The organism is Pediococcus ethanolidurans (genome assembly GCF_964062635.1).
Taxonomy (GTDB): domain Bacteria; phylum Bacillota; class Bacilli; order Lactobacillales; family Lactobacillaceae; genus Pediococcus; species Pediococcus ethanolidurans.
Window position 1 is genome coordinate 2,018,504 of sequence record NZ_OZ061250.1, and the last position, 57,671, is coordinate 2,076,174.

At 37.9% G+C, this 57,671-nt stretch carries 59 protein-coding genes and 2 pseudogenes (2 of these 61 running past the window's edge); 4 read left to right on the forward strand and 57 right to left on the reverse strand.

Going from position 1 to position 57,671, the window contains the following annotated elements; all coding sequences use genetic code 11:
* From AB3219_RS10010 to AB3219_RS10105, 20 genes and pseudogenes are all read right to left on the reverse strand, one after another.
* Positions 1-479, reverse strand: partial view of an LCP family protein gene (locus tag AB3219_RS10010; protein ID WP_367369424.1) — the beginning only. The gene continues 550 nt to the left of window position 1, outside the view; 479 of the gene's 1,029 nt are visible here — the first part of the coding sequence; the start codon lies at positions 477-479; its stop codon lies off the left edge, out of view.
* Positions 480-603: 124 nt separating this feature from the next.
* Positions 604-1,449, reverse strand: a complete 846-nt coding sequence (rfbD, locus tag AB3219_RS10015; protein WP_367369425.1) for a dTDP-4-dehydrorhamnose reductase — start codon at positions 1,447-1,449, stop codon at positions 604-606.
* A 47-nt stretch (positions 1,450-1,496) separates the two neighbouring features.
* Entirely contained in the window at positions 1,497-2,525 is a 1,029-nt protein-coding gene (rfbB, locus tag AB3219_RS10020; RefSeq protein WP_216753345.1) for a dTDP-glucose 4,6-dehydratase, read from the reverse strand.
* 14 nt (positions 2,526-2,539) lie between these two features.
* Positions 2,540-3,121 (reverse strand): dTDP-4-dehydrorhamnose 3,5-epimerase, encoded by a 582-nt coding sequence (gene rfbC / locus AB3219_RS10025; RefSeq protein ID WP_367369426.1) that lies wholly within the window; start codon positions 3,119-3,121, stop codon positions 2,540-2,542.
* Complete coding sequence (gene rfbA, locus AB3219_RS10030; protein WP_317762910.1) at positions 3,121-3,993, reverse strand: glucose-1-phosphate thymidylyltransferase RfbA; 873 nt, start codon at positions 3,991-3,993, stop codon at positions 3,121-3,123. Before rfbA ends, rfbC begins: the two co-directional genes overlap by 1 nt.
* Positions 3,994-4,053: 60 nt before the next feature.
* Positions 4,054-5,502 (reverse strand): oligosaccharide flippase family protein, encoded by a 1,449-nt coding sequence (locus AB3219_RS10035; RefSeq protein ID WP_367369427.1) that lies wholly within the window; start codon positions 5,500-5,502, stop codon positions 4,054-4,056.
* Positions 5,503-5,543: 41 nt separating this feature from the next.
* Positions 5,544-6,668: a CDP-glycerol glycerophosphotransferase family protein gene (locus AB3219_RS10040; protein ID WP_367369428.1), complete on the reverse strand. Its 1,125-nt coding sequence runs from the start codon at positions 6,666-6,668 to the stop codon at positions 5,544-5,546.
* Entirely contained in the window at positions 6,665-7,354 is a 690-nt protein-coding gene (locus AB3219_RS10045) for a glycosyltransferase (protein WP_367369429.1), read from the reverse strand. Before AB3219_RS10045 ends, AB3219_RS10040 begins: the two co-directional genes overlap by 4 nt.
* 24 nt (positions 7,355-7,378) lie before the next feature.
* A complete protein-coding gene (locus AB3219_RS10050; protein ID WP_367369430.1) occupies positions 7,379-8,188 on the reverse strand; it encodes a glycosyltransferase in 810 nt (269 codons plus the stop codon).
* 58 nt (positions 8,189-8,246) lie between these two features.
* Entirely contained in the window at positions 8,247-9,458 is a 1,212-nt protein-coding gene (locus AB3219_RS10055) for a hypothetical protein (protein ID WP_367369431.1), read from the reverse strand.
* Between the two features lie 137 nt (positions 9,459-9,595).
* A complete protein-coding gene (locus AB3219_RS10060; RefSeq protein WP_367369432.1) occupies positions 9,596-10,408 on the reverse strand; it encodes a glycosyltransferase in 813 nt (270 codons plus the stop codon).
* Entirely contained in the window at positions 10,395-11,066 is a 672-nt protein-coding gene (locus AB3219_RS10065; protein ID WP_367369433.1) for a sugar transferase, read from the reverse strand. Before AB3219_RS10065 ends, AB3219_RS10060 begins: the two co-directional genes overlap by 14 nt.
* A 36-nt stretch (positions 11,067-11,102) precedes the next feature.
* Positions 11,103-11,885, reverse strand: coding sequence for a tyrosine-protein phosphatase (locus AB3219_RS10070; RefSeq protein WP_367369464.1), 783 nt, complete (start codon positions 11,883-11,885; stop codon positions 11,103-11,105).
* Entirely contained in the window at positions 11,872-12,627 is a 756-nt protein-coding gene (locus tag AB3219_RS10075) for a CpsD/CapB family tyrosine-protein kinase (protein WP_367369434.1), read from the reverse strand. Before AB3219_RS10075 ends, AB3219_RS10070 begins: the two co-directional genes overlap by 14 nt.
* An 8-nt stretch (positions 12,628-12,635) precedes the next feature.
* Positions 12,636-13,394, reverse strand: coding sequence for a YveK family protein (locus AB3219_RS10080; RefSeq protein WP_367369435.1), 759 nt, complete (start codon positions 13,392-13,394; stop codon positions 12,636-12,638).
* A gap of 17 nt (positions 13,395-13,411) precedes the next feature.
* Entirely contained in the window at positions 13,412-14,563 is a 1,152-nt protein-coding gene (locus tag AB3219_RS10085) for a serine hydrolase domain-containing protein (RefSeq protein WP_367369436.1), read from the reverse strand.
* Positions 14,564-14,790: 227 nt separating this feature from the next.
* Positions 14,791-15,818 (reverse strand): annotated as a pseudogene (locus AB3219_RS10090) (IS30 family transposase).
* 112 nt (positions 15,819-15,930) lie between these two features.
* Positions 15,931-16,755, reverse strand: coding sequence for a bifunctional hydroxymethylpyrimidine kinase/phosphomethylpyrimidine kinase (thiD, locus tag AB3219_RS10095; protein ID WP_260365710.1), 825 nt, complete (start codon positions 16,753-16,755; stop codon positions 15,931-15,933).
* A gap of 15 nt (positions 16,756-16,770) precedes the next feature.
* Positions 16,771-18,117 (reverse strand): DEAD/DEAH box helicase, encoded by a 1,347-nt coding sequence (locus AB3219_RS10100; protein ID WP_260365709.1) that lies wholly within the window; start codon positions 18,115-18,117, stop codon positions 16,771-16,773.
* Between the two features lie 17 nt (positions 18,118-18,134).
* Positions 18,135-19,136 carry a Gfo/Idh/MocA family protein gene (locus tag AB3219_RS10105; protein ID WP_260365708.1) on the reverse strand — a complete coding sequence of 334 codons (1,002 nt, stop codon included), beginning with the start codon at positions 19,134-19,136 and terminating at the stop codon, positions 18,135-18,137.
* A 178-nt stretch (positions 19,137-19,314) separates the two neighbouring features.
* Between AB3219_RS10105 and AB3219_RS10110 the strand changes: the two genes are divergently transcribed.
* The gene (locus AB3219_RS10110) at positions 19,315-19,689 is read left to right on the forward strand and encodes a DUF4828 domain-containing protein (protein WP_260365707.1); all 375 of its coding nucleotides are present in this window, start codon (positions 19,315-19,317) and stop codon (positions 19,687-19,689) included.
* A gap of 682 nt (positions 19,690-20,371) precedes the next feature.
* Here the strand turns inward: AB3219_RS10110 and AB3219_RS10115 are convergent.
* Positions 20,372-21,154 (reverse strand): GH25 family lysozyme, encoded by a 783-nt coding sequence (locus AB3219_RS10115; RefSeq protein ID WP_216753327.1) that lies wholly within the window; start codon positions 21,152-21,154, stop codon positions 20,372-20,374.
* 132 nt (positions 21,155-21,286) lie between these two features.
* On the opposite strand from AB3219_RS10115, the gene AB3219_RS10120 reads away from it, so the two are divergent.
* Complete coding sequence (locus tag AB3219_RS10120) at positions 21,287-22,612, forward strand: APC family permease (RefSeq protein WP_260365702.1); 1,326 nt, start codon at positions 21,287-21,289, stop codon at positions 22,610-22,612.
* Positions 22,613-22,698: 86 nt separating this feature from the next.
* Here the strand turns inward: AB3219_RS10120 and AB3219_RS10125 are convergent, their stop codons facing one another.
* The 20 genes and pseudogenes from AB3219_RS10125 to AB3219_RS10220 all read right to left on the reverse strand — a co-directional run bounded on the left by AB3219_RS10125 (position 22,699) and on the right by AB3219_RS10220 (position 45,461).
* Entirely contained in the window at positions 22,699-23,655 is a 957-nt protein-coding gene (locus AB3219_RS10125; protein WP_260365703.1) for a bifunctional oligoribonuclease/PAP phosphatase NrnA, read from the reverse strand.
* Positions 23,656-23,923: 268 nt separating this feature from the next.
* Positions 23,924-24,373, reverse strand: coding sequence for a helix-turn-helix domain-containing protein (locus tag AB3219_RS10130; protein ID WP_057807216.1), 450 nt, complete (start codon positions 24,371-24,373; stop codon positions 23,924-23,926).
* Between the two features lie 977 nt (positions 24,374-25,350).
* Complete coding sequence (locus tag AB3219_RS10135) at positions 25,351-25,587, reverse strand: hypothetical protein (protein ID WP_048687282.1); 237 nt, start codon at positions 25,585-25,587, stop codon at positions 25,351-25,353.
* A 24-nt stretch (positions 25,588-25,611) separates the two neighbouring features.
* A pseudogene (locus AB3219_RS10140) lies at positions 25,612-27,638 on the reverse strand (type I restriction endonuclease subunit R); the annotation flags it as partial.
* 21 nt (positions 27,639-27,659) lie between these two features.
* Positions 27,660-28,499, reverse strand: a complete 840-nt coding sequence (locus AB3219_RS10145) for an IS3 family transposase (RefSeq protein ID WP_367369344.1) — start codon at positions 28,497-28,499, stop codon at positions 27,660-27,662.
* 4 nt (positions 28,500-28,503) lie between these two features.
* A complete protein-coding gene (locus AB3219_RS10150; RefSeq protein WP_367369437.1) occupies positions 28,504-29,259 on the reverse strand; it encodes a transposase in 756 nt (251 codons plus the stop codon).
* Between the two features lie 303 nt (positions 29,260-29,562).
* Complete coding sequence (locus AB3219_RS10155) at positions 29,563-30,108, reverse strand: cysteine hydrolase family protein (protein ID WP_057807712.1); 546 nt, start codon at positions 30,106-30,108, stop codon at positions 29,563-29,565.
* A 10-nt stretch (positions 30,109-30,118) separates the two neighbouring features.
* Positions 30,119-31,549, reverse strand: a complete 1,431-nt coding sequence (locus AB3219_RS10160; protein ID WP_260365531.1) for a nicotinate phosphoribosyltransferase — start codon at positions 31,547-31,549, stop codon at positions 30,119-30,121.
* A 105-nt stretch (positions 31,550-31,654) separates the two neighbouring features.
* The gene (locus tag AB3219_RS10165) at positions 31,655-32,371 is read right to left on the reverse strand and encodes an NrtR DNA-binding winged helix domain-containing protein (protein WP_260365532.1); all 717 of its coding nucleotides are present in this window, start codon (positions 32,369-32,371) and stop codon (positions 31,655-31,657) included.
* A 376-nt stretch (positions 32,372-32,747) separates the two neighbouring features.
* Entirely contained in the window at positions 32,748-34,124 is a 1,377-nt protein-coding gene (gene rlmD, locus AB3219_RS10170; RefSeq protein WP_260365533.1) for a 23S rRNA (uracil(1939)-C(5))-methyltransferase RlmD, read from the reverse strand.
* A gap of 101 nt (positions 34,125-34,225) precedes the next feature.
* On the reverse strand, positions 34,226-35,239 hold the full coding sequence (locus tag AB3219_RS10175; protein WP_216762845.1) for a diacylglycerol kinase: 1,014 nt from the start codon (positions 35,237-35,239) through the stop codon (positions 34,226-34,228).
* Between the two features lie 24 nt (positions 35,240-35,263).
* Positions 35,264-36,691, reverse strand: coding sequence for an Asp-tRNA(Asn)/Glu-tRNA(Gln) amidotransferase subunit GatB (gene gatB, locus AB3219_RS10180; RefSeq protein WP_057807211.1), 1,428 nt, complete (start codon positions 36,689-36,691; stop codon positions 35,264-35,266).
* A complete protein-coding gene (gene gatA, locus AB3219_RS10185; protein WP_057807209.1) occupies positions 36,691-38,154 on the reverse strand; it encodes an Asp-tRNA(Asn)/Glu-tRNA(Gln) amidotransferase subunit GatA in 1,464 nt (487 codons plus the stop codon). Before gatA ends, gatB begins: the two co-directional genes overlap by 1 nt.
* Entirely contained in the window at positions 38,155-38,472 is a 318-nt protein-coding gene (gene gatC / locus AB3219_RS10190) for an Asp-tRNA(Asn)/Glu-tRNA(Gln) amidotransferase subunit GatC (protein ID WP_057807207.1), read from the reverse strand. It abuts the gene before it with no gap.
* A 75-nt stretch (positions 38,473-38,547) separates the two neighbouring features.
* Positions 38,548-39,657, reverse strand: a complete 1,110-nt coding sequence (locus AB3219_RS10195) for a CamS family sex pheromone protein (protein ID WP_367369465.1) — start codon at positions 39,655-39,657, stop codon at positions 38,548-38,550.
* Between the two features lie 160 nt (positions 39,658-39,817).
* The gene (pcrA, locus tag AB3219_RS10200; protein ID WP_216762847.1) at positions 39,818-42,085 is read right to left on the reverse strand and encodes a DNA helicase PcrA; all 2,268 of its coding nucleotides are present in this window, start codon (positions 42,083-42,085) and stop codon (positions 39,818-39,820) included.
* Between the two features lie 199 nt (positions 42,086-42,284).
* On the reverse strand, positions 42,285-43,454 hold the full coding sequence (locus AB3219_RS10205; RefSeq protein ID WP_216753320.1) for an ATP-grasp domain-containing protein: 1,170 nt from the start codon (positions 43,452-43,454) through the stop codon (positions 42,285-42,287).
* Positions 43,455-43,586: 132 nt separating this feature from the next.
* Positions 43,587-44,159: a xanthine phosphoribosyltransferase gene (locus AB3219_RS10210; RefSeq protein WP_216753319.1), complete on the reverse strand. Its 573-nt coding sequence runs from the start codon at positions 44,157-44,159 to the stop codon at positions 43,587-43,589.
* A gap of 19 nt (positions 44,160-44,178) precedes the next feature.
* Complete coding sequence (locus tag AB3219_RS10215) at positions 44,179-44,820, reverse strand: glycoside hydrolase family 73 protein (protein ID WP_367369466.1); 642 nt, start codon at positions 44,818-44,820, stop codon at positions 44,179-44,181.
* A 35-nt stretch (positions 44,821-44,855) separates the two neighbouring features.
* Positions 44,856-45,461 carry an ECF transporter S component gene (locus AB3219_RS10220; protein WP_216753317.1) on the reverse strand — a complete coding sequence of 202 codons (606 nt, stop codon included), beginning with the start codon at positions 45,459-45,461 and terminating at the stop codon, positions 44,856-44,858.
* 116 nt (positions 45,462-45,577) lie between these two features.
* Here AB3219_RS10220 and AB3219_RS10225 point away from each other — a divergent pair, with 116 nt between their 5' ends.
* Positions 45,578-46,531, forward strand: a complete 954-nt coding sequence (locus AB3219_RS10225; protein WP_260365534.1) for an NAD(P)-dependent oxidoreductase — start codon at positions 45,578-45,580, stop codon at positions 46,529-46,531.
* A 239-nt stretch (positions 46,532-46,770) separates the two neighbouring features.
* On the opposite strand, the gene AB3219_RS10230 is transcribed toward AB3219_RS10225, so the two are convergent.
* Both AB3219_RS10230 and AB3219_RS10235 read right to left on the reverse strand, forming a co-directional pair.
* Positions 46,771-48,192 (reverse strand): amino acid permease, encoded by a 1,422-nt coding sequence (locus AB3219_RS10230; RefSeq protein ID WP_260365535.1) that lies wholly within the window; start codon positions 48,190-48,192, stop codon positions 46,771-46,773.
* Between the two features lie 137 nt (positions 48,193-48,329).
* Positions 48,330-48,869, reverse strand: a complete 540-nt coding sequence (locus AB3219_RS10235; protein WP_216753314.1) for a PadR family transcriptional regulator — start codon at positions 48,867-48,869, stop codon at positions 48,330-48,332.
* 115 nt (positions 48,870-48,984) lie between these two features.
* Between AB3219_RS10235 and AB3219_RS10240 the strand changes: the two genes are divergently transcribed.
* The gene (locus tag AB3219_RS10240; protein WP_216753313.1) at positions 48,985-49,521 is read left to right on the forward strand and encodes a phenolic acid decarboxylase; all 537 of its coding nucleotides are present in this window, start codon (positions 48,985-48,987) and stop codon (positions 49,519-49,521) included.
* Between the two features lie 136 nt (positions 49,522-49,657).
* On the opposite strand, the gene rpsI is transcribed toward AB3219_RS10240, so the two are convergent.
* From rpsI to secY, 14 genes are all read right to left on the reverse strand, one after another.
* The gene (rpsI, locus tag AB3219_RS10245) at positions 49,658-50,050 is read right to left on the reverse strand and encodes a 30S ribosomal protein S9 (protein ID WP_057782518.1); all 393 of its coding nucleotides are present in this window, start codon (positions 50,048-50,050) and stop codon (positions 49,658-49,660) included.
* 14 nt (positions 50,051-50,064) lie between these two features.
* Positions 50,065-50,508 carry a 50S ribosomal protein L13 gene (gene rplM, locus AB3219_RS10250; RefSeq protein ID WP_057807186.1) on the reverse strand — a complete coding sequence of 148 codons (444 nt, stop codon included), beginning with the start codon at positions 50,506-50,508 and terminating at the stop codon, positions 50,065-50,067.
* Positions 50,509-50,627: 119 nt separating this feature from the next.
* On the reverse strand, positions 50,628-51,395 hold the full coding sequence (gene truA, locus AB3219_RS10255; RefSeq protein ID WP_216753312.1) for a tRNA pseudouridine(38-40) synthase TruA: 768 nt from the start codon (positions 51,393-51,395) through the stop codon (positions 50,628-50,630).
* Between the two features lie 10 nt (positions 51,396-51,405).
* Positions 51,406-52,203 carry an energy-coupling factor transporter transmembrane protein EcfT gene (locus tag AB3219_RS10260; RefSeq protein WP_216753311.1) on the reverse strand — a complete coding sequence of 266 codons (798 nt, stop codon included), beginning with the start codon at positions 52,201-52,203 and terminating at the stop codon, positions 51,406-51,408.
* Positions 52,196-53,068, reverse strand: coding sequence for an energy-coupling factor ABC transporter ATP-binding protein (locus AB3219_RS10265; RefSeq protein WP_216753310.1), 873 nt, complete (start codon positions 53,066-53,068; stop codon positions 52,196-52,198). Before AB3219_RS10265 ends, AB3219_RS10260 begins: the two co-directional genes overlap by 8 nt.
* Complete coding sequence (locus AB3219_RS10270) at positions 53,044-53,880, reverse strand: energy-coupling factor ABC transporter ATP-binding protein (RefSeq protein ID WP_216762875.1); 837 nt, start codon at positions 53,878-53,880, stop codon at positions 53,044-53,046. Before AB3219_RS10270 ends, AB3219_RS10265 begins: the two co-directional genes overlap by 25 nt.
* A gap of 244 nt (positions 53,881-54,124) precedes the next feature.
* Positions 54,125-54,508, reverse strand: a complete 384-nt coding sequence (gene rplQ / locus AB3219_RS10275; protein ID WP_057807179.1) for a 50S ribosomal protein L17 — start codon at positions 54,506-54,508, stop codon at positions 54,125-54,127.
* Between the two features lie 21 nt (positions 54,509-54,529).
* Positions 54,530-55,474: a DNA-directed RNA polymerase subunit alpha gene (locus AB3219_RS10280; protein WP_057807177.1), complete on the reverse strand. Its 945-nt coding sequence runs from the start codon at positions 55,472-55,474 to the stop codon at positions 54,530-54,532.
* An 82-nt stretch (positions 55,475-55,556) separates the two neighbouring features.
* Positions 55,557-55,946 carry a 30S ribosomal protein S11 gene (rpsK, locus tag AB3219_RS10285; protein WP_057782502.1) on the reverse strand — a complete coding sequence of 130 codons (390 nt, stop codon included), beginning with the start codon at positions 55,944-55,946 and terminating at the stop codon, positions 55,557-55,559.
* 21 nt (positions 55,947-55,967) lie between these two features.
* A complete protein-coding gene (rpsM, locus tag AB3219_RS10290) occupies positions 55,968-56,333 on the reverse strand; it encodes a 30S ribosomal protein S13 (protein WP_057751206.1) in 366 nt (121 codons plus the stop codon).
* A gap of 21 nt (positions 56,334-56,354) precedes the next feature.
* Entirely contained in the window at positions 56,355-56,474 is a 120-nt protein-coding gene (gene rpmJ / locus AB3219_RS10295) for a 50S ribosomal protein L36 (RefSeq protein ID WP_011668476.1), read from the reverse strand.
* Between the two features lie 26 nt (positions 56,475-56,500).
* Positions 56,501-56,719: a translation initiation factor IF-1 gene (gene infA, locus AB3219_RS10300; protein ID WP_057771895.1), complete on the reverse strand. Its 219-nt coding sequence runs from the start codon at positions 56,717-56,719 to the stop codon at positions 56,501-56,503.
* Positions 56,720-56,880: 161 nt separating this feature from the next.
* Entirely contained in the window at positions 56,881-57,540 is a 660-nt protein-coding gene (locus AB3219_RS10305; RefSeq protein WP_057807175.1) for an adenylate kinase, read from the reverse strand.
* A 16-nt stretch (positions 57,541-57,556) separates the two neighbouring features.
* Positions 57,557-57,671, reverse strand: partial view of a preprotein translocase subunit SecY gene (secY, locus tag AB3219_RS10310; protein ID WP_263807449.1) — the 3' portion only. Its footprint extends 1,211 nt past the window's final position; the window shows 115 of its 1,326 coding nt (coding positions 1,212-1,326); its start codon lies off the right edge, out of view — the gene reads right to left on this strand; it ends in the stop codon at positions 57,557-57,559.

Here is a 57,671-nt window from a genome sequence, read left to right on the forward strand (position 1 = left end):
CCACCCATGTTCATCACAGCATAGAAATCAACTGGGACATTCAACATTTCCTGAACAGTTTTAATCGCTGTTCCAGCACTCCCAAACGCGTAAGCTGCATTGATCTTCGAAGGTGATTCACTCTCATATCCTGGAATAGTAACACCTGTATCACGTGGAATACTGGTAATTGTGGTTTTATTTGTCTTTGGATTCAAGGTGATAAGCATCATCGTATCCGTTCGGCCCTTGTAAGAACGTCCTAATGCACCAGTGTCAGTTCCCATTAGTAAAATTGAAATTGGACTTTTACTTTGAATTTCTGAACTGGCATTTCGATATTTCTTAATACCTCCGCTTTGGTACGAATTATCTACTGCATGTTTCAGATTGTAATACTTACGAGCCGCATAAGCACCCACTGAAACCAAAAGAAGTAAAATAATTGTCAAAATTATGTTTCTTACCGTATGTCTTTTTCGTATATGTTCATGTCTCATGAGACGCCTCCTGAAATTAACTAATATCATTGTATGCTTTTAGCAAAAAAATTCACTAAAAATTCAAAAACTTAACTTTTTTTATATGTATAAATAGCGAGGAATCTCACTATTGTGTTGAAAATTAATCAATGATTGCCATCATTTGTTTTAAAGCTTCTTGCCATGTTGGAATCTTAAACCCAGTTGCTTTAGTTTTTTCTAAGGACATAACAGAATGTTCTGGACGATGTGCTTTTTGCGGATATTCTGCTGAACTAACGGGCTTGACCTCTGTCTTTGTATCTTTCAAAATTTCAGTGGCAAACTGGAACCAATTGGCTTGGCTATCATTGCTCAAATTATATGTGCCATAGGCAACTTTATGTTCAACCGCATAAACCATGAACTCAGCCAAAGTTCTTGTCCAAGTTGGTCGTCCTACTTGATCATCCACTACAGTAATCACATCATGCGTTTTAGCAAGGTTTAACATGGTATACACAAAGTTCTTACCATACTTACCAAAAACCCATGACGTACGAATAATATAGTACTTGCTCATGGTATCGCGAACAGCCTTTTCACCCAGGCTCTTAGTTCGACCATACTCATTTTGTGGATTTTGAGGATCCATTTCCTTATACATACCTGTATTTTTGCCATCAAAAACATAATCAGTACTGATATAAACTAGTGTTGCACCCACTGACTCTGCAGCGTTTGCCAGGTTTTGGGTACCAAGTACATTAACCTTCTCATCAATTGATTTACCTGGTTCTTCTTCGGCTGCATCAACTGCCGTATAAGCTGCACAGTGGAAAACCAACTCTGGCTTATTTGTTTCAAAATAATCATTTACCATCTGTTTATTGGTAATATCTAATTCTTTTGTATCCGTTGCGGCATAAGTAATGCCTTTTTCATCCAACAAATTACGTAGCTCTGTTCCTAATTGTCCATTGGCACCGGTAATCAAAATATTATTCATTATAATTTCTCCTCTATCAAAAAAACGGGTGATTAACCCGCTAACTGTTATTGACCGTTTTTTGCATACTTACTTTCAACAGCCTTTTTCTCATCTTTCCACCAATCTTCATGTTCGGTGTACCAATCAATGGTTGCCTGCAATCCCTTTGTGAAATCTGTAAATTCAGGTTTCCAACCAAGTTCAGTACGCAACTTAGTGGAGTCAATCGCATAACGCATATCATGTCCTGGACGATCCTTTACATGATCATAAGCATCAGCTGGTTGTCCCATCTGCTTCAAGATCATCTCAAGAACAGTCTTATTATCCTTTTCACCATCTGCGCCAATCAAATAGGTTTCACCGAGTTTGCCTTCGTTAAGAATTAACCAAACCGCACGGGAATGATCATTCGTATGAATCCAGTCACGCACATTTTTACCTGACCCATATAACTTAGGGCGAATACCACTTAGAATGTTAGTGATTTGACGAGGAATAAACTTTTCAATATGTTGATATGGCCCGTAATTATTTGAGCAATTCGAGATTGTGGCCTTTAATCCAAACGATCTCACCCAAGCACGAACCAATAAATCTGAGCTCGCCTTTGATGAAGAATATGGACTACTTGGCTTGTATGGTGAATCAGGTGTGAACTTTTCACCAACACCTTCACCATGTCCCGGTAAATCCTCTCGCAAAGGTAAGTCACCAAACACTTCATCAGTTGAAATATGATGATAACGAACGCCGTATTTACGACAAGCTTCAATCAGCGTGTATGTGCCAATAATATTAGTCTGAATAAAGGGACTGGGGTCAATTAAAGAGTTGTCATTATGACTTTCAGCCGCATAATGGACAACTGCATCGGTATTTTTCACCAGCTTATCCACTAATTCAGCATCCGCAACGTCACCCACAACTAATTTTACGCGATCTGCAGGAAGACCTGCTAAATTTGCCCGATTACCAGCATAAGTGAGCTTATCCAGTACTGTAATTTTAACATCAGGATGATTGTTAACCACATAGTGAACAAAGTTAGAACCAATAAATCCTGCGCCACCAGTTACAATAATATTCTTCATATTAGATTTCCTTCCTAAATCTCACCATAAACAAACGGATTATTCTTTTCAAACTCAGTAAATGTTGGTTGTTTAGCGTCCTTTTCAGAAGTAATCGCCTGGTCAAAATCAATTGGCCATTTGATTCCTAATTCAGGTGTCTTGAATGAAAAGCCACCGTCTGCTTCGGCATTGTAGTAGTTATCACACTTATACAAGAAGTTAACATCATTGGTTAAGGTCACGAAACCATGGGCAAAGCCTTTAGGGACAAGCAATTGTCTGTGATTACTTGCAGAAATGATGTAGCCTTCCCATTGTTTATATGTAGGAGAACCCTTTCGAACATCAACAATTAAATCCAAAACAGCACCAGTAACGACTCGAATTAATTTTGTTTGGGCAGCCTTACCGCGTTGAAAATGCAGACCTCGCAAAACGCCAGCTTGACTTGAAAGTGACTGGTTATCTTGAATAAAATCAAAGTTGATTCCAGCATCTTTAAAATCACGATCAGAATAGGTTTCTGTAAAGAATCCCCGTTGATCACCAAAAACAGCTGGTTCAATAATTTTGACATCCTGTAATTTTGTTGTTGTAATCTTTAACTTTCCCATTAGTTATCCTCCTGAATTAATCGTAACAAGTATTGTCCGTAATCATTTTTCTTCAACGGCTGTGCCAATTTGTAGACCTGGTCCTTATCAATATATCCCATGCGATAAGCAACTTCCTCTAGGCAAGCTACTTTCAAGTTTTGTCGTTTTTCTACAGTTTCGATAAAACCAGACGCTTCGTGCAATGATTCATGTGTTCCAGTATCTAACCAAGCATAGCCACGCCCTAATAATTCAACATCAAGTTGTCCACGTTTAAGATATTCTTTGTTAATATCTGTAATTTCTAATTCCCCTCGAGGAGATGGTTTTAAGTTTCTAGCAATCTCAACAACTTGATTATCATAGAAATACATTCCCGTCACTGCATAATTGCTGGCAGGATGCTTTGGCTTTTCTTCAATGGACTTAACGTGATGATTTTTATCAAATTCAACCACACCAAAACGCTCAGGATCATTTACCTGATACCCAAAAACAGTCGCACCTTTCCTCTTTTTAGCTGAACGTTGTACAAGTTCAGACAAGCCACTGCCATAATAAATGTTATCTCCTAAAATTAAGCAAACCGAATCGTCACCGATGAAATCAGCACCTAATACGAAGGCTTCAGCTAAGCCATTTGGCTTTTCTTGTACCTTATAAGAAATACTAATTCCAAATTGTGAACCATCACCCAACAGTTCTTTAAATCTAGGTGTATCACGAGGTGTTGAAATTAATAAAATGTCATGAATACCCGCTAACATCATTGTTGATAGTGGATAATAAATCATTGGTTTATCATAAATTGGAACTAATTGCTTTGAAATTGCTTCTGTAATTGGATACAAACGTGTACCCGAACCACCTGCTAGAATTATACCTTTCATATAACTTTTTCTCTCCTTTTCTTATAACCGTTCATTTTTTTCAAATTAAAATATCGGAAACTATTTTTTTGTCATGTAATGCTTCATTTTAATAAAAATAAAACTAAGTGCCTCATTTACTGCAGGTGGTTGAAAAATCACCAGTAAGAGTAGAAAAACAAAAGTTCCAATAAATGAATTTAAAATCATCGAAACAAAGTTACTACTGACAACTATATGTATCCTAACGCAAAACAATAAACTAACACAAAACGTTAAAAAATATTTCCAATATTGTCTAAATAACACTTTAAAATTGAAATTTTTCTTTACCAACCAGACTCTAAGTATACATACAATTAGCTCCGTCAAAATTATTGTAGTTGTTCCTCCATCAGCTTTCCACAAGTGAACAAAAATAATGTTCGAAATTATACTAAAAATTGCCCCCAAAAAATATGGAATAGCAAAAATTCTGTACAGTCCGTTAGCAAGAGCGTATTGATTCGAAAAAACGCTTCCGAAAGAAATGAAAATAATTATTAAACTAACCCAAAACATGTTATTTATCATAGGACTAAATTTATTTCCAAAAAACCACGGAACTAATTCGTTCACATTTATCATAATTAAAAATGTAATAAACAACGAAATAATCAAGGTATAATCCAATGATTTTTTCAATAAATCACTTGATCTTTTATTGTCTTTGTCATTCTGCATCAGTTTTACCAGCTTTGGCATCAACACAGTACTAGTAGATGTAATGAGAGCTAGTAACATTCTTGCAATTTTTTGCGATTGATCATAATAGGAAAGTTGAACAGCTCCGGCTATGTAACCTACAATCACACTATCGAAGTTTGTATAGAACTGAACTGCAATTTGTGGTAGCCCTAAAATTAGTGAACTTTTAATATATTTACTAGAAAATAAATTTTTCAAAATTTTTGTTGTCCAAATTTTTTTTCTTAGAGACATCCAAAATACAAGATTCGAAAGCATTAATGCAGAACTATTTATCAAAATATAAAGTAGTAAATCATTGGAAGAATGCACACAGCTAAAAATTAATATCAAGGATAGGAATTTAATTACAGTATTTCTCGTCACAACACGACTAATTTCACCAATACCGACAAAAAACCACGATATATCAAGCATAAAACCAAGAAGATAAGGAATATTTGCCAAATAATAAATATTATTCGACATTCTATACGTTATTCCAATATAGGACAAGGTAACCAATATACCAACAATAAATTGTAATCCCCATAATCTAGAAAAAGTGATTGTTAATTCATCTTTACTTGCACTAATTTTTGCAATTTCTCTTACACCTAACTGATTCATTCCTAGTATGATAACGTAACCTAAAAGAATTCCTACTGATGTAATATATGAATTTTCACCTAATGCACGTGCACCTAAAACTCGAGCCACATAAGGAACTGTAATAATTGGTAAGGCAATTATCAGAAGTTGATACAGACCATTATAGATTAAATTTTTGACAGTTTTATTCATCCGTAAATTCTCCATATCTTTAAATGCATCAAAGCAATCAATTACGATAACCTTTCTACAAGTTCAAATATATTTGCATTTTGTTCTTCTTCATAAATTTTTTTATACATATTAGTTTCATTCGAAATTCTGCTCTTCTTCTTTTTAATAGAATTGAGCAAATCAGCTAAATCACCTGTATTATAAACTATCGGACCTGCAGCTTCGTTTTCAAATTTTGTGTTATAAATTCCACGATCTTTTTTTTCATAATTCTTATTATCAAAAATGAAATGAATAATTGGTCTTTTTAAGACTAGGAAATCAACATACACACTTGAATAATCTGTTACTAAAATATCAGCTGCCAATAAAGCATCTTGTACATCTATTTGACTATTCATTTCAATAACAAATTTTTTCTCTTTATTTACGTTTTTGTGTGTCTTAGAAGCAAAATGTTGTCTTTCAACAAATACAAAATTGGATTTCTTGTCAAGTTTTTCAAAAAAACTACTTTGTTGATTATAGAACGAAAAAGAATCAGACAACTTATTCCTAAAAGTCGGCAAATACAAAATCATCGTCTGGTATTCTGAAACTCCAATTCTTTTTCTAATTTCAATTCTAAGATTTATATTATCAATATTTTCACTCAAATAATTAACACGTGGTTGTTGTGCTAATACAACATTTTTTTCATTTGCTCCATAGTATTTAAAAGCAGAGATTATTCTTTTTTTCATAAGTGGAGAATTTGCCAGAAAAAAAGAGTAGCTTTCAAAAATCTTATTCCCTTCTTTTTTATTTTTTTTGTCATCCGCACCTATTCTTTTTATTGGAAAGCCATGCCATAACTGAACAGTTATATTTCCTCTCAATAAACTTACACTTCCCAAATCTTGATAACCATGAGAGACAAAGGCATACCCCGCTTTTAATTCAAGCCAAAATGCTTTAAATGAATTTCTTCTAACAAAGTTTACATGATTAAACTCAACTTCTTTTCTAATTTTTTCATTTCCGATCCAATAACATTTTTTTTCAGAACAATTCAATTGCATTAACAGAAATTTTGGATTATCACTAAAACGTTCTCCAAACCAGGATCCAAATAAAATAATGGTTTTATCTCTTTTTGAAAATCCACTAATCCAATATAAAAATGTTCTAATCAAGTTTTTCATTTTATTTTCTCCCAAAATAACGCTAAAACTAAACCAATTCTATTTGAAATCATTTTTCCTGGTTTGTGAGCTCCACCAGTAACATTTCCTGTTCTTCTAACATAATGAATAAGCTTATCAGGTATTGCCTTATATTTAATAGAATTTCTTTCACACTCAATTCCAATCCATACATCATGCATCGGAATAGTCTTCGGGAAAGGTAAAACAAGTGGTAATATGTCTTTTTTAAAAGCCATCATTGCTCCACAAAAGGGATTTTTTACAATTATGGAGAACATTCCTTTGTGAAATTTGTTTTGATTAAAATCGTTCCAAGAACGATTCAATATTTTTCCATATTGATTTTCAACTATTGCATCATGAATTATTAATTTTACTTGATCTTGTTTGAAAATATTTGTAACTCTAGACACTTTATTATCAGCCCAAATATCATCTTGATCAGATAAAAATATGATGTCACCATGACTTCGTTTTAATGAATCTTCAAAACATTTAATTGGTCCAGAATTCACCTCATTTTTTTTAATTTTTATTCTCTTATCATCAAGTTGTTTTATTTTTTTAATTGTTTCATCTGAAGAATTATCGTCAGTAATAACAACTTCATCGTCACTTTGAAGTTGTTTTAAAATAGATTTTAATTGTTTTTGAATCACGTCTGATCCGTTATATGTTGCCATGCATACAGATATCATTATAATTTCCTACCTTGTTTCAAAAATATATTTTAATGTTATATCGATCTTGTCTAATCCTCCATTCATTAATAATAATTTTATAACTCTCAACACTAATTTAAATTTATAACTAGTTATTCTCCATTTCCCATAATAACTCTGAACAAATCTATTTTCAGACTTCAAAAAATCATTATATCTTTTGAAATTCATAGTCTTATAGTTACTACTAGATAAAGAATGATTAATTGATATCGTGCTTACTACAAACTTCATTCCATAATCTTTAACCTTTTTAAAGAAAAAATAATCCAAAAAATCTAATTGAAAATTTCGATCAAATTCTAAGCTTAATTGTTTCCAAAAATCTACCCTAACTGTATTACCCGAATTAATTGCCGTGTCGATTTGATTTTTTTTCACTCTAAAAAGAGAATACGTACTACTAAAAGGTGAAATTTTAATTTGCTTAACAAAAACTTTTGGAACAATTGAAACTACGTTTTGTAATACGGTATTTTCTAATTTTTTTGTATCTTCAAAAAAATTATCCGGGATTTCACTATCCTGATCAAAAAAAGTTACCCAAGTCGCTCCAACCTCATATGCCCGCTTAATGGAAAAATTATATGCATCAATAAGTCCATTATTTTGATTATCATGTATATATTGATAATTTGCTTTTAAACTAATATCTAATTCTTTATTTGGTGAATTATCATACAGTATTAATAAATCCTCATTTCTAAGTTGTTTATTAATAGTTTTAAATGTTTTACTTTGACTTATTGGCATTTTATAAATTACTATTAATACAACATTTTTAAAGTTCATCATTTATTAGTCACCTATTTTATAATAAAATTAATTTTCCACATTCTTTTATTTATTAAAATCAATTCGTAAATTTTATTTTTTTAAAAAATTGTACAATAAATGGAAACCATAACTGCAATGAAAGACCAGTAAAAACAAAAAAGTTTGAAAAAACAGCTAAGATATACACTGTACACAAAACTGACATACCAAATCTTATATAATCAGTCGCCCAACGCTTAAGTAAAAAACAATATATCAGTGGAAATAAAGATATAACTACTACAAAAAGATATAGTCCAATCCAATTTGACATTAAAAAAGCGGTAGCAAGTACAGTCCCCACAGTAAACTCATTTGTAACCTTTTCAATAGCATAAATTGCATTATCATTAGGATATAACCTTTTACCGATGAAATCGGGTACAAAATTCATCATAATAAATTCATTCATACTAATCTTATTTTTAGAATAATTATTTAAACTTACATTCAAATTTAAATTTGCAATTGGAGATGTTGCGTACGAATAGGTCCAAAAATATGGCGATGGTATTCCTGAATTTTTAAATTCATTTGTTGCCTTCCCGATTGATAAAATCAAAGACGAATTAGAAAGGCCACCTTCATAATTATAGTTTTTATTCATTCTATAATTACCGGAAATTCCAAAGATGTATAAGCTACCAATAAGTAGCATTGCTAATACAACAAATCTCCCAAAATGCCGTTTTTTTATTTTTTCTTGTTTAAAAAGATAATCAAATAGAATACTCAACGCCAATACAACGATTGATCCCCGAGATAACGATATTATTAGTGGAATTAGTGCTAGACAAATATACATAAAAATTTTTTTGCTATTTTTATTAAAATTAAACAATTCATCACAAAGTACAAGAATATAAAATGAATCAACTGTAACCAAAATAACGTGAATACTTGGAATTCCATAATCTTTATAATTAACTTGACCGAAAATTGGAAATCCTTTTGAATAAATACCTTCACAAATACTTAATAGTAAAATACCGACGGTAAACAAATTCAAAAAAACCGAATTTAAATTCATTTCTTTAAAAGTATTAATTCTAAAGTATTTTTTAAAACTTATACCCATAATAAAGTTGATTAAAATTAAACCGAATAATAAAAATTTCAATTTCAATGACAGATTAGTATTAAGACTTGAAAACGGAATAGAATACAAAACTAAAGCAACAGAAAAACTAATTGCTAACAAAAAATTGGGATTTACCCATGTATGTAACGTCTTACCCTTAGTATTCAAATTCTCATCTCCCATTATCAAATTCACCATCTAACATTATATCTACTAGGACTTCTTGTTAAACAAATAATTTGCCTGCATAATCAAATACTCAATATCAATAGTAAAAACTTTTAGGTAAAAAAGAAAACTTCAAACTAATAAAATTTCCATCCCCACTTATTAAAATATTTCAATGTACTCGAAATCATTTGAAACATTCCTTTTAGACTTTTCTTGTTCTGTCTTTGCCATTCATGATAGACAAAAGCCTCAGGATAAAACACTGTGTTGCCAATCTGGGACACAGATTTAGAAATGTCTGAATCCTCCATGTACAAAAAGTATCTTTCATCAAATCCATGAATTTTTTTTAAAGTTGCACTATTAAATACTAAAAATGATCCCGGAAGGTTATTTGCTTTGTGTATTTTTGAATATCCATCGGGTAAAAACACAAACCATTCTTTTCTTTTTTTAAATAAGGGACCACCTATAAATCTAATTGCCATATCAAAAATTGTAGGTTCTCTTTTTACCAATTTTTGCGTATTTCCATTTGGAAACTTTATTAAAGGTGCAAGAAGCAATATCTCATTATTAGTCATAAATGAAACCATCTTTTTAACTTGATTTCCGTCTGGTATTTTAACATCTGGATTGACAATAACATGATATTCTGATTTGATTCTCTTAATTGCCAGATTATGTCCGGCTCCAAAACCTTTATTTTCAACCGGAAAAATCGCAAAAATGTTTTTGTTTTTTGATACTAATTTTTGTAAATAAAGATTAATATTTTCGTTATTAACCGAATTATTGATTAAATAAATTGAATACTCCCATTCTTTAGGGGTAGTTTCAATAATGTTATTGACTAATCTTTCTATTAACGTTAACGAATTATTGTATAACACTACCGAATATGAGATTTTCATCTTTTCTCCTAAATTTTTATTAATAAGCATCATTGGGTAAAATCATTATTTTGACTGTCTTCAATAAAATTCCAAAGTCATAGAATATACTGCAATTACATATATATTTTAAATCCAGTTCTACCATTTGTTCAAAATTAAGTGCATTTCTACCATTAACTTGCCATAAACCAGTACATCCCGGTTGAACAAACAAACGCTGTTTATCATAGTCTGTATATTCTTTAACTTCTCTTGTCAATGGTGGACGTGGACCAACTAAACTCATATCACCAATTAAAACGTTATACAGTTGCGGTAATTCATCTAAGCTATACTTACGAATGAATTTGCCCACCTTGGTAATACGTGGATCCTCCTTCATTTTAAACATGGCTCCATCAACCTCATTTTTGTCTAAAAGATCCTTTATTTTCTTATCCGCATCTACGACCATTGAACGGAATTTATACATTTTAAATGGTCGCCCGCCAACACCTAGACGAATTTGTGAATAAAAAACAGGTCCATGCCAATTTTCGGATTTTATACAAAGTGCTAGGATTAAAAACAACGGACTTAATATAATTAAGCCTAACAGACTAGCAACAAAGTCAAAAACCCGTTTCACTCGATGGTACACATGACGGTTATCTATGTCATTCTTGTCTAACCAAATTTCATTTTCTTCATCGGTATTATTCATTTCCATACATGTTTACTCCTCGTTCAGCCTTCTACACATCATTCAAAACAAACCCCAAAACTTTCTCTTTTTGGTACTTCGAATATGATGAATATCTCCCAAGATCACATCATCCCCATTAATAATTCTTTTTGCATTTTCTTGATAAATCTCAACAAACCGTTTACCCTTGTTTTTTTCGAGCTTTTCAAACGCTTGCGTCATCTTAAAGTTTCGCCCCTTAAGATTATGTGCATCTGAGGCAAACACAAATCCAAGTCCAGCATCAATAATTTGTTCGGTAAGCTTCTGAACGTGTTCGCCAAACACCCCAACGTAGCTGCTGGCCGTTAACTGGGTTAAACAGCCTTGAGAAACAAACTCATATAGTTTGTCCGGATCCTGCATAAATCCCTGATTACGTTCTGGATGAACCAAAATTGGTGTAATTCCACGCGTTTGTAAGGCAAACAACATCTTTTCCGTATATTCAGGCACTTCATTATGCGGCAACTCTAAAATCAAATAACGATTGCTCTCATCTGCAAACAAAATATCATCACGATCAGTGGCCTGTATCAATTCACCAGTAATGTGCACTTCTTGTCCAGGAAAAACTGTCAATCTAATCTGATTACGATCCAGTGCTTCCTGAAAAGCCGTTGTTTTTTCAATAACGTCTGCTTTATGGTTTAAGTAATCGCCATCCATATGATGCGGTGTCAATAACATGTGCGTGATGCCCTGTTCAACCGCTACTTCCGCCAACTTTAACGAGGTCTCTATGTCTGGATAACCGTCATCGACACCAGGCAAAATATGACAATGCAAATCAATCATCTTTATCATCTACTCCATAATAACCGCCGTAATCGCCGCCATAGTAACCACCGTAGTAGCCTGGAGCTTTGTCGGCCTTGAAACGATTCATAACCGTTCCTAACAGCTTGGCATGAACCGTTTTTAACTGTTCAACTGCGTGCGTAACACTACCCTTTTCAGCAATCCCTTGAGGAACTACCAGAACCACGCCATCTACCCTACTAGCCAATAATTGCGCGTCAGTTACCGTGTTAATCGGTGGGGCATCAACAATAATCATGTCATATTCTGAAGCTAAGCGTTCTAACAACGTACTAATATGGTGTGAATTTAAAAGTTCTGCAGGATTAGGTGGCACTGGTCCACTGCTAATCACACTTAAATTAGGAATATCAGTCTTTTGAATAATTTTTTCATATACTGCATTATTCGTTAAATAACTTGATAAACCAACCGCATTTAATAAATTAAAGGTTCGATGCGCCATTGGTCGTCGTAAATCTGCATCAACCAGAACAACTTTTTGTTTTTGTTTAGCCCATACAACTGCCAAATTTGAACTAATCGTAGATTTTCCTTCTGAGGGCCCTGAAGAGGTGATCACAATCGACTGTAACTTTTTTTCGGCTGAAGAAAATTGAATGTTTGTTCTAATTGTTCGAAATTGTTCCGACACGGTGGAACTTGGATCGGTAACGGTAACTAACCCCACGCCACGTTTTAAACTTTCGTTATCTAATTTACGTTTCTTTCTAAATAATGGCATTTTTTCACCTAAACCCTTCGTCGCATTTTATTCGTTCTTTCACTAGTAGTAGCATTTGATTGTTCACGAACTTGACGATCAACATCCTTTTGACTGATTTCATTGACAATTCCTAAGCTTGTTAAACCTAAGTTATCCGTTAAGAAAGCCTCGTCCTTAACCGTCTTATCATTGAATTCACTGATGAAGGCTAAACCCACACCTAGGATCAACCCAAGAACAATTCCAGCAAGTAAATTAAGTTTAATTCTTGGTGAAACAGGACTGGAATTCGAAATAGCTTTAGAGACAATGGTGACATTATTAATACTCATCATTTTCACAATTTTCTTTTTGAAAACACTGGCTGTTTTATTAGCTACTGAAGCTGCTGTATTTGGATTAGTTGCTTTCACATTAACCGTGAAAACTTGTGAATTTGTTTCAGTTGCTACACTTACTGTACTGTCAGCTGATCCAGGTAAATTCTTAGTTTCTTTTTGAACCGTATCTTGAATCACTGGACTCGTAATAATATCTTTATATGTACTAATCATGGCAATATCAGCCTGAGTAGTCTGCAGCTGTGCTCCGGCCATACTAGCATCCAGTTTTCGATTAACTAAGATCTGAGTTTCCGCACTATATTTGGGCGTCATCACAAAGAAAGTCACCACTGCTGCTAATGCTGTAATGATAATCGTGGTTCCTAATATTAATTTAATATGTTTACGTAGCGTTAATAAAATTTCACTAAAAGTCACTACATTACTACCTGTTTGATCCATAACTTCCTCCAACTTGTCTATTCAAATGCCTTATTATAAATAATTGGTGCCGTTTGGGTATTCTTAATTCCTGTTGGTACATAATTGGTTAACAAGAAAACACCGTTCTGCTTTTTGGTATCAACTTGAATGCTGTCTTGATAGCCGCCTAACTGTCCATGCACGGTAAACCCGGTATCACTCGGATAAACGCCACCGGAGAATTTTGAGTTAGCAGTTTGGGTTAACTCTTTTACATTAGTTTTACTAATCAACTTACCACTTAATATGTAGAAGTAACTGGTGGTCAAGTCCTTAACACTCATATACATTTGATACGAGCCAAGCTTCGTACTCTGTAGTTTAGTCATCCCCGTTGTAGCCGTTTTACCACCTGAATAGCTATCTTCATAGGGGGTAGCTAATTTACGGCGTTGATCATCATTTAGGGCAAAACCACTATGTTTCAGACTTAACTTATCCAACAAATGAGCTTTAACGAATTCTCGATATGGCTGACCACTAGCTTTTTGAATGATCCCAGCTAACAGTACATAATTGACAGATTTATAATCATAACTTCCGGTTACCCCACTGCTGACAACATGTTGCTCATTCCATGAAAGTAAGGTTGGAAAACTTTCAGTTGCTTTAGCATTAGTAATTGTACTTAATCCAGAAGTCATATTCAGTAATTGGTCTACCGTAATATGTTTAGCGTGGCTTATTTCCGGATAATACTTACTTAACTTGTCGCTTAAGCTAAGTTTACCGTGCTCTTTCAAATACATCACTGATGCAGCTGTAATCAAGTCTTGTGCAGATCCAATTTGATACATCGTATTCTCAGTGTTCTTAGCACCATTTGGATACTTACTTTGCCCTCGCGATGTCACATAACTTAATTTACCGTTTCGAATAACTGCCACCGAGCCAACCAAATTATTAGCTTTTAAAGCTGAATCAACCTTCTTAGCATTCATATCGGTTTTGGCAGCTACCGGAACTGTATAAACAGCCTCAGTCAATTTATCACTTTGCAGATCATTATCTGAAGAGTTTTCAAAAAAGCTTTCATAATAACGATGTGCCATGCTATTTGTCTTGTACTTGGCCAATACAAAACATCCAACACTGAAAATTAATAGCACTGCAATAACTGAAAAAAACCAGAGTAAAAATTTTTTCATATAGATTGTCTCCGCTTTTAAATTTTACCACATTCAAGTTATACATTATCATTTTATTAGCATGCATGCAATGCCTATTTTATTCGTTTTCTAGTAATAAAGAAAAAGAAATCGTTATTTATATTTACCCGCAAACGATTTCTTGAAAAATGTATTATTTTACTTTTTATACAATTCTCGAATTGTCAAATCAAGTGCAACACTTACTAAATAAAATAGGAATTGGTCTAGGAAGCTGATCTAAAAGCTTTACTGAATGCTTTAGCACTCAGGTAGTGCAGGATCTTACGGGGCTTGTCGTTGATGGCATTTTGGATTTGAGCAATTTGGGTTTCAGTAAACTGCTTCAATGATTTTCCTTTAGGAATATACTCCCGAATCAACCCGTTGACATTCTCATTACTACCACGTTCCCAAGGCGAGAACGGATGTGCAAAGTAAATTTTAGGACCCTTAACTTGTGCAAGCTTTGAAAATTCACTGCCATTATCAAAAGTGATAGATTTAAACCAATCTGGATGTTGATTGATGACTTTTTGAAGAGCCTCTAAGCAAGTTTGTGCGTGATAATCTGGGATCTTTATGATTATTTCAAAGCGGCTCACCCGTTCCGTTAAAGTAAGCAGGGCAGGCTCAGAAGCCACGCGTTTTCCCTTAACTAGATCACCTTCCCAGTCGCCAAACGCTGTGCGCTTGGTGACACTTTCAGGACGTTCTTCGATCGAAGTACCTAATATCTTCTTATTATAGCGATCATGATTGTGCTTGCCCTTAACTCGTCGTCTAAGTTTTTTGGGCAAATCACTATTTCGAAGGTTCAACAGGCCTTGATCAATATAACGATAAACCGTGGGAACCGAAGGACATTTGAATTGCGGATAGTCGGCTTGAAATTGGTGGACGAATCCATCGACACCAGCTGATCTAAAGTGCTTTTTTAGCGTCTTGGTTAAGAGATTAAAAAAGTATTTACACGGCTTTAATAAGCCTTTTGAATGACAGTGTGAACGATGCTTTTCATAGACAGCTTGACCAGCATCAGCATAGTAGTTAGTGAAGAATAAGTAGTTAGTATCACGTTGTTTAACCGTGCCGCGATGTAACTCACGGCTAATCGTACTAGGGCTTCTGTGAAGAGCTCTCTAGCAATTTCACGAACAGTAACATTTTGGCGACTTAAAGTTTGAATCATGCCTCTTTCTTCAGGTTGTAGTTGTTGATAACCGGACATAGTGCTATTCTTTGTTTGGGTCATGGAGACTCCTTTCTTGAGTTTAGTCACTTTAAGTTTAGGTCTCCATGGCCTATTTTGTCTATTTTTGGTCTAGTTGATCAGGTGTTGCACTTGAATTGTAAATCGGGCCTTTTTATACAATTTTACCAACTTCTTGCATTCGGTACGCTGGATGGAAGACTGGGCCAAGGAACTTGTTCAAATCAAAGCCGTTTTGAATAGCGGCTGTATCGAACTTCTTTGCCAAATGAACCGCATCCGCGACACTCAAGCCATTGGCGAGGCCACCAACAACAGCGGCTGCAAATGTGCAACCAGCACCAGCATTGCGATCAGTGGCCTGTTTTTTAGAAGATAAGGTTTCAAATGTCTTACCATCGTAAAAGACATCCACAGCCTCAGCACTATCTAAGCCTTTGCCACCCTTAACCACGACATTTTTCGCACCAAGCTCATGAATTTTTTTAGCAGCTTGTTTCATTTCATCTAAATCATGCAACGTACCCATTCCAGATAAGACCCCGGCTTCAAACAAATTAGGGGTAGCTACATCTGCAAGTGGCATCAATAAATCACGAATTGCATTAGCTGCGTCCGGATTCAAGACATCGGTTTCGCCTTTACAAATCATCACGGGATCAATCACCACGTTTTTTAAGTGATGATCCTTAATTGCATGGTAGGCAATTTCAACCGTTTCTTGATCGCCAAGCATCCCTGTCTTCATGGCATCTGGATTGCCACCACTAAAGGCAGTTGCCAGCTGATCCTTTAAAAGCTGTGGATCAACTTGATTGACGTGATGACTCCAGTCCTTAGGATCCATCGTCACAATACAAGTCAAAGCCACCATTCCATAGGTACCAAACTCTTCAAACGTCTTTAAATCTGCTTGCATCCCACCAGCGGCACTTGTATCACTGCCGGCAATTGTTAAAGTTTTTAATGGTGTTGTCATTTCTCTTACTTCCTATCATTCATAACGTTCAATATTTTTGTGTCGCATTCCCTTTTTCTTGGAATGCTTTTTACGATTAATTTTTTTCTTGGGCTTACCACCAACAAACGCTGCCTTTACTGGTTTGGACTTTCCTGTTGGTTTCGTGGTTGGTTTTTCCGTCGTAGTCGCTGCTACCTTATTAGCACTAGTTTCGACTTTTTTTGTTTCAGCAACCTCTTCAGTATTGACGGTAACTTCTGGTGCTTCATCGTCAGTTAATACTTCTCTTTGATCCGTTAACTTTCCGTGCAATAAAAACAATGGTTTGAAGGTGACTTCAGGGATTAGTTTACGTAAATCACGTAAATCGTGATCATCCCCCATATTCACAACCATTCCGGTGTTGCCCATTCGACCAGTTCGCCCGGTACGATGGGTATAGGCCGTCGCATCTTGTGGTAAATCAAAGTTAACTACTGCTGGTAAGTCGGCAATGTCCAATCCTCTTGCAGCCATTTCCGTGGTTAACAATAGCTTAGCGTCACCCTTACGGAAAAGGCGCATTGCGGTGGCACGTTCCGTTTGTACCTGATGTCCCGCCAACTTCATGCTGGAAACATGTTGATGTTTTAATTCGGCAGCGACATGTTCCAACGTGGACACATGGTTAAAGAAAACCAAAGCTTGAAAATGTTTTAATTTAGCCAATCGGCGTAAATAAGTCACTTTTTTACTAGCAGCCACGCGGACCAGTCCATGAATCACTTCACCTTGAGTATCATCCGTTTTGCGGACATCGAATTGCTCAACATCAACCCCAAAGGTTTCCGAAAGTTTTTCCGCGGTGTTCGCTTGCGTTGCTGAGAAGAAAGCCAGTTGGACATCAACTGGTGCACTCATCACAATTTCACGCACTTCATCCAACGTTTCGCCATTTAGTAATTCATCGGCTTCATCCACCACAATGGTTTGCACATCTTTGAGTTTCAGACGACTTTCATGGATCAATGACAGCATGCGCCCTGGCGTACCCACGACAACCTCAGGATGTTTCTTTAAACGTTCAATCTGCCGTTGCATATTTGCACCACCGGTTAGTGAAGTAGCTTTGATATGATTAACGGCCCCCCACTGACGAAAAACATCCGTTGTTTGGACAGCTAGTTCCTGTGAAGGGGACAATACCAAAATTTGGGTGTTACCACCAGGAACCGTTTTTTCAAGTAGCGGTATGGCAAACGCGAGTGTTTTACCAGATCCGGTTGGTGCCAGCCCAATTAATGAGCGCTCTTCTTTTAATGGTTCATAAACAGCGGTTTGAATCGCCGTTTGGGCTTTGAAACCTTGTTGTTGAAAAAATTGTTCAAATTGCTTATCCATTTTTTATCCTTATCTGTTTACTTTTTATCATCCGGGAAAACGATTTTACCGGATTGACGTAAATTATACAATAGTTTGGTCACATTTTGACTTAAATCAAGCCATTTCCAATAATCTTGATCATTCTTTTCATTTTGCGGATCATTAATCACTCTGGCAAAGTCCGCAGCTTCACTAATCATCGGATTATCTGCCGGTTTTTCACTAATCAATGTTTCGTGACCATCAGCATCATGATAACTAACCGTTTCTAAATCAGCAGGATTACTCATCACAATTGTATCCTTCAGTCCATAAATTTCGGAAGGCAGATATGAATTACTGGTTTTACCAATGTTTAACGTGATGTCAAATTCTGGGTAACGCAGGATCGCCACGCCCTTGCCATCAACACGGGTCGGCGCAAGAGTTGGGTAATAAGCCACATCATCAGGCATGCCAAACCAGCCCACCGCATCATAGGCAACATACACCCCAAGATCTTGTAAGGCGCCTCCCGCAAATTTAAGAGTAAACACGTTCGGTTCTTGACCGGCTAACACAGCATCATAACGACTAGAATATTTCATGTAAGTTAACGTCGCACCTTGAATGCGGCCCAATTCACTAATTTGATTTTTTATGATTTTAAAATTTGGTTGATGAATCTGTCGAGCCGCCTCAAACAAACGTGATTGTGGATGTTGTTCCAGTGTTTCGCGCAAAATTTCCATTTGTTTGATATTAGCCACGATTGGTTTTTCAATAATCACGGCTTTGTCATTTTTAATTCCCAGCATTGCTTGTTCAAAATGTAAACTGTTTGGCGACGCAATGTACACCGCATCAAGCGCATCGTTGGCAAAGAACTCATCTAAATTGTCAGAAAAAATAGTGGCACCATTAGGTTTCCCAAAATCTTTTGCTTTTTCAACTGTTCGTGAATACACAGCAGTTAATTTATATTCTCCGGTCGCGTGTGCCGCATCAATAAATTGCTGTGTGATCCAGTTAGTTCCAATAATTCCCAGTTTAATCATAGTCTACCCTCCAATTTTTATTTCTTCGTTTCCTATTTTATCAGTGTTTTCAGGGTAAGTATATTTAAAAGGGAAGCACTTCCTAAAAATCGTTAAAATTTAATTAAATTGACATGTTTTTACCCTTTATAAATGCTATTCTTAGGGTAGAAAAATTTACTGAAAGGATTTGAGGATAGTGAAACTTAAAAGCATTGGTTTGTTCGCAGTTTCGTTTCTAACGGGAATTATGACATCAAGAAAGCTCCGAGAAAATGATATGCCTGAGCAACCTGAGAATCCCTTATTTTTTGTGGGCACATGGAATTATCGGACAAATGATTCGAATCGTATTCACACAGTTGAAATTCGCCCCAACTTTGATTTATTGCTCGATGACCACTTAATTAAAGCAAAAGTTGAGAATTGGGATAAGTACACCATCAGCTTTCTGGACAGTTACGGCTACCATATCCGAATCAAAGCAAACGATGATCGGCCAGTTTCCATTTACGACGAAACAGAAAATGCCACTTACCCTATTTTGAGGGGCAGTTACAAGGTCACAAAGTAAGCCTATGAATTTATCGACCTTAACTAAAGGTTGAAAGTATCAAAATTACTTCAATAGCTACTGTTAAACGACTTAACCTAAAAGGTAGGCTAACTGCCGTCCTGCGGCTCACTTGGTCTGGAACGGGGTGGGCACGATTTGAAGCCAAGAGGTACACTTGTCTTCAAACTCGGCCTTATCCTAAGCAATGAATTGCTAAGGATAATTTCACCCCTGAGACCAATCGCCTCCGGACTAAGAACGTTTGACACTTCAATAATGCTCACAACACTGATATCATAACTTTTATATCGATGTGTAGATCGCAAGAGTTAGATTTGGTCTGGAAGCAAATGGGCTCAGTAGTGACATTTATCTTAGCGGGTTTCGCTTAGATAAAGGCCGAGCTTAGAGACGTGTATTTCGGCTCTAAGTCGTGCCCACTACTACGTTTAGAAGAATGATTTTCGTTCCGAAAATCTTGATACTCCGTACGATGTCGATTCTTGTGGCAAAAATCAGCCGCAAGAACTCGCACTACGTTCCAGCCCAAATTTGCTGGAAGACGGCATTTTAATCTACTTTTGTTACTATGAACGCTTTTGTATCAGACAATGAGATGTGTTTTTGTACTTTCAAACTTTAGGACCTTCATAAAAAACGATTGTAACAGTTAGTAGTTACAATCGTTTTTTTAGTCTTATTAATTAATTTCTTGCCAAGTTTGCTTTTTCCCTGTAAATACTGAAGTTGCAAAACTTGTTTTTTGACCAGACACTTTCAAGTCAGCCGCGTTACTGTACTGAACAAATTCAGTTTGCTTATTGAGTTTTAATTTACTTAGTTTAGTTAAACTATCCACGACTAGCCATTGACGACTATCTGAAAGGTACGGTGTGATCATTTTTTTGGAAATCGTACTAGAAGTCCATACGATACATGGCGACGCATAGTAATTGGCAAGCTCTCGGGTTAGCGCACGTAGTTTCTTCCCTTGCTTAGCGCTATTAGGCGGATTATCCGCGTAATTGCCGTAGTACGACACTTGAATGGCAATGGGTAAGTTGCCTACTTTATGGCCAACCTTTTTAATAAAATACTTAGCCTGTGCATCTGCTGATTTATCAAAACTAAACACCAAATAAACGCCAACTTTTAAATCAGCTCCCTGAATTCGATCATAGTTTGCCGTAAAATTATCATCAAAATACGTTGTTCCACTCGTACTTTTCAGATAGGCAAACTTCATTCCCGCTTTTTGAACTCCTTGAAAGTCTACAAAACCATCTTGTTGTGACACACTTATTCCACGAATAGGATATTGTTGTAACGCCTTTGTTTGGTGAAATTTCCAGAAATGCCAGCCCGTTACACCACTGACAATTAAAAAAATAAGGAACAAAATCCACAACCAACGACGTCTTCGACCAGTTCTTTTATGTTTATAGGTGGTACTATAAATCGGTTTGATGTCTTGCTTAGCCAAATCAATTCATCCCCTACTGCTGTTTTTTCCCATTGTACACCATTTCCGATTTTGATGAGTTTTCCTTTTGTCCACCTGATAATTTCTGCTATAATAGGAGAATTGCTGAATACAAAAAGTGAGGAAAGTTTGATGCAACAAAAAAACGATGGTCTTAAAAAAGAAGTGGGTACTTTTGCGGCCCTTGCCACAGTGATGGGCACGGTCATCGGTGGTGGTGTTTTTTTCAAAGTTGCCAGCGTGGTAAGTGCCACCCAATCTGCCGGTCTAACTTTACTTGTTTGGCTGCTGGGCGGTTTCCTAACTATTTGTGCGGGTCTGACCAGTGCGGAACTGGCGGCTGCCATTCCAGTAACAGGTGGTGCCATTAAATACATCGAATATACCTATGGCAAACTACCCGCGTATCTCTTTGGCTGGGCACAAACACTGATTTATTTTCCTGCTAATATCGCAGCTTTGTCCATTGTTTTTGGGTCGCAAGTGGTTTCCTTAATGCACTTAAGTAACGCTGCTGCTCTGCCGGTGGCGATTCTCGCCGGATTATCAATCACTTTAATTAATTTCTTAGGCGCAAAAGCCGCTGGCCGCTTACAATCCTGGGCACTTATTTTTAAACTAATTCCCATTGTGATTATCGTTTTAGTTGGTCTGTTTGCACCCACTAGTGCAACATTAAACTTGCTGCCTAACCATTCAGCTCATACGAGTCTGTTTTCGGCATTTGCGAGCGGCTTGTTAGCTACCATGTTTGCCTATGACGGGTGGCTGGGAGTTGGCGCAATCGCCGGTGAAATGAAACATCCAGAAAAGGATCTACCACGCGCTATTGGGTGGGGACTGGCCTTTATCACCATTACCTATACCTTAATTAACTTAGTTTTCTTAAAAACTTTACCTATTTCACAACTTGCCGGCAACCTAAATGCGGCTTCTGAATCTGCCATTAAGCTTTTAGGGGTGATGGGTGGCAAATTAGTTACCATCGGTATCTTGATTTCTGTCTACGGTGCCATCAATGGGTACTCAATGACCGGTATGCGGGTGCCTTTAGCAATGGCCGAAGAGAATTCACTGCCATTTAGTGGGTTCATTCGCAAAGTCAGTAACCACACTGCTGCCCCATATGGCGCGGGAATCTTACAATTTGCCATTGCCCTTTTGATGATGGTTCTTGGTAACTTCGACTTATTAACTGATATGATCGTATTCGTTATGTGGATTTTTAGTCTCCTTATTTTTATCGCCGTTTTTATTCTCCGGAAGCGTGAACCAAACTTGATGCGTCCGTACAAAGTTCCTGGTTACCCAGTGATTCCAATTATTGCAATTATCGGTGGTATTTTCATTTTGATAACTACTATCGTTACGCAATTTACATTGGCCATGATTGGTTTAGCAGCCACTTTGCTTGGTATTCCTGTTTATTTCCTAACAAAAAAATATTATCGTAACTGATTTAGATCCAAAAGCAGATCAACCTGAAATTGACATTTCTACTGTCATTCAGGTTGATCTGTTTTTTATTAAAATAATTTTAACCACTAATTCGAAAGTAACGCATTAAGTTCCTCAATAATCTGCTCAATTTCAGCTTTGTTTTTGGCGTCAGCCCCACTTGACAGTGGATGATCTCCGCCGTGATGTTTCTTGGCAATATCATAAACAACCATCTTTTTAGAACGAAGATTAGCATGATAGGTATGATTCTCATTTTCTCTAAAAATTGCCCAAATTTTGACAGTTGCAATTTTTCCCACCACTGGAATAATTGTATCCACTTCTCCAGACGAAAGTGTCATTTTTTGAAGTATCTGCTGATTTAAAATAATGTATGCCAAACCCGAATCGAGGATGGTCACATTTTGTAAAACATAAGCCATTAACTTTGCAACCTTGGGTGACATATCTTCTTCAAAACGATTAACAGTTGGTGCATCAAAACCATATTCAAGTAATTTGGACGCCACAAAAAAGGTATACGAACTGGTATCATCATACAAGAATCGTCCCGTATCACCGACAATCCCTGCATACAAACAACGAGCACTATTTTTATCAAGTTTTAGGTGATTTTTAGAATGTGCAACAAGGTAATAGATCATTTCCGAAGCACTTGAGAATGATTCATCAGTCCAGTTAAGATCAGCAAAGGGATCCATGTTTACATGATGATCAATCTTAATCGTTTGGGCACCTAAGAAATAATGTGATCCAGAAATACGCTCACAGCTAGGCGTGTCTACCACAATAACTAACGCATTTGAATAAGTTAGTTCCTCAACGGATTGCATTTTCCCAATCCAATCAAAGATGGGTTCTTCTTCACCCACTGTATAGATAGTTTTATGTGGGTAAGAAATACGCAAGAGTTTTGCCAACCCGACTTGGCTCCCAATGGCATCTGGGTCAGCATCCCGGTGTCGCTGAACAATAACCGTTTGATACTTTTCAATTTCACTTAAAATCTGTTGTATGATTGCTTCATTACCCTTGTTCACTGCAAACACCTTCTCTTATTACACTCTAAAAAATCGCATAACTAAATATGGTATTTATCATACCGCCTGTTTGGTTGATTGGCAAAAGTATACCGACAAAAAACAATTCAAAAGTTCTGAAAAACACACATAGACTTTCAAGTTGTTTTTTATTAGCTTAGAGTAATACTGACACAAAATTTCACTTTATCTATTTTTTATTTTTTCAGAAATTTTATAACCAACTAGTTTAGACTTAACCGTTATTCCACTTTTACCAGGAAAACTATTATATGACGAGTTCATCACTATTTCTTTCAAAGTAATTCTTTAGCTTTTGAACAATAATTTTTGGCAGTCTATCGATATCATCAACAATCCATACTTTCAAAACAGTATCATTATTCATTAGAGCCCTCAACACTTTATTGTTAGCTTCAGATGGAAATGCTCCTGTTTCATATAATGCAACTGTATTTGGACTCCAGCCAAGCAATTTTGCGAATTCGCGTTGTGTTAAACCAATTTTTAACCGATATTTTTTTATTTCACCAGGAGAGACCAGCCTCAAGTCAGCACGATACCTTTGATTGGCAATCTCCACTGCCTGATCGTCTAACTGGGAATCGTCAACCAATGCATCAGTCTCGCAAGCAAAACGAGCAGGTGCCGTAACTTCATATTCATGACCATGAATCAAAAATGTATTCGTATGATCTTTAATATACGTTTTTGCCATATTATTTTACCTCCAAGCATTAATTCGACAGATGAAAACTAATGAATTTAACCTTACAATCACAAACTTATTATGAATACTTTATTTAGCCAGAGCGACATTTTTATTCACTTACAAACTCCCTCGTCACTTATAGTTTAACTTCAATCATTTGTGATCGCTACTAATTAGTAGCAAACTTTCGATAAAAAAATTGGCTAAATTAATTCTCCATACTGTTAATACACCATATTCTGAATATTAGTTTTATTTGTGTAACTAAAGGTTGAAAACATCAAAATCACTTCAAGAACCGATGCTAAACGACTTAGCCTATAAAAAATAGTTTAACTGCAATCCTGCGACTCACTTGGTCCGGAACGGGGTGACACAAGACTAATTGCCTCCGAATTAAGCGCGTTTGAAACTTCAATAATGCTAATATCATAATTACTATATCTGTACGTTGGTTGCAAAGATTAGACTCAGTCTGGAAGCAAATGGGCTCAGTAGTGACATTTATCTTAGCGGGTTTCGCTTAGATAAAGGCCGAGCTTAGAGACGTGCATTTCGGCTCTAAGTCGTGCCCACTACGTTCCAGCCCAAATTTGCTGGAAGACGGCATTTTAATCTAATTTCGTTAACATGAGCACTTTTGTATCAGGTAACAAGATGTGTTTTTGTAACTTCAACCTTTATTTATACAAAAAAAGACTAAGCAGATTACATCTACCTAGCCCAAAATACTTAATTTAGTTTTGTTCCAACACCGTGACACTTTCAACGTGCCACGAGCTTAGTTGGTCAATTACACATTCTTGCTAAACCGCCTTGTTAGGCGACCTTTGTTATTTGCAATAAACTAGCAAAATTGTTAACTCAGGGCTATAAATGCCGGATTTTGGTAAAATTCTGAGATGAATTATAGAGCCTAGATTTTGTGGGCTTGTGGGAACACATAGCTACTAAAAGCCGCTCAAAACATATGTGGGAATTTACTATTTTTCCTTATACCAAATGTAAGGTCTACCCTCAATATGTTTAAAGTTGTCTTCTCTCAAATAAATGAATTGATCTTCCACAATTTCATATACTTTATTATTATCCTTATCTCTAAGGTAATTACCATCACGAATCAATCTTACATTAGGATAACAATCATTATCATAATAATACCTACCATCCTCACTCCAAAGTGTTGTACCATCATCCACCTTGTGGAATTTGTCCTCCATGTATTTCCCCCTCCCTATTTATATTTAATCATTCGTCGCCATCAATTCTGCTTGTTCTACCACGGTATTGACTGCTTCCGGAGCAATATCAGGTGGATAACCATACTTTCTAAGCAGGTGTTTTACAGCTACACGCATTTTAGCTTGAATATTACGTCTCTTTTCCCAATCAACGCCAGCTTCTTCTTTAACTAGCTTGACTAGCTCCTGAGCAATCAAATGAAGTTTCTTTTCTCCAAGAACTTCGACAGCTTTCTTATGATCAGCTAGTGCATCATAAAAGGCGATTTCTTCTTGACTAAGTCCTAAGTCTTTACCCTTTTCTTGCTCTGCATTAATCTTTTTAGCCATATCAATCAACTTACGAATAACAATTTCACTGGTAATCCCACGTTGATTATATTCGTCAATTTATTTCTGGAGCATATCTTCAAATTTTTCGGACGTAACTTTATTACTTTTCATCATTGCTTTAATCTTACCCTTAAGCAATTTTTCCAACAGGGTAATTGCAACATCCTGCTCCGGCATACTATTAACTTTCTGCAAGAATTCATCTGAAATTAAATCAATACTTTGTCTTTTTATGCCTAGTTCATTGTAGATGTCAACATTGGGTTCAGAAATGATGGACTGATCCAATAACTGTTGCATTTGATATTTAGCATCAGTATGTTTTCCTGAACCGACAGGCGTAGTTGGTTGCTTTAGTTTTTGAATAAACACCTTAACCGTCTTAAAGAAAGCAATCTCTTTACCATAGGCTTGCGCTTCCGGTTGAGTTGAAGTCAAAGCATAAGCTTTCTGTAATTCAGTCACAACATCCAAAAACTTTTGTTGTGTTTCCTCGTCCTCACCTAGAATCTCGTTAGCAACTCGCCGAGTAATCTTTAAGCGAACAGCTCCATCTTCTGAATCAAACCCTGAGTAATCAACTCCATATAGGAAATCATTAGTGATAATGTCATATTTCTCTTTCAAAAGGGCTAGTGCTTTCTCATATTGATGCCCACTTGCCCTTGATCTTCTGTGGAATAAACTTTTAGCGCTTCTTTCAGATTTTCAGCAATACCAATGTAGTCCACAATTAGGGCACTATCTTTATCCTTAAAAACCCGGTTGACACGAGCAATAGCTTGAATTAAATTATGTCCCTTCATCGGCTTATCAATGTACATAGTATTCATCGAAGGTACATCAAAGCCTGTCAACCACATATCAACCACGATAACAATCTGTAATTCATCATTGTTATCTTTCATCCGTTTTTGAAGGATTCGACGATCAGCTTTACTAGTCTGAAACTTTGCCATTTCTGGACCATCGGCCGCAGAAGACGTCATTGCCACCTTGATTTTTCCTTTATTAAGGTCATCGCTATCCCACTCTGGGCGTAACTTGATGATTTCATCATAGAGACGAACCGCGTTACGACGCGACATCTCAACAATCATCGCCTTACAAAAAGCCTCTTTTTGTCGTGCTTCGAAATGATTAACAAAATGCTTAGCAATACTTTCTAGTCGCGGCTGAGCACCAGCTAATGCCTCCAAACGGGAGAATTCTCGGTTACGTCGAGCATTTTCTTCTAAGTTAGGATCATCATCTAAGTTGGCCTCTTTTAGCAGTTGTTGATACTTAGCCTGTGCATCGGACTTCAATTTTAGAGGAAATACATTACTCTCATAATAAATTTTAACTGTAGCATGGTCATTAACAGCCTGAGTAATATCATAAACGTCGATATAATTACCGAAGACTGCGACAGTTGATTTATCAGCAGTAGAAATTGGGGTTCCAGTAAAACCGATGAATGATGCATTAGGTAAAGCGTCACGTAAGTATTTAGCGAAGCCATATCGTAACCCATTATTAGTGAATTTAGCCTTTAACCCATATTGAGAGCGATGGGCCTCATCAGCAATAACAATTACATCGCTGCGGTTCGTTAAAACCGGCATCTCTGTTTCCCCACTGTCAAAATCTGGCGAAAATTTTTGAATGGTTGAAAAAACGACTCCCCCCGATTGGGCGCGGCTCCTTGTCAAGTAGACAGTCAAATAATTAAAATCTTATGCATTTTTTTGAACGGCATGATTCCGGTATTCTTCCGGAGTCATGCCGTTTAGTGTTAGTTGGCGTCGTTCCGTATTATGCCATGCAATGTACGTCTTGATGATGCCGACAAGTTCGATTTCTGAAAGAGGTGCTTTGAAAGCCAATTCTTCTGTTTTCAACTGGCTCCAAAAACACTCCATTGCACTGTTATCACCTGGTGTTCCTGGGCGAGACATGCTGTGCACGATGCCTTCTCCGGATAACAGGGTGTTATAACTACCAGAAGTGTAAGCCGAGCCTTGATCGGAATGAAGAAATTGAGGCTTCACACCGTGGTTTGCTTTCAAGGCTTGCGTGATCGTTTCTGATACTAACTGCGTTGTCTCTGTGCTCGCTACACACCAGGCAATAATGCTGTGATCATAAAGATCTTTGATAGCGCTCAAACGTAATCGTTGTTTCTTACCTGGTCCGAATCTTAGCTCGCTACAATCAGTTACCCAAGTCATGTTTGGTTGCTCAGGAGCGAAATCGTGGCTGCCGTCTTCATGAAGTAATTTATTGGCGAGAATATACTCCTTCTTTTCTGCTTTACGATCGCGTTTGGCCACACGAATCGATGATTGAATACCGTTACGACGCATAATGCGCCGCACACGTCCTTGACTGATATGATAAGGTGTTTCTTTATTAAGATACATAGTCATCGTACGAACACCATAAATATAATTTTTTGACTCTTCACGTGCGATGATATAGGCCAAAATTGCTTTATTTTCGAGTTCTTGCGCTGTAACCTTGCGGTGAGTCCACTTGTAGTATGCAGCACGAGATACACCAACATATTGGCACATGAAACTAACCCCATACACTTGATTTGTGTCTGGGTTTATTTTTTGGTAAGTGCTTGAACCGTGAGGTACTTTTCTTCTGTAGGGCATCCATCCTTTCGAACTCTTGGAGTTTTTTTAGCACAGCGACCTCTGTGGAGATATTGGCTAACCGTGCCTTGAGACGCTTGATCTCTAAATCTTTTAGTTCCAGTTCAGTCAACTGACCAGTATCTTCCTTGGCCTTACCGCGGCGGTCTGCGAGTGCGTCGGGACCACCTTGCTTGAACTTTTTGACCCAAGCATACGCTTGGCCATAGGACACGTTAAAATGAGTAGTCGCGGCAACATAGTTCATCTCGTTGGCAATGATCCATTGTGCGATCTCGATACGTTCGACCTGTTCTGTCTTTCTGCCATCTTTCATTGGGATAGTCCTCCTAGTGGTTGTGAGTACTTTACCACTAGTATACCGTTTGACCCACTGGTAGATGACAGAACTATTGGGAATATGGTATTGTCGCGCAAGTTGAGGATATGATGTTCCACCCGCTAGATAGGCCTGAATCACCTCCATCATGAACCCCTTTGAATACGTTTGTTGTTGGTGTCGACTTTGTAACGCCGCTACGCCACCTGCATCATAGCGTTCCACCCACTGAGCTATTTGCGAGGAGTGGACATCGTACTTCTTTCCAATGGCCCTGGCTGCCATTCCCTCCTTTATTAAATTAATATAGAAGAGTTTCTCTTCCACACTATATCTTGAACCCTTTCGACCCATAAAAAATACTCCTTCCTCAGCAGACAAGTTTTAATTATTTGCTTGTCTACCTTGGTAGGAGTATATCCGACAGTTGCCTTTTTTTGTTTTTAAATTAATGGTACAGCAAGTAACAAAAAAACGGTAAAGATAAGAAATCATCTTATCCTTACCGAATATCATAGAACCTATTCTCCTCCATTTTATTCTGTAATAGCGTCCCTAACTTTATTAAACATAAACCAATAACAGCCCCGATGAAAAGAACTAATTTTAATATTCAAGTACTGGGGTTCTTACTTCATAGCAGGCAGTCAAAATTCATTAAACCAGCGTCGCACCCAGTGAATTCTTAAAATGGTCAAGCGCCCACTCCTGACCATGCTTGGTAAAGGTGGCGACCCCCTTAACCGGAATCGTAATCTGGTAGTTCAAATTATAGGCGGCAATTGCGGTGTGCAGGACACAGATATCGGTGCAAACACCTGCAATCCACAAGTTATCAATTTTTCGTTCCCGCAGGTAGTTATCAAGATTAGTATTTTGAAATGATGAATAGCGGTTCTTATTAAACTGGTAAACCCGGTCACTGGCCTGATGTTGTTCAAACCAGTCATTAACCTTGCCGTATAGCTGTTGACCAGGCGTACCGACCACGTTATGTGGCGGGAAGAGTTTAGCTTCTGGACTAAATCGGTCCCCACAATGGGCATCAGTCGGGAAAATTACGTAGTCGCCATTTTGGTAAAAACGGTTGGCCAGCTGAACCAAACAATCTTCTAATTCCTGCGCCGGCTTGCCACAAGTAAGCGCACCATTGTCAGCGACAAAATCGTTTGTATAATCAATAATTAATAATGCTTTAGTCATTGCTAACTCCTTATTTTTGTGCCTCATCAACCAGCTTTTGTTGCAAGTCAGCTAACCGCTTGGTTAAATAAACCGGGAAGCGGTCCGGATTAAGCAACCGCTTAGTAGCCGCCGGCAGCTGTGCTAATTCGGTCTGCGCAAAATGCTGGATGGCAAAAGTGTCGGTTTCAATTGGCGCCGCTTTTTCCAGTGTCAAAACTTGCTTAAGCAGTGGCTTAGCAATGAAGTCGGTTAGAATCACTTTATTCCGGGTGACGTGAACGTCAGCATTGATTGCCGCAATTTCGGTTCCAATCTGCTCGTCAGCCAGGGCAATTACATCGGCAACAGCGCGTTGGGGATCATGCTTATCGTAGAGCCGGTAAACCTGCTTATTCCCAGGGAGCGTAATCTTTTCGCGACTATTACTAATCTTGATCTTTGGCACCCATTTGCCATCATTTTCTAGTGCCGACATTTTATAAACACCGCTTAATACTGGACTGGATGAACTGGTAATTAGTCGCTCACCGATCCCAAAGTTATCCAGTGGTGCCCCTTCATCAAGCAATGACTTAATAATGTGGGCATCAAGGGCGTTTGAAGCAGTAATCTTAGCGTTGGTAAAACCAGCCTCGTCCATCATCTTCCGGGCCTTGGTTGCCAACTGGGCAATATCACCAGAATCGATGCGGATACCAACCGGTTCGTGGCCAGCTGCCCGCAATTCCTTAAAGACTTTAATTGCGTTCGGTACCCCAGAGTTAACCATATCGTAGGTATCAACTAACAGGGCAGCATTGTCAGGGTAAATTTTGGCCCAGGCACGAAAGGCCGTTAATTCATCAGGAAAGCTTTCAATCCAGGCGTGGGCCATCGTCCCCGCCGCCGGAAGGTTAAACAGCTTGGCAGCTAGCACATTGGAGGTACTACTGCACCCACCAATAATGGCAGCCCGCGCACCATATATTGCGGCATCAGGCCCCTGCGCCCGTCGTGCACCAAATTCCATTACTGGGCGTCCGCCAGTAACGCTGGTGATCTGCCATGCCTTCGTTGCAATCAATGATTGGTGGTTAATGATGTTTAAGATCAGGGTTTCGAGAAGTTGGACATCAATTAGTGGGCCACTAATACTAAGGATTGGTTCCTGTGGGAAGACTGGCGTGCCTTCTGGGATTGCCTTAATTGAGCAGCGGTTGTGAGCTGCCGTCAGGTAAAAGAGACAGTCGTCACTAAAGTGGTTAAGGGACCGCAGATAAGCAATGTCATCAGTTGAAAAGTGCCAGTTCTTAACTTCATCAATTACTTGCATCAATCCAGCACTAATCACAAAACTGCCATCATCGGGCGCCTTACGGTAAAAGACGTCGAAGCGCGCCTGCTTATCGTGGGGAAGCGTTTGATAATAACCGTTGGCCATTGAAAACTCATACATGTCGGTTAATAATTCATGCTTCATTATTAAATAACTCCTAACAAATTTAGGTAAAAAATACTTTAACTACTGCAAAAAAAATAAAAGTATATTGAACTTTTATTATCACTAATTGTAGCACTTTTATTTTTAGACGCAAGGTAGTACCAGTTTAAATAACTTTGGTGGCCGGCCTGACCGCTTTGTTGCGGCGGTACCAACTTCCTTAAACAGTTTTTGGTGGGCCTTTTTAAAATTAGAATTATCAATTTGATCGACCGTTGTTTGGCGGAAAGTAGCATAAACTTCGCGGGCTTGCCGAAGGGTAAAAGTCGGTCCTAAGATCTGTAAAATGGTTGGCTGGTAGTCCAGTTTATTTTTAATTCGTACAATGGCCGTATTAATAATTTGGTGGTGGTCAAATGCTAGCGCCGACCCTGCAGCCAAACTCAAAACTAAGTCACCATTTTGCAAGATAAACTTCCCGTGGTCAAAGTTAAGACTAAACCACCCGACTTCGGTTGCTCCGTACCCGGCCCTCAGTTGCGGCATTGTCGGTAAGAAAGTCATGTAGGCAATCGCCAAGGCCCGCTCACCGCTTACCCGGTCGGGATCGGTGAAGGTTGCCAACTGTTCGGTAGCACTGTTTGATAGACGAACACCAATTTTATCCTTAATCAGGCGGATACAGGCAGCGTCAGCACTTTCATCCCGCCACAATAGGGTTTCTGGTAAAGCCCAGTGGCCCTCAAATGGCGGATAAGCCCGTTTGACCAGCAGGACTTGTGGTAAATGGGTCAGGGGATTAAAACTCCAAATAATATTTACAATCGTAATTAGCGGATGCGCAACAACTTTGTCAGCCACCAAAATCATCTCCCCTTTTTATAATTCATTTTTTATCTATTATACGTCGAGTACACAATTGTCCTTGCCAATTTTCCTTTTTTTCAGTCAATCGATAAAATCATATATCGTACTTATCCACTCAACAATTGTCCCTAAATAAGCCTACTTTCGTACCAATTAAATTGGCCTTCATTTCAACATTTATTCCTACTTTCACTACCATAATCAATACGACCTGCCAAACTGGACATTCACCTACTCGACTATCGAAATAGGACATAGAACACTCGACCCGCCAGCTTCAAATAGAAAAAGTGTACTAATTCCTATCGTTTAGAAAGGAAAAAGTACACGTTCAATCACCTATAAATGCCGTCAGAACGCGGATTGTCGGCTATTTTACTGTACGTTCCAGCACAGTAACACTCTCAACATGTGGTGTCTGTGGGAACTGGTCCAATGGAATAACTGGTTGCGCCACGTGATAGCCATTATCCATAAATGTTTGCACATCCCTTACCAAAGTGGCTGGATTACAGCTCACATACACAACTCGTTTTGGTGCCATTTCAGCAGCAGCAGTAATAAACTCTGGTGCCAAACCTTTGCGTGGTGGATCCACCACAATAACGTCAGGTTCAAGCCCATCGTGTTGCCAATCAGCCATTTTTTCTTCAGCCTTACCAACAGTAAATCTCACATTATGAATATCGTTCAATTTAGCGTTAATCTTAGCATCTTGAATCGCCTTTTCGACAATTTCAACACCATAAACTTTTTTAGCATGTTTAGCCATTGCTAACGAAATCGTCCCAATTCCACAATAAGCATCAATGACCGTTTCCTTACCAGTCAAACCAGCTTTTTGAATTGCAAGGTCATACAACTTATCTGTTTGAACAGGGTTCACTTGATAGAAGGAATCTGCTGAAATTGCAAAACGTAATCCCAGTAATTCATCATGAATCACGTTACTTCCCCAGAGAATTTTTTCTTCTTTACCCAACAAAACGTTTGTCTGGGCCGCGTTCACATTTTGAATAATGCTCTTCACTTCAGGGAGTTGTTTACGAATTTCTTCCACAATTTCAAAGTTCATCGGAATCTTTTTAGCACGTGTAATTAACACAATCATCATTTCATGTGTGAAGTGACCACGACGTACCATAATCGTTTTAATCACACCGGTATGATTACTTTCGTTATAGGGTGCGGTATGGTATTTACGCAAAATATCCCGAACAACTAAAATAGCTTTATCAATTTCAGGATCTTGGATATAGAAGTCCTCAATTGGTACCAAGTCGTGACTATTACGACGGTAAAAACCAGTGGTTAATTGACCATTCACACTACGGACGGGAATCTGAGCCTTATTACGGTAACCATATGGTTTGTCCATTCCAACAGTTGGACTAACTTCAACCTCATCCAAATGAGCCTTATAAAACAGCTCTTGAATTTGATGTTGCTTAAACTCCAACTGCGCAGGATAGGCCAAATGTTGTAGTGGCGCAATTCCTGTTTGTGTGTACTGTTTATCCTTAATTTCAACACGGTCAGGACTCTTGGATGTCCACGATTGCACACGACCGAATGCATACGTCTTGGCAACTTTGGTAACCTTCATGGTGATTTCTTCACCGGGTAAACTATTTGCAACAAAAATTGGGAAATTATCAATTTTTGCAACGCCCATCCCTTGATAGGTCAAATCCATAATGGTGACATCATAGGTTTCATTTTTAGTAACTGGTGCTTTAAATTTCATATTCATCCTCATTTTTCTTTTTCAAGTAACTATCACAAAACCGTCCCATTGAATTATGGGTACGAAAAGACCTCACATTCAAGGACGGCTTTTAATTAATCTCATTGATCTTGTTCTGTTTCATCGTCATCAGGCAGCTTCTTCACCTGTTTGACAAAGTTTTCTTCGGCCTTGGCAATTACTGGTTCAGGTAAATCATAAGCATCATTAGGAATCTTATCCAGATTTGCAAACATTTCAATATGTTTATGCAAATTTTTAAATACCATGGGCGCATCGCCACCATATTCACCATCAATATTGACCATAACACGATCATTTACCGGGTTAACCTTTACTCGTTTTGGTTTGCGATAAATGATTCGCGGATCATTCATATGATTTCCATTTAATGCTTTAACCATCAAATGCAGAATGGAAACCAAATTAGCTGCCTTTACAATAATCAAAGTAAATCGACCATCATCTAACGACGCATCTGGAACAATTTGTTCAAAGCCACCAATGGAATTCGTCAACGCTAAGAAAAACATTGAAGCCTTACCATTGAAATGCTCCCCATCATATTCAATATCCATATCAACCGGCTTAATTTGTGGCAGCAACTCTGCCCCTTTTACCAAGTAAGCTAAATAGCCAAAGATACTTTTCATGTTTGATGGCACATCATAGGTCAACTCCGTGAGTAACCCTCCAGCTGCAATATTGATAAAGTAATTATCGCCTGCTTTACCAATATCCATCTTTATCCGCTGATCTTTTAAAACAACTTTAGCCGCAGCCACTGGATCTTCACGAGGAATTTTCAATGCTCGCGCATAGTCATTCGTCGTTCCAGCCGGAATAATCGCCATCATAGGTCGGAAATGTAAGTCTGCAATTCCATTGACCACTTCATTAATTGTACCGTCACCACCAGCTGCCACAATCAAATCAAAACCAGCTTTAGCAGCTCGTCTTGCTTCGTTACGGGCAGAATCTGGTTCTGGTGTTGTGGCATAGGCACTAGATTCAAAACCAGCTTCCTCAAATACACTCAAAATGTCGATCATATTTTGTTTTAAAATTTCACGCCCTGAAGTTGGATTATAAATTACGCGCGCTCTTTTTTGCATTTTGGTTCCTCCGAGAAAATCTGATTAACGATTATTTAATTCTTTCATCAAAAGCTCGTTAACAACTTTTGGATTAGCTTGCCCATGAGTCTGTTTCATAACTTGGCCCACTAAGTAGCCGACTGCGCGATCTTTACCATTCTTAAAGTCATCAACAGATTGTTGGTTATCATCGACGATTTTTTTAATCATTGGCTGTAACTGTGCAGGATCAGATAATTGAACTAAGCCTTTACTCTTAACCCAAGCAACTGGTTCTTCACCCTTTGTAAGCGCCTTGAACACTTTTTTAGCAATCTTAGTTGAAATTGTGCCGTCACTAATCATCTTAATCATCGCAGCTAAGTTAGCGGGTGTAAGTTTTGTATCTTGCAAATCAACCTGTTGATCATTCAGATAAGCATTTACATCACCCATCAGATAGTTGGCAGCCATTTTAGCATCCGCACCATTAGCAACTGTTTCATTAAAGAAATCTGACATTTCCTTAGTTTGCGTAAGCACCATCGCGTCATAATCCTTAAGACCTAACTCATTTACATAACGTGCACGGCGTTTACCAGGCATTTCTGGCATTGCTTCTTCAATACTATGAATCCAGTCATCGCTAATTGCCAAAGCAGGCAAATCTGGTTCTGGGAAGTAACGATAGTCATCAGAGCCTTCCTTAACACGCATCAAGATTGTTTGACCAGTAGCCTCATCAAAACGACGAGTTTCTTGTTGAATAGTACCACCAGACATCAAAACTTGTTGCTGCCGTTTTTCTTCAAAGGCAAGTCCTTTGCGAACAAAATTAAAGGAGTTCAAGTTCTTTAATTCTGTTTTAGTACCAAACTTGTCTGATCCATAAGGACGAATCGAAATATTAACGTCCACTCGCATGGATCCTTCTTCCATCTTCACATCAGACACACCCGTAAATTGGATACGTTGACGCAAAGCTTCAAGATAAGCATAAGCCTCATCTGGTGAAGCAATATCTGGCTTAGAAACAATTTCAATCAAAGGTGTTCCCTGACGGTTTAAATCAACAAAAGAATAGCCATTAGGATTATGTGTATTCTTACCGGCATCTTCTTCAATATGCATTTCAGCAATACCGATTTTCTTCTTTTCACCATCAACTTCAATTTCAATCCAGCCATCATGCGCAATTGGCTTGTCCGCCTGCGTAATTTGGTAAGCTTTAGGATTATCAGGATAGAAGTAATTTTTTCGATCAAAATGATTATGTTTTTCGATTTCAGCATGTAAAGCTAGTGCAGCTTTAATACCAGATTCCACAACGCCTTTATTGGTTGTAGGTAAAACACCCGGATAGCCCCAATCGATTACATTAGTGTTGGCATTAGGATCATCCCCGAATTCAACTGGAGACGGACTAAAAATTTTAGAATTCGTCTTTAATTCTACATGGACTTCAAGTCCAATCGTTGTTTGAAAATTCATTATTTGTCTCCTCCAATCTCAGGGGTTTTACTATGAAAATCTGTTGCTTGTTCAAAGGCATATCCTGCCTTGTACAAAGTTTGTTCATCAAATGGTTTAGCAATAATTTGTAAGCCAACTGGTAATCCATTACTGAAGCCAGCAGGTAATGACATTCCGGGTAAACCAGCCATGTTAACTGGTACCGTCAAAACATCATTCATGTACATCTTCTTTGGATCAGATGAATCCTCACCAATGCCAAATGCAGGTGTTGGAGCTGTTGGGCCAATGATAAAGTCATGATCTTCAAAAACCTTCTTGAAATCATTGATCATCATTGTTCGCACTTCAGCAGCCTTACGGAAGTATGCATCATAAAAACCAGCTGAAAGTGAATAGGTTCCTAACATAATGCGGCGTTTAACTTCATCGCCAAATCCTTCTGAACGGGAACGAACATAAACATCTTCCAGATTCTTAACGTCTTTAGCACGGAATCCATAACGAATCCCATCAAACCGTTGCAGGTTAGAAGAAGCTTCAGAAGAACTGATGATGTAGTAAGCGGCAATTCCGTATTTACTGTGAGGCAATGAAACCTCATCCACCGTTGCTCCTAATTCTTTAAAGGTATTAGCAGCATCTAAAACGGCTTTCTTGACGTTTTCATCCACGCCTTCACCCAAATATTCTTTTGGTAAAGCTACTCGCATGCCCTTAACAGAACCATCTAAACCAGCCGTGAAGTCTGGTACTTCTTTGTCAGAACTAGTCATATCGTGCTCATCATGACCAGCAATTAAATTCAAAAGGGCAGCATTATCTTTAACTGTGCGCGTAAAGGGACCCACTTGATCCAAACTAGAACCAAAGGCAATAATTCCCCAACGTGACACACGGCCATATGTAGGCTTTACACCCACAACCCCAGTGAATGATGCTGGTTGCCGAATTGAACCACCTGTATCAGTCCCTAGAGCAGCTAAAACGCCACCAGCAGACACCGTTGCAGCTGAACCACCCGAAGAACCACCAGGTACCTTAGTTAAGTTCCAAGGATTATGTGTCGTTTTAAAGTAGGAAGTTTCTGTTGAACCACCCATGGCAAACTCATCCAAGTTGGTTTTTCCAATCACAATTACATCATTGGCACGTAATTTTTCAATAACCGTGGCATCATAAATCGGATTGAAGTTTTCCAAAATCTTGGAAGCCGCTGTCGTCCGTAATCCCTTGGTGACAATATTGTCTTTAACAGCTACTGGAATTCCTGCCCAAAGGTTATCTGGGTTAATCCCTTTAGCATCAATGGCTTTTGCCGCTTCGATGGCCGCGTCATCATCAATTGTAATGTAAGCATTGATTGCTTCGTTATCAGCCTTGATTTTAGCTAAGGTCTCACGTGTCAATTGTTCAGCAGTCAGTTCTTTATTGACCAGTTTTTCATGCAACGTAGTCAAATCAGTATCAAAATAATTCATCTAGTTGGCACCTTCACTTTCGTCAATAATTGCGGGAACGCGGATAAAGCCATCCTGAGTATCAGGTGCATTTTTGAGTAATGCCTCTTTTTCATGACTATTAACTGCAACATCTTCTCGCATTGTGTTGAATTGATCCGTCACACTAAACGTAGGTTCTACGTCAGTTGTATCTACTTCACTTAACGTATTGAATAATTCCATAATATCACCCAATTGTGTTGTGAATTTACCCAAATCAGCATCATCAAATTCCAACTTTGCTAAACTGGCAACGTGCTCCACTTGGGCTTTATCAATTTTTTCTTCGTTTGCCATGTGTTATCCTTCTTTCAAATCTATCAAATTATTTTACCATAAATCAGCTAAACTTTATAAAAGTGCGATTAATAACTAATAGCTACCAAAAACATGTGTTTTAAAACTCTTCGCCGTGCTTGAACGACTTAAGAAGCTTTGAACGCCATCTGTGGTTGAACTAACCGTAATATCTGTCTTGACACCGCTTGGTAAATACTTTTCTGCTTGATCTGCTAAAAATTGTGTAAAACTACTAATTTCCGTTTCACTATAAAACTGCGTTGTAATGGAAACGTTCATGCCCTGTAAAGATCCATTTTTGTATTGTGCCTGAGCAGTCACACCGCTTAAATTAGGGAAGAAACTTTCAACTTCTGATTTAAAGTTTAAAAAAGCATCTGCATCATTACTATTAGGGGCACTTTCGCCTGTCTTTAGTGGAAAAACAACGTTTTGAATATTCATTGCTTTCCACTTGCTAATAGAATTACCGTTATTTACCGAGTAACTAACAAAATTACCACCAATCAGACTATCATTTGAAGCCTGCTTGTAGATTGCAATGACAATCGGAACATTTTTAAGTGCTGAATTTTTACGAAGACGGGCTAATACCTCTTTAGCCATCGCCTTGCCTTCTTTTTCCAAAGTAGCATCACTAATATCTGTTTGATACTGTGCACCATAAGTGGTTTTACGATAGTAATCAACTGAATTCATTGCTAAACCAATTGTGACACCACTCAATTTTAGTTTACTACCACTCTTTTGAACATAGTCTTGTTCTTCCAAACTCTGTAAATAAATTGGATTTCGTTTAGTTGGACTTGTTGATCCGTTGCTAGTAGGGTTTAAGCCTTCACTATTTGATTTAGATTTACGCCCGATCCAATTTTCAACGGTACTTTTGGAAAGGTATTGGCCTTCTTGGAAAATATACTTAGATGTTGAAAATTGGGTTTTTGAAATATCCTGTAAACCAGTTTCAAAACTCTTTAAATTCAATAAATTAGAATTTTGACTCGCTGTTACGCCACGTGATTTACTGGTCAAATACTTACCATTTTTAATCACTCCTGCATACTGACTATTGTTAGTTTGCCCCGTAACTTGATAGCTGCCACTTTTTGAACTGGTTGTTTTGGTACTACTTGAACTCGAACTTGACTTATTACTGCTGCTTCCACACGACGCCAGAATCATTGCACTAAAAATCACCGCAACGCCAAGCAAACTTTTCTTTAAATTCACCGTGTATTCCTCCCGTTTTAATCATAATTCACTCTTGAATTATGAGGATTAAATCAAAAAACTGTCAAGGTCTTTTCTCTATATATACTATTTATTACTCGAAAATTAATATTTAATCTTTTGGGACACGACTAATCGGCGCAAATGCAGCTAATAACCGTTTAACGCCTTGATCTGGAAATGCAATGTCTAACTCGGCATCTTCACCCTTGCCAGTTACTTTCACCACAGTTCCAACACCCCATGCCTTATGTTGTACCTTGTCACCAGCTGACCAACTCACCTTATCTGCACCCGTACCGTCATATTTTTGCGGTTTGGCTGCTGGTCGATGATAAGTTGTTGCTGTAGCTCGTGCCATCTTATTATCGAATGGATAATCTTTACGTTGATTACCATAACCACTTGGTGCTGCCCCAGCAGTTTGGTTAGCAGATTCCAACACGTCTGGGTCAATTTCTTCAATAAATCGTGAGGCTGGATTATTTTGTAAACGGCCATATAACATTCGTGAATAAGCATTGGTAATGTACAACTTCTTTTGAGCTCGTGTAATTCCAACGTAGGCTAACCGACGTTCCTCTTCAAGTTGATCCTCATCCATTGCGGCTCGGGATAATGGAAAAATACCTTCTTCCATCCCAATTAAGAACACCACTGGGAACTCAAGTCCTTTAGCTGCATGCAACGTCATCAAGGTAACTGCGGATGGTTCTTCTTCAACACTATCCTGATCTGAAACTAATGCCAAGTCAGCTAGAAAGTCTGCTAAACGTGTTTCAGCTGTAGTTTCTTCTTCGTCCTGATGACTATCATCAAATTGTTTGGTAACAGTTAAAAATTCTTCAATATTTTCAAGACGCGTCTGCGCTTCTAATGAACGGGATTTTTCAAGTTCAGCTTTGTAACCCGTTTTATCTAAAACTTGTTCCGTTAAATCTGTGATTGTCAAAAATTCCGCCATGCGCTTTAAATCAGTCATGATCGACGCAAACTGATCGATGGCATTTTTTGCCCGTCCCGCAATTTCGTTAGCCACTTCAACGTTTTGCGCAGCTTCAAAAAGTGACCAGTGATTGTAATTCGCAAAATCAGTTAATTTTTCGATCGAACTGGTCCCAATACCACGCTTGGGTTCATTCACAACTCGTTCAAAACTCATAGAATCATCTGGATTGGCCAGCAAGGTCAAGTAACCCAATACGTCACGAATTTCTTTTCGATCGTAGAACTTATGGCCGCCCACCATTGTGTACGGAACACTCGATTTCAGAAATGTGTCTTCAACCGCACGTGATTGTGCATTGGTTCGATACAAAACTGCAAAATCACCATACTGATAATGATTATCCTCAATTTGTTGTTTGATTTGTTGCACAATAAAATGCACTTCATCATTTTCACTTTGACCACGATAATAAGTAATATCGTCCCCGTCCTTATTTTCTGTCCATAATTTTTTAGGACGGCGAGTTGTGTTGTTTTTAATGACTGAGTTAGCTGCATCCAAAATTTTCTTAGTTGAACGGTAATTTTGCTCCAGTAAGATAACCTGAGCATTTTTATAATCCTGTTCAAAGTTCAAAATGTTTTGCATGTCAGCTCCACGCCAACCATAAATACTCTGGTCAGCATCCCCCACTACACAAATGTTTTCGAAGCGTTTTGCTAACATATTAACCAATGTATATTGTGCTTCATTGGTATCCTGATACTCATCAACGTGAATATAGTGAAATTTGTTTTGATAAAAACTTAAAGTATCCGGATGTTTTTGAAACAAAATAATGGTTTGCATAATGAGATCATCAAAGTCGAGCGCCTGATTGATTTTCAAACGACGTTGATACTCTTCATAGGCATCAGCTACAACCACTTCAAATGGTGTTTTAGCCGTTGCTTTATATTCTTTAGGTGTTAATAAATCGTTCTTAGCATTGGAAATTGCTGATAACAATGACTTAGGATCAAACTTCTTTGGATCGTAGTTCAAATCAGCCACGATATGTTTCATAAGCGTTCGTTGTTCACTGGTATCGGCAATTGAAAAAGCGCGATTATAACCAATTTGATCAATATTTCTTCGTAAAATACGTACACACAGTGCATGGAATGTCGATACCCAAATATCAGAACCAGCACTGCCAAGTAATTTGATAACTCGTTCGCGCATTTCTTTAGCTGCTTTGTTAGTAAATGTAATTGCTAAAATATTCCAGGGATTAATTGCCTTTTCTTCAATTAAATAGGCTACGCGATGCGTTAAAACTCGTGTTTTGCCACTTCCGGCACCCGCCATAATTAAAAGTGGCCCTTCAGTTGCCTGAACTGCCTCTTTTTGTTTATCATTTAGACCCTTCAATAACCTATTTTCGGTCAAAAGATTCAATCCTCTCTATCTAAAACCCATTTTTTCTAAAAAAACTCAATTGAACTTAATTATAACAAAAAGTTAGCCCTACTTGGCCCTCAAGAACAAAATAACTCAGACTTCTTGCATAATCACAAAAAAAGAGAGTTTCGTAAAACTCACTCTCCTACTAACGTTTAAATTTTAGCTGGTTTGATTTTTAAATTTGCTATTCAGCATTCCCAAAATCAACCACTGTCTGATGCTTCCAAATTTCAGTATTATCAATTTGTTCTTGTGCCTGCTGAGTTGAATTAGCTTCAACCAACGCATACCCTGCTCTTGTTTGTTTCTCAGTTGTCTTATTTTGTGCATACATATGAAAATACCAATTATTCTTGATATTCCACTGCGTTCTAATCGCACTCATCTGACTCTTGTCGAAATTAACCATAATCGTTGGCATAAACAACTTAATATCGCTCAATGGCATTCCTGCAATTGCCCGTAAATGCTGATCAAAGACGCTCACATTAGTGGAACGATTGAACACATATCCTGGACGGTGAATTGCTGGCACAATTCGTTTAACATAAATGTCTTCCGTCTTAGTCACTGAAAACGAAATTTCAAAAACGCCCACGTATTCCAACGCATCAGCAATTTCATTCGTAATTCGTAATAATTCATTTTGAACACTATCCGAAACTGCAGCTGGTACAATCGTTTCTAACAAGTGATCCTCATCATAGACATTCTCGGCAATTGGAAAAATCTTACGTTCCCCATTCATTCCCTGAGCAATGGTCATTACCAACTCTTGTTGTGCTGGAATTGTTGATTCCAAAATATAAGTTCGTTCATTTAAAAGATCAGCAGCCTCTGGAATATCAGTTTGCGTGTTAATCCGTAATTCTGCATGTGGCGCAAAGCTTTTTTGAATTGGTTTCAAAATGCTTGGGTAGCCAATCGAATTAATGGATTCATAAATATCACTTAAACTAATCACAGTTGCATAAGGTGCTGAGTTTAAATTTAATTGATCAAAAAAGGCACGTTCAATTAAACGATCCTGTGTGACTTCTAGTGCATTCGTTCCTTGCGGTATTTTAGTAAATTGTTCCAGATACTTCAGTGTTTGTGCATCAACATGTTCGGATTCGTAAATCACAGAATCGCATTTTTCGCCAAATTCACGTAATTTATTACCATCATTTGGCTCACCAACGATATGTACATCCGCTAACTGCATGGTTTCACTAACTTCATTAGCTCCATAAGCAATTACTCGAAGTCCTAAACGCCGTGCCGCTGTAATTAATTGAGAGCCGTTTGAACTATCTCCAATAATTCCCAATGTATTTCCGGGATATAACGTTGCATTATTTGCTACTGCCATTTAACCCACCCATTCTTATGCACCGATTAACGTGCAGATTTCTTTCTTATCTTTTTTCCGATCAAGAGGTCTTCATATTTAATCTTACTGTTATCATCCCTTGTTGGCAAGTATATTCACCGCGTTTTTGCATTAATTTAAAAATTGGACCTCTCCATTTTCTAAACTACTAATTTGCGCTAACGCTTCCAATTGAATATTTCGTTTGGTGATTAATATTCTTCCCTTTTGGAAGGTCTTTTCAATCACAATACCAATTCCTTGAACTTTAATATTGGCGTCATCTGCAATGGTTAACAGCCCCTGAACAGCCTGGCCATTAGCCAAGAAATCATCGATAATTAACACCGAATCATTTGGTTCGATAAAGCGCTTGGCAATTGAAATTTTATTGGTTGTTTGTTTGGTATAAGAATAAACATCCGCGGTATAAAGATTATCAGTTAAGGTTAAACTTTTATGCTTTCTTGCAAAAATTACCGGCACCTGCATTGCCAAACCTGTCATAACAGCTGGTGCAATCCCGGAAGACTCTACGGTTAAAATTTTAGTGATTTGCTTATCGGCAAACCGTTTTGCAAACTCTTTACCTACTTCAAACATAAGTTGGGGATCCACCTGATGATTTAAAAAACTATCGACTTTCAAAACATTATGTGGGAGTACAATTCCTTCTTTACGGATACGATCTTCTAATAATTTCACAACGTTACCTCCAAATAGTTTATTGTGGATCATATTTTTCTAAATCATACGTCTGAATTAGGTTAATCAGCTTCGCAGGATAGCCAGGATCCGTTGCGTAGCCAGCAGTGTAAAGTGCCTTAGCGGCCGTTTTATAGTCCGTTGCGGTGCGCACACTTTGATACTGATTCTTATTCCAATTAGTGCCATTCACAAATAGCAGTGTGTGATCCTTCACAGAATCCTTCCAACTATTGTACACCCGAAAGCGAGCCGTCACCGTAATCCATTTGCCATTTACAAATTCTTGCGTTTTCATTTCTTTGGTTGTTTGATAAATGGTTCCCTTGATTCCAAAGCAATTATTATAATCTCTGGAAAGTTGACTGGTTCCCCAGTCAGATTCTAAGATGGCCTGCGCAATTGTTATACTTGGCAAGACACCATACTTGGTGTGCATTGTCTGAGCATATGGCGCAATGGTTTTAATAAATTTTTGATGACTTTGTGTATTCAAATTGGTCGCCGGTGTTGAATTTGTAAACGAAATTTTAGGTACTAACTGGACAAACAACACAACTAATAATCCAAAAACTAAAACCAACGAAATAACCCCAGACAACTGTAGTTTTCCTCGTTTAAATAAAAAATTATTCTTTCGTCGTTTTTTCCGTTTCGCCAAATTCATCCATCTTTCTGTTTATTTTCTGATAAAAATCAGTGCTTGAAACGCTGTTGTCCTAGCTTCGTATATTTCAGAAGTGGTGCCGCTATTAAGGGAACCAATATGCCGGCTGCAATCGCCTCTGGAATGCCATTCGTACCTGCCACAAATAAAATGTACGGCGTTAACGCCCGAAAATTAATTGCCGCCAGAATTGCCGAACCATTTCCAAAGAACAACGCGATCCCACCTAGTACTAGAACGGTATTAATCAAAGAGCCGACAATGCCACTTATCACAAGTGGCATCGTTAACCTATTATTTGGTCGGGCTAACTTAGCAAATAACCACCCAGCAATTAGGCCAATAAGAATTCTTGGAACAACTGAAATTAACGGATTAACCATCACAATGTTGCCTAAAGCACTCGAAGTAACCGTTAATGCCCGAATCCAGTCAACAACTCCCCAAATTCCACCAACAATGGCACCATCACCAGGGCCTAGAACAACAGCGGCAATGATAACCGTAATATGAATTGTCGTAATGTTTAACGGGCCAACTGGTAAATAGCCTATCATTGGTACATAATTTTGTAGAATGATGATTGCAGCAAATAGTCCTAAAATACTAATTCGACCAGCAGAAGTTTTCCCCATTTTTATTTTCCTCACAAGATAAAAAGTCATTTGATTTCTTAATTGTTAAAAATCATTATATCATGAAAGCAGCAGAAAAATTAATTACGAGCTACTTTATAAGGAGTTGTAAAATTTTGAAAAATCTTTTACTTTTAACACATAATTCAGAATTGAATTTAGCCGCCTATCGTCAACTAGGCATCAACATTTTTACTGAAGAATCCATCACACCGCAAGATTACGCGTCAATTGAGATCATGCTTGGTTGGAAACCGGATATCTCTCAAAAAGTTTTGACCGTTCCTAATGGTTCATTAAAATGGCTACAAACGATTAGTGCGGGCGTGGACTACTTACCACTTAAAACACTTAAAGAAAAACAGGTTATCGTGTCTAATGTCAGCGGTGTGCACGCGGCGCCTATTTCACAAACCGTTTTGCTTTATGCTTTATATTTCATGCGTAATTTACCACAAGTATTAGAAAGTTCAGCACAGCACCACTGGGAACCACAAGCTGACTTTGGTGATGCTTTTGTTCTCAGTGAAACAACCTGGACTATCTTTGGCACTGGTCACATCGGCAGTGAATTAGCTCGTTTGTTGCAGGCCTTTCATGCAAAAACTATCGGCGTCAACCGTACAGGACACAAGGCGGCCCATTTTGATGACACTTTTGCTCAAGACGATTGGCGACATGCCGTAGCTAAAAGCGATGTGCTCGTTAACATCATGCCATTAACACCACAGACTACGCACTTTTTTGACAAGACCTTTTTCAATGCTTTACACAATACTTATTTATTCATTAACGTCGGTCGAGGCAAATCTGTGGATACCGCAGCGTTAATTGATGCGCTGAATCAACAAAAATTGCAACATGCAGCTTTAGATGTATTCGAGGAAGAACCATTACCATCCGACAATGCCTTATGGCAAATGAAGAATGTTTTGATCACACCGCATTACTCCGCTCAAACCAAACATCAAGGTCAGGCATGGGATAAAATTTTTCTTCCCAATTTGAAACAATTTATGCGCGATGGTACCGTACCGATTAATCAAATTAATATGCAAAATGGGTATTAATGAGCTTGGTGGAAAAGGTATTTTGACTTCGAACATACTCCAGTGTCCATGCAACTAAAATCGTTAAAACGATAAGTTGCTATGACCGCCTAGAGAGCTGAATGATTTGTCCCTTGAATCGTTTGGTTTTCGTAGCTAAGCGGAGCACCCAATTTTGGTTGTTAAAGTTTAGAGACAGAAAGAGACTGAAAAAATTTTCAGCCTCTTTTTTTATCCAATCAAAATGTAATATTCATTTTTTACTTGTCTTCATTTTTCCTTGCAATGCTATGTGAAAAACCATAGCCAAAATAGATGATCAGTCCGATAATCAGCCAAATTCCAAACATTTCCCAAGTAAATGCAGCTAGTTGAAGCATCAAATAAATACAGGCTGCAAATGACAAGATCGGAATATATGGATAAAACGGCACTTCAAACGATTTAGGTAAATTGCGGAATTTATGATCACTACGTAAGAACACAACTCCCAACGACACCATCGCAAAAGCAAACAAAGTTCCAATATTAACAAGTTCGGCAATTTTACTTAACGGAATGATACCCGCAAAAATACTGGCAATCAGTCCAAAAATCCACGTATTAATGACTGGCACATGCGTTTTAGGATTCAGTTTGTGCAGTGCCTTAGGTAACAGACCATCACGGCTAATCGCAAAAATTAATCGCGTTCCACCGTAAGACATCACAATAAGAACGGTTGTCATCCCGATTACCGCACCCAGTGACACAATTCCTGCTACCCAGTTTTGATGAATTAAATGTAATGCTAAAGCCACCGGATCGGCCACGTTTAACTTTGTGTAATGAACCACGCCAACTAAAACAACCGATAACGAAATATATAAAATAGAAGCTACAATTAACGACGAAACAATCCCAATTGGCATATCACGTTTAGGATTTTTGACTTCTTCAGACGCTGTCGATACCGCATCAAATCCAATATAGGCATAGAAGGCAACAGCTGCGCCTTTAATGACTCCTTTGAATCCAAAAGGTAAGATTGGATTGAAATTGCTTGGACGCACGTAGAAAGCCGCGACAACAATAAAAAGTAAAATAACAGAAATTTTTAAAATAACCATAATTGCATTTACTCTAGCTGATTCACGAACTCCCTGAACTAACAAATAAGCAATAATCATGGTGATCACAAAAGCTGGTAAATCAAAAAGTGCATGGGGACTGCCAGAAGTACCATAAGCAGCTTGAAACATTGCTGGTAAGTGAATTTGAAAACCAGCCAAAATGTTTTGAAAGTAAGCCGACCAACTCACAGCCACCGAAGAAACAGCAAAAAGATATTCTGAAATTAACGCCCAACCTAAAATCCACGCTATTAGTTCACCAAACACGGTATAAATATAAGTATAGGCACTCCCTGCTAATGGAATGGTGGATGAAAACTCTGAATAACAAAGTGCAGCTAATGAACACACAACAGCAGCAACTAAATAAGATAACCAGACACCTGGACCACTATATAAGGCAGCAATAATTCCGGGAGTGATAAAGATTCCTGCTCCAACGATTGCGCCGACTCCCATCGTCGTTAAACTAAATGCCGTGAGTGATTTTTCCAAACCTGTTTTTTTAAACATATCGGTGTTTACTTCTTTACGCACAAACAAGTCCGCAAATTTACCCTTATTCAACATTTCTATTCTCCGATCATGGTTAGTTTTTAATTAAATATAGTGTTTAATTCTAATCAATATTTAATAAAATGTCAATTTTGATTTTACTTTCTAAAAACCAGTTTTCCAAATTCAACACTTCGATGTCAATAATTCACTTATTTAATTGTCTTATAAATTTCATTTAACCAGTCACTATACCCCTGTTCACGCTCAATGGCATGACGTAAAACAAGCGAATGTCCAAAATGTTGTTTGATTTGTTTTGAGCTTGGAAATTTTTCTTTAAATTGCATTTTTAAATGCACAAGTTTGTCTCGATGATAAGTTTGCTGACTTGTAATCATCTGTTTAAGCAGAACAGATTGAGGATCATCAATAAAGTACAACTTTAAGATAAACTCATCGTGAATCGTATCAATTTCTGAGGGACTTTTTAACCACTTTTCGAACGTATGGCTTCCCGTTTCAGTAATAAAATACTCTTTTTTTTGCAACTTCTCTCCCACTAACGAAGTTTTATGATCAATTAGACGTTCGGCTTCCATTCGTTTTAATAAGGGATATATTTGACTGTGATTGGCAGTCCAAAACTCACCAATATCCGAGTCAAATGACTTGGTCAGGTCATAACCAGTTTGACTTTTATCTTTTAATAAACCCAATAAAATATATTTAAGTCGATTTTTCTGAGCCATAAATGGTTCCTCCTTGACGTTTTCTTAAAAATATTGTAACATGATCAAGTCGATTAAAACATGTAATTAATTACACGTATTAATTAACGTCAATAACTAATGGAGGCTTTTGATAATGACAAAAACATTTAAGACACTTGATGACTTTTTAGGAACTCATTTTATTTACACGTATGATAACGGTTGGGAATATGAATGGTATGCAAAGAACGATCATACTGTTGATTATCGAATTCATGGTGGTATGGTCGCTGGTCGTTGGGTAAAAGACCAAGAGGCTAACATCGTGATGCTGGTTCCTGGAATCTACAAGGTTGCTTGGACTGAACCCACTGGTACAGATGTTGCATTAGACTTTGTTCCCAATGAAAAGAAACTCAACGGTACCATCTTCTTCCCTCGTTGGGTTCAGGAGCATCCTGAAATCACGGTCACTTATCAAAATGACCATATTGACCTTATGAAGGCTTCAAGAGAAAAGTATGAAACTTATCCAAAACTAGTTGTTCCCGAATTTGCACATATTACTCACATGGGTGATGCTGGTCAAAACAATGAAGACGTAATTAGTGAAGCACCTTATCCTGAACTTCCTAACGATATTCGCGCAGGAAAATATTTTGACAAAAATTATAAACGCATTCACAAATAAATAAATAAAACCATAAACCATTTTTGATTAGTCACATTTAGTAACGAGTATACCTTTTTCATCAACGGTTTATGGTTTTTTTGTATAAAAAAACACCTCTTCGCAACGAAGAAGTGTTTGAAACATTGATATAATATTAACGTTTTGAGAATTGGCCTGCTTTACGAGCTTTTTTAAGACCATATTTCTTACGTTCCTTCATACGAGGGTCACGAGTTAAGAGACCTGCACGTTTTAAAGGTGTACGGAAATCAGGATCTACATCAAGCAATGCACGAGCAATTCCATGACGAATAGCACCAGATTGTCCAGAGAAGCCACCACCATTAACATTTACGAGAACATCGTAATTGCCAGTTGTTTCTGTAACTTCAAATGGTTGGATAACAACTTGACGCAAGTTAGCGAATGGAATGTAATCTTCAATCGCTTTGTCATTTACAGTAATTTTTCCTGTTCCGGGTACAAGACGTACACGAGCAACAGAGTTTTTACGGCGACCAGTGCCGCGATATTGTGCTTCTGCCAAAATTCGTTTCCTCCTTAAATTAAGTTAGTGATGTCAAGCTTTTCAGGTTGTTGAGCTTGATGATCATGTTCTGAGCCAGCATAGACATGTAATTTGAGTCCCATTTTATGACCCAGTGAGTTATGAGGAAGCATTCCCTTAACTGAAGTCTCAATTAATTTTTCAGGAGTCTTATCACGCATTTCACCAGCAGTCTTAGCCTTTAAGCCACCTGGGTGATTAGAATGATGATAGTAAATTTTACGTGTCGCTTTACGACCTGTTAATTTAACGTTTGCTGCATTCACAACGATCACATAGTCACCTGTATCAACGTTTGGTGTGAATGTTGGTTTGTTTTTACCGCGTAAGATAGATGCAACTGTACTTGATAAACGTCCCAAAGGAACATCTGTAGCATCCACTACGTACCATTTGCGATCTACTTCGCCTGGTTTTGCTAAATATGTTGTACGCACTTGTATTTCCTCCAATTTCTGTTTTGTTTAACTCAACTTTAATAAGTTTCCGGGGCCTATTTGTGGAGGTAAACAATACCAAATTCAATTTTACTAATTACCTTCACTAAAGTCAATCATCATTTACCAAAATTTGCCGGGTAATAGACTTTTTTTAAATATAGCCCACTTGCTGGAGCGGTTCCACGAGCTTCATCCCTATTTTTAGCCTCAATTATGCGCGGAATATCATGTACTGGTCGTCTATGACTACCAATTTCAATTAAAACTGCAACCATGATTCTGACCATGTTATATAGAAATCCGCTCCCATAAAATTCAAAAATAATTTCATTTTGTTGTTTATCAAATACTGCAGTTGCCTCATAAATTTCACGAACGTTCGTTTTGGTATGACCACCGGAAGCACAAAAACTAGTAAAGTCGTGTTTACCAACTAAATCTGGCAACGCACTTTGAATCAGTTTTAAATCCAGTGGAAATTTCCAGTGACCAGTATAATTACGTTTAAAAGGGTCAACAAACTCACCTAACGCCAAGCGGTACTGGTAACGTTTCCCCTGTGTTCCATAGCGTGCATGAAACTCTTGTGAAACGTGTTCAACTTTTAAGACAACAACATCTAACGGCAAGATACTATTCAATGCATGCAGCATTGCCGTTTCAGTTAGATCAAATGGAATGTCGAAGTGCACAACCTGGCCAAGCGCATGAACCCCAGAATCAGTTCGCCCGGAACCGTAAACTTTAATTAATTTTACCGGCTTTTTAGCAATCTTATTAACTGCTCTTTCTACCACTTCTTCAACGGTTCGTTGCTTCGGCTGTTTTTGAAACCCTGCAAAATTAGTCCCATCATAGGCAATTGTAATTTTATAGCGATACATAAAACTCTCCTTAACAGAAACGTAAAGCAAAAACGACGACCGTCATCAATAAGTAGATGAGCGTTGCAATTGTATCACGTGTTCCCCATTTCAATAAACGATACTTAGTTCTTCCGGCCCCACCTTGATAACCACGGGCTTCCATTGCCGTCGCTAAATCTTCAGCTCGGTTGAAGGCACTCACAAAAAGCGGGATTAAAATTGGAATAATCTTTTTTATCCGTTGCACAATGTTCCCGGTACCAAAGTCAACGCCACGTGCACGTTGCGCATTCATAATCGATTCCGTTTCATCCATCAACGTCGGTACAAACCGTAAGGCAATTGATAACATTAACGCTACTTCATAGACGGGAAAATGAACCTTCTCTAATGGTTTCAACAAAGATTCAATGGCATCCGAAATTTGAATTGGCGAAGTGGAAAGCGTTAATAAGGTAGAAATTAAGATAATCAGTGTAAATCGAACAAAAATATACGCCGCATTAAGGATTCCGAGGCTCGTAACGGAAAAGATTCCCCATTGCCAGTATAAATGCCCACCAGTACCGAAAAGCACCTGAATCAGCATTGTAAAGGCAATGATCCATATCAAGGGTAAGATTCCATCAACAAATAGTTTAAAATTAATTTTAGAAGCCCAAATGCTTAATAATGCAACGACCGTCATTAATAAATAGATCCACCAATTGTTTGCAAAAAAAATAACAATCACATACAAAAAGCTTAACACCAGTTTTGCTCGTGGATCCATGTGATGCACAAACGAATCTTGAGGAATATAGCGACCAAACAGTAACTTATTCATTTGATCGCCTTCTTCGTTTAAACATCGTTGCGATATCATCGGCCAATTCTTGTTCGGTTAATGGCAATTTATCAAAGTGAAAACCTCTTTTTACCATTTCAAATGCAAACTCGGTACTAGCCGGAACATCAAGTTGCTTGTCATGGAGCCATTCAACGTCTGCAAAAACCTCTCGTGGACTGCCCTCTTTAACAATTTTTCCGTGTTCCATCACAATCACATGATTAGCATAATTGGCAACATATTCCATCTGATGCGTAACTAACACAATCGTAAAATGTTGTGACTGTTGCAAACTTGTAAATAAGTGCATAATTTCTTGACGACCACTTGGATCTAATCCGGCAGTTGGTTCATCGAGAACTAAAACATCTGGTTGCATAGCCAGAACCCCGGCAATCGCAACTCGGCGCATTTGCCCACCTGATAATTCAAACGGTGATCGATCTAATAATGAAACTGGTAAACCTACCAATTCAATCATTTCTTTGGCAAGTTTGCCGGCCTCTTCAGGAGTACTACCAAAGTTCTCTGGACCAAAAGCAATATCTTTTTTGACCGTATCAGCGAAAAGTTGTTTTTCTGGAAATTGAAATACGATTCCCACTTTTTTTCGTAGTGGTTTCAAATTCTTATTACTTGTTTCATGCGTAATCGTAGCATCTTCAATTAAAACCGTCCCTGAAGTGGGTTTTAGTAAAGCGTTTAGATGTTGCAAAAAAGTAGACTTGCCACTACCGGTATGGCCAATCAGGGCTGTAAACGAACCATCTTCAATTTTAGTAGATATCTCATTTAATGCTTGGAATTCAAATGGCGTATTAGGCTGATAGGTATAACTTACGCTTTTAAAAGTGATTGCCATAACCAATCCACCATTCCTTTCTCGTCAGAATAAGCTTGCGGTGTTTGAATGTGTCGTAATCTTAATGCCTCTTTAAGACGCTGTGAATAAGGGACATCCAACCCTAATTTTAATAATAAGTCACTGTGGGCATAAATCAGGCTTGGTTTACCGGATTCAATAATTTCCCCGTCATTTAGGACAATGATTGCATCAGCACTAGTTGTTTCATCCATCTCATGTGTGATCGATAAAACGGTAATACCTAGTTTGTGCCGTAATCGTTTAATCACTCCTAAAATTTCTTGGCGGCCAATTGGATCAAGCATACTAGTTGCCTCATCCAGAATAATAATCTTAGGTTGCATAGCAATAACACCTGCTAAAGCGACTCGCTGTTTTTGTCCACCTGAAAGCTGATCTGGCTGTTTATGACGAAATTCGCTCATTTGAACTTGAGCAAGTGCCGAATCAACCCGTGCTTGAATCTCATCATGAGGAACTGCCATATTTTCCAAACCAAAAGCAACATCATCCTCAACTGTCGCACCAACAAATTGGTTATCAGGATTCTGAAAAATCATGCCAATTTTACTACGTACTTTCCATACGTTCGCTTCAGTTAATTCAACCCCGTCTATAAATACTTGCCCCTGCTTAAAATCAATCAAGCCGTCTAAGGAGTGTGCAAGCGTACTCTTACCGCTCCCATTATGCCCCACGATTGCGACCCAAGCACCACTAGGAATAGAAAACGAAACATCATCCAAAGCGGGAAGCTCGTTTTGTAAATATTTATAAGTTAAATGCGAGACCTTGATTATGTCATTCATGCCTAAATATTCCTTCATTAAAGATTTCTTCAACAGTTATTTTTTCTATTTTACCACACCAAAAACGCTCGCCCTAATATACATTCTTATGTAAACACAAAAAAATCACTGAAAAGCAGTGATAGTTAATACAACGTATTAACCGTGGGCTAGACTCGGAATTACTTCCAACATCATTACACCCTACCACAACTCTTAGTGATAAATTTGTTAATTCAAAGATTTAAACCTTTTGTTTGAAAATTTAGTCAACAAACTCCAAGATAACCATTGGTGCAGCGTCTCCGCGACGAGGCATAGTCTTGAGAATTCGTGTGTATCCACCCTTACGATCAGCGTAACGAGTAGATAAATCACCAAACAACTTCTGAAGAGCTGAAGTAACTTTAACTTCGTCACCGTCTTCAGCAACATCAGCGACTACATTACGAAGATAAGCAGCTGCTTGTCGACGTGCATGTAAATCCCCACGTTTACCTAATGTGATCATTTTTTCGGTAGTTGATCGTACTTCTTTAGCACGTGCTTCTGTTGTGACAATCTTTTCATTAACAATTAAGTTAGTAGTTAAGTCACGAAGCAAAGCCTTGCGTTGTGAACTCGTACGACCTAATTTACGATAGCCCATGAATGGAAACCCTCCTTATAATTAGTCTTCATTGCGTAATGAAAGTCCAAGATCAGTTAATTTAACTTTAACTTCTTCAAGGGATTTGCGTCCGAGATTACGAACTTTCATCATTTGTGCTTCAGTTTTGTCAGTTAATTCCTGAACAGTATTGATTCCAGCACGCTTCAAACAATTGTATGAACGAACTGATAAATCAAGCTCTTCGATAGACATTTCCAACATTTTTTCTTTATGTGTTTCTTCCTTTTCGACCATGATTTCAGCATCTTGAGCTTCATCCGTTAAATTAACAAATAATGCCAAGTGTTCCGTTAGGATCTTTGCTGAAAGACTAGTAGCCTCACTAGGACTAATTGAACCGTCAGTCCAAACATCCAAAGTAAGCTTATCATAGTCATCCCGCTGACCAACACGTGTATTTTCAACCTGATAGTTGACACGCTCGATTGGGGTATAAATGGAATCGATTGGAAGTACACCAATTGGCATATCATCCTTGCGAGCCTTATTTTCATCAGCCGAAACATAACCACGACCAGTATCAGCTGTTAAAACGGCATGAAAGGTAACACCATCGGCAACGGTACAAATATACTGATCCGGATTAAGGATCTCAACATCACTGTCGCCCTGAATGTCACCAGCAGTGACAGTAGCAGGTCCTTTAACATTAATTTCTAAAGATTTTTCATCGTCACTTTCAATCTTTAAAGAAACCTTTTTAATGTTTAAGATGATTTGTGTGACATCTTCAACTACGCCTTCAATCGTTGAAAACTCATGAAGAACGCCATCAATTTGAATGCTTGTAACCGCTGCACCCGGTAATGACGATAACAAAATACGACGTAATGAATTACCTAAGGTTGTTCCATAGCCACGTTCAAGTGGTTCTACAACAAACTTGCCGTAATTTGCATTCTCATCAATCTTATGAATGTTTGGTTTTTCAAATTCGATCATTCTAATCTTTACCCCTTTCAAAACGCGTTGTGCATAGTAACTTGGAATGCATCATGAAGTTAGCCCTCAAAAAATTGACGCACTATACACGACGGCGCTTTGGAGGACGAGAACCATTATGAGGAACTGGTGTAACATCGCGAATAGCAGTAACTTCCAATCCAGTAGATTGGAGAGCACGAATAGCAGCTTCACGACCAGAACCAGGACCCTTAACAGCAACTTCAACGGATTTCATACCATGTTCCATTGCTGCTTTTGCTGCAGCTTCAGAAGCCATTTGAGCAGCAAATGGAGTCGATTTACGACTACCTTTAAATCCAAGTGAACCTGCTGATGACCATGCAACAGCGTTTCCTTGAGGATCTGTAATCATAACTAATGTATTGTTAAAAGTTGAGTGGATATGTGCCACACCAGCTTCAATATTTTTTCTTACTCGACGCTTACGAGTAGTCTTTCTGGTTGCCAATATGCTAGCCTCCTTTATTTATTATTTCTTTCTTCCGGCGATTGAAACTTTCTTGCCTTTACGAGTACGTGCATTATTCTTCGTGTTTTGTCCACGAACTGGGAGTCCACGACGATGACGCATGCCACGATATGAACCGATTTCTTGGAGACGTTTAATATCAAGACTTACTGAACGACGAAGATCTCCTTCAACACGGTAGTTATCTACTTGTGCACGAACTTTATCTTCATCATCTGCAGAAAGATCACGAACACGGACGTCTTCAGAGACACCAGCATCCTTTAAAATCTTTTTAGCAGTAGTATTTCCGATACCAAAAATGTATGTTAAACCAATCACGATTCGTTTATCTCGTGGTAAATCAACACCTGCAATACGAGCCATTAAATTTCACCTCCAGATTAATTATTTTCCTTGACGCTGTTTATGCTTTGGATTTGCTGAGCAAATAACCATAACGCGTCCCTTACGTTTAATTACTTTACAATGTTCACACATTGGTTTTACTGATGGACGTACTTTCATGAATATTCCTCCTAAAACGTTAAAACTTATCTGAAACGATAGGTAATACGACCCTTTGAAAGATCGTATGGCGACATTTCCACAGTTACCTTATCTCCCGGAAGAATCCGAATATAATGCATACGAATCTTTCCAGAAACGTGTGCTAATATTTCATGACCGTTTTCGAGTTCAACTTTAAACATCGCATTTGGTAAAGTTTCTTTTACCTTGCCTTCAATTTCAATGACATTATCTTTTGCCACTAAATGTGCCTCCCATTTCACTGTTCTTTTCTTTACAAACTCAGTCGTTCAGTGCTTATTGTAACTTAAAAGTACCATAAGCTAAACCTGAACAAGTTTACCATAAGGTAATTTCATTTGCAAATAAACAAAATTAACTGGTAATAATGAACAGGCATGCATTAAATAGCTCGTAATACCTTTTGAATTTCTTTGTATACATCGTCAATATCTTGATCACCATTAACTGTATATAATAATTTTTTATCATTATAAAAATCAATGAGTGGTGTATTCAACTTTGTATTAACTTCAATGCGATTTTTAACCGTTTCAGGTTTGTCATCATCACGCTGATAAAATTCATGGTGTCCACAAACATCACAAGTACCTTCAACCTTTGGTGGGTTGTATAGCTTATGGTATGTTGCGCCACAATTTTTACAAATGAATCGTCCTGAAAGACGCTCAATCAAAACTTCCGGATCAACGTGGATATTAATAACCGCATTGATTGGTTTGTTCAATTTCGCAGTCATCTTGTCCAAAGCATTAGCTTGTTCAAGATTACGAGGATAACCATCCAGCATAAAGCCGGCATTAGTATCATCCTCAGCAAGACGATCTTCCACAATTCCGTCAGTAACGGAATCTGGAACCAAATTACCTTGATCAATAAATTTCTTAGCTTCAATTCCCATCTTAGTGCCATTTTTCATTGCTGCTCGGAAAATGTCACCAGTTGAAATATGAACTGTATGAAATTCAGCAACAATCTTTTGTGCTTGGGTACCCTTACCAGCACCTGGTAATCCCATCAAAACGAGATTAAGAGTTGTCATTTTTGTTTTCCTCCAATTATTTGGTTTGTTCTGGTGTTCTGATAAAACCGACATATTCGCGTTTCATCATTAAACCATCAATCTGACTGATGATTTCAATTGCAACACCAACGACAATCAACAAACTTGTT

Excerpts from the sequence above, each read along its gene's own strand:
- rfbD (WP_367369425.1), bottom strand. The coding sequence starts at position 1,449 with ATGAATAATATTTTGATTACCGGTGCCAATGGACAATTAGGAACAGAG.
- rfbB (WP_216753345.1), bottom strand. The coding sequence starts at position 2,525 with ATGAAGAATATTATTGTAACTGGTGGCGCAGGATTTATTGGTTCTAAC.
- rfbC (WP_367369426.1), bottom strand. The coding sequence starts at position 3,121 with ATGGGAAAGTTAAAGATTACAACAACAAAATTACAGGATGTCAAAATT.
- rfbA (WP_317762910.1), bottom strand. The coding sequence starts at position 3,993 with ATGAAAGGTATAATTCTAGCAGGTGGTTCGGGTACACGTTTGTATCCA.
- AB3219_RS10035 (WP_367369427.1), bottom strand. The coding sequence starts at position 5,502 with ATGAATAAAACTGTCAAAAATTTAATCTATAATGGTCTGTATCAACTT.
- AB3219_RS10040 (WP_367369428.1), bottom strand. The coding sequence starts at position 6,668 with ATGAAAAACTTGATTAGAACATTTTTATATTGGATTAGTGGATTTTCA.
- AB3219_RS10045 (WP_367369429.1), bottom strand. The coding sequence starts at position 7,354 with ATGGCAACATATAACGGATCAGACGTGATTCAAAAACAATTAAAATCT.
- AB3219_RS10050 (WP_367369430.1), bottom strand. The coding sequence starts at position 8,188 with ATGATGAACTTTAAAAATGTTGTATTAATAGTAATTTATAAAATGCCA.
- AB3219_RS10060 (WP_367369432.1), bottom strand. The coding sequence starts at position 10,408 with ATGATGCTTATTAATAAAAATTTAGGAGAAAAGATGAAAATCTCATAT.
- AB3219_RS10065 (WP_367369433.1), bottom strand. The coding sequence starts at position 11,066 with ATGGAAATGAATAATACCGATGAAGAAAATGAAATTTGGTTAGACAAG.
- AB3219_RS10075 (WP_367369434.1), bottom strand. The coding sequence starts at position 12,627 with ATGCCATTATTTAGAAAGAAACGTAAATTAGATAACGAAAGTTTAAAA.
- AB3219_RS10080 (WP_367369435.1), bottom strand. The coding sequence starts at position 13,394 with ATGGATCAAACAGGTAGTAATGTAGTGACTTTTAGTGAAATTTTATTA.
- AB3219_RS10085 (WP_367369436.1), bottom strand. The coding sequence starts at position 14,563 with ATGAAAAAATTTTTACTCTGGTTTTTTTCAGTTATTGCAGTGCTATTA.
- thiD (WP_260365710.1), bottom strand. The coding sequence starts at position 16,755 with ATGACAACACCATTAAAAACTTTAACAATTGCCGGCAGTGATACAAGT.
- AB3219_RS10100 (WP_260365709.1), bottom strand. The coding sequence starts at position 18,117 with ATGGATAAGCAATTTGAACAATTTTTTCAACAACAAGGTTTCAAAGCC.
- AB3219_RS10105 (WP_260365708.1), bottom strand. The coding sequence starts at position 19,136 with ATGATTAAACTGGGAATTATTGGAACTAACTGGATCACACAGCAATTT.
- AB3219_RS10120 (WP_260365702.1), top strand. The coding sequence starts at position 21,287 with ATGCAACAAAAAAACGATGGTCTTAAAAAAGAAGTGGGTACTTTTGCG.
- AB3219_RS10130 (WP_057807216.1), bottom strand. The coding sequence starts at position 24,373 with ATGGCAAAAACGTATATTAAAGATCATACGAATACATTTTTGATTCAT.
- AB3219_RS10135 (WP_048687282.1), bottom strand. The coding sequence starts at position 25,587 with ATGGAGGACAAATTCCACAAGGTGGATGATGGTACAACACTTTGGAGT.
- AB3219_RS10145 (WP_367369344.1), bottom strand. The coding sequence starts at position 28,499 with ATGTGCCAATATGTTGGTGTATCTCGTGCTGCATACTACAAGTGGACT.
- AB3219_RS10150 (WP_367369437.1), bottom strand. The coding sequence starts at position 29,259 with ATGGGTCGAAAGGGTTCAAGATATAGTGTGGAAGAGAAACTCTTCTAT.
- AB3219_RS10155 (WP_057807712.1), bottom strand. The coding sequence starts at position 30,108 with ATGACTAAAGCATTATTAATTATTGATTATACAAACGATTTTGTCGCT.
- AB3219_RS10160 (WP_260365531.1), bottom strand. The coding sequence starts at position 31,549 with ATGAAGCATGAATTATTAACCGACATGTATGAGTTTTCAATGGCCAAC.
- rlmD (WP_260365533.1), bottom strand. The coding sequence starts at position 34,124 with ATGAAATTTAAAGCACCAGTTACTAAAAATGAAACCTATGATGTCACC.
- AB3219_RS10175 (WP_216762845.1), bottom strand. The coding sequence starts at position 35,239 with ATGCAAAAAAGAGCGCGCGTAATTTATAATCCAACTTCAGGGCGTGAA.
- gatB (WP_057807211.1), bottom strand. The coding sequence starts at position 36,691 with ATGAATTTTCAAACAACGATTGGACTTGAAGTCCATGTAGAATTAAAG.
- gatA (WP_057807209.1), bottom strand. The coding sequence starts at position 38,154 with ATGAATTATTTTGATACTGATTTGACTACGTTGCATGAAAAACTGGTC.
- gatC (WP_057807207.1), bottom strand. The coding sequence starts at position 38,472 with ATGGCAAACGAAGAAAAAATTGATAAAGCCCAAGTGGAGCACGTTGCC.
- AB3219_RS10195 (WP_367369465.1), bottom strand. The coding sequence starts at position 39,657 with ATGATTCTGGCGTCGTGTGGAAGCAGCAGTAATAAGTCAAGTTCGAGT.
- AB3219_RS10205 (WP_216753320.1), bottom strand. The coding sequence starts at position 43,454 with ATGGCAGTAGCAAATAATGCAACGTTATATCCCGGAAATACATTGGGA.
- AB3219_RS10220 (WP_216753317.1), bottom strand. The coding sequence starts at position 45,461 with ATGGGGAAAACTTCTGCTGGTCGAATTAGTATTTTAGGACTATTTGCT.
- AB3219_RS10230 (WP_260365535.1), bottom strand. The coding sequence starts at position 48,192 with ATGTTGAATAAGGGTAAATTTGCGGACTTGTTTGTGCGTAAAGAAGTA.
- AB3219_RS10235 (WP_216753314.1), bottom strand. The coding sequence starts at position 48,869 with ATGGCTCAGAAAAATCGACTTAAATATATTTTATTGGGTTTATTAAAA.
- AB3219_RS10240 (WP_216753313.1), top strand. The coding sequence starts at position 48,985 with ATGACAAAAACATTTAAGACACTTGATGACTTTTTAGGAACTCATTTT.
- truA (WP_216753312.1), bottom strand. The coding sequence starts at position 51,395 with ATGTATCGCTATAAAATTACAATTGCCTATGATGGGACTAATTTTGCA.
- AB3219_RS10260 (WP_216753311.1), bottom strand. The coding sequence starts at position 52,203 with ATGAATAAGTTACTGTTTGGTCGCTATATTCCTCAAGATTCGTTTGTG.
- AB3219_RS10265 (WP_216753310.1), bottom strand. The coding sequence starts at position 53,068 with ATGGCAATCACTTTTAAAAGCGTAAGTTATACCTATCAGCCTAATACG.
- AB3219_RS10270 (WP_216762875.1), bottom strand. The coding sequence starts at position 53,880 with ATGAATGACATAATCAAGGTCTCGCATTTAACTTATAAATATTTACAA.
- rplQ (WP_057807179.1), bottom strand. The coding sequence starts at position 54,508 with ATGGGCTATCGTAAATTAGGTCGTACGAGTTCACAACGCAAGGCTTTG.
- AB3219_RS10280 (WP_057807177.1), bottom strand. The coding sequence starts at position 55,474 with ATGATCGAATTTGAAAAACCAAACATTCATAAGATTGATGAGAATGCA.
- rpsM (WP_057751206.1), bottom strand. The coding sequence starts at position 56,333 with ATGGCTCGTATTGCAGGTGTTGATTTACCACGAGATAAACGAATCGTG.
- rpmJ (WP_011668476.1), bottom strand. The coding sequence starts at position 56,474 with ATGAAAGTACGTCCATCAGTAAAACCAATGTGTGAACATTGTAAAGTA.
- AB3219_RS10305 (WP_057807175.1), bottom strand. The coding sequence starts at position 57,540 with ATGACAACTCTTAATCTCGTTTTGATGGGATTACCAGGTGCTGGTAAG.